Below are 50,965 nucleotides of genomic sequence, written 5' to 3' on the forward strand. Positions count from 1 at the left end.
TATCAAACTTCGGTTATGGTTCAATTTATTGAACTTATAGCTTTTGTATTTACATATGGATTGAACCACAGAAATAAATGTGAAACTGCTTCTATACATTGCTTTTGTTTCCCGACAAGTCTATTATATTGAATATTTTCGCAACCCTCCTATTCTTTGGGCAGGGGCTTACTGGTTCGAGAGACTTGTTCTTTTGGTTTAAGCCCCAATGATTGGTGATACCATTCTATCTACAGCGCTTTGCGCTCAAACCAAGAGGATTGTTGAAAGCTTTGCTTTGCAAAGCTTTCAACAATCTTCTTATGGTTCGTTTGATCGATAATTGCTGTAAATAGAATTTCGTCATGGCTATGCCTAGCTACTTAGAGCTTATTTAGCAGCGATCGCTTTTTCGACCTTCACCTCATTAAGACAAGTTCCATTTTGCTCAAATTCTGTAATATTAGAGAGCGTGGTATCCGCAATATTCGCCAAGGCTTGACGGGTAAAAAAGGCCTGATGTCCCGTAACGATCGCATTTGGGAAAGTGAGTAGGCGCTGAAAAGTATCATCTTGAATTACCCGATTCGATAGGTCTTCAAAAAATAGGTCTGACTCCTGTTCGTATACATCTATGCCCAGATAACCAATGGTGCCAGATTTCAATCCATCGATCGCAGCTTGCGTATCAATCAAACCTCCGCGACTTGTATTAATCAACATTACGCCAGTTTTCATTTGAGCGATCGCGCGATCGTCAATTAAATGATAGGTATCAGGAGTGAGCGGACAATGGAGCGAGATGATATCAGATTGAGCCAACAATTCAGGTAGAGAAACATAGGTCATGCCTTGATCGAGACAACTGGGATTGTGATAGGCATCATAGCCGATCAAGGTACAGCCAAAGCCCTTCATAATTTGCGCGAAAATCGCCCCAATTCTTCCCGTTCCAACCACTCCCACCGTCGCCCCATGCAGATCAAAACCTAGCAATCCTTCAATCGAAAAATTACCTTCGCGAACGCGATTATAGGCTCGATGTACTTTACGATTGAGCGATAAAATCAAAGCTACAGTATGTTCGGCAACCGCAAAAGGAGAATAGGCTGGAACTCTAACGATCGCTACCCCTAATTTCGATGCGCTTGCTAAATCCACATGATTGAACCCAGCCGAACGTAAAGCAATTAACTTCGTACCACCTTTAGCCAAAATTTCGAGCATTTCGGCATCAAGATAGTCATTAATAAAAATGCAGATTGCCGAAAATCCGATCGCCAGAGAAACTGTCTCGTGACTGAGATGACATTCAAAGAAAACTATTTCATGTTGGTATCGCTCATTGGCAAGATCAAAGGAATAGCGATCATAAGACTTGGCATTAAAAAAAGCAACTTTCATAATTATTGGGAGTAACAATTTTTCTAAACACAAATAAAGGCTCGCCTAGCGAGCCTTTATACCAAAGCTGAAAATGGCGTAGCCATTTTCAGCTTTGAAAACCCTTACTGGGTTTAGTTTTTAATTCACAAAAGTGTTGTCACACTTTCGTGAATTGGTATTATTTGTGTTGGTTCTAAGGAATCATTAAAGGTTAACTACCAACATTGATAGTTGCCTTAGCGGGATCGTAGGGCTCTAATTCTACCTTAACAGGTTTCACATTCCAGATCTCGTCACAATATTCCTTAATCGTGCGATCGGAAGAGAACTTCCCAGAGCGGGCAACATTGAGAATGCTCATCGTTGTCCATTTTTCAACATCCTGATAAGCTTCGCTAACCTTAGCTTGACAATCTGCGTAGGCTTGATAGTCAGCCAACAACATATAGTCATCATGATGCAAAAGTGAATCGACTAAAGGCTTGAACAAGTCGCGCTCTCCAGGAGAGAAATATCCCATAGCAAGGCGATCGAGTACATTGCGAAGTTCTTCATTGCTGTCGTAGTAGTCACGAGGATTATATCCTTGTGACTTCATCTCTTCAACCTCAGAGGCGGTAAGACCAAAGAGGAAGAAGTTATCGTCACCAACTTCTTCGCGAATCTCAATATTGGCTCCATCTAAAGTTCCAATCGTTAAGGCTCCATTCATCGTAAATTTCATGTTGCCAGTTCCAGAAGCTTCCTTCCCAGCCGTAGAAATTTGCTCGGAGAGATCCGCCGCAGGATAAATCAATTGTCCGAGTGACGCACTAAAGTTAGCCAAAAAGACGACCTTAATTCTGCCATGAACGTCGGGATCGCGATTGACGACATCAGCCACAGCGTTAATCGCTTTAATGATTAATTTCGCCATGAAATAGCCAGGGGCAGCCTTACCACCAAAAACAAACGTCCGAGGGGTAATATCGATATTGGGGTTCTGTTTAATGCGCAGGTATAGCCCAATGATATGTAGCAAATCGAGATGTTGGCGCTTGTACTCGTGGATCCGTTTTACTTGAATATCGAAGATGGAATTCACATCAACTTCGACACCATTGTGAGTACGGATGTAGTCGGCGAGTTTTTGCTTGTTCGCTTGCTTGATTTGTCGCCAGCGATCGCGAAAATCGCGATCGTCAACAAAGGCTTCAATCTTACGGAGTTCATCCAAATGTTTCAGCCATGTATCGCCGATTTTTTCGGTAATGAGCCCCGATAAGGCAGGATTGGCTAGCAATACCCAACGGCGAGGAGTAACGCCATTGGTCTTGTTGTTAAACTTCTCTGGCCATAGCTTGTAGAAGTCTTTTAATACATCTTGCTTGAGTAGCTCAGTATGTAAAGCAGCAACCCCATTTACAGCATGACTGCCAATGGTTGCGAGGTTTGCCATGCGGACTTTTTTGCCACCGCCTTCTTCGATGATGGATAGGCGTGATAGCAATTCATCGTCATCGGGGAACCAAGTCTGCACATCTTGCATGAAACGATGGTTGATTTCATAGATGATTTCTAAATGGCGGGGCAAAAGACTCTCAAATAGCGGTACACCCCATCTTTCTAGGGCTTCGGGCATCAAGGTGTGATTGGTGTAAGCAAACGTGTTTTGGGTAATCCGCCATGCTTCGTCCCAGAATAGCCCATGCTCGTCAACTAGTAAGCGCATCATTTCCGCAATACTGATCGCGGGGTGGGTGTCATTTAATTGCACCGCCGCATGATCGGCAAGATTATCCAGACGACCGTATCTGTTAAGGTGGCGACGAATGATGTCTTGAAGCGAGCAGGATACAAAGAAGAACTGCTGCTCTAGGCGTAATTGACGACCCTGAGGGGTATTGTCGTTGGGGTAAAGGACTTTGGAAATGGTTTCCGATTTGATCTTGGTCGCTACCGCACCGTCATAGTCGCCAGAGTTAAAAGCTTGGAAGTTAAAATCTTCGCCTGCTTCAGCTTTCCAAAGACGGAGGGTATTAACGGTATTGGTTTGATATCCAGGCACTGGGGTATCATGGGGAATCCCTTCGACGGTGAAACTGGGGATCCAACGGGTATGGGGACGACCGCGATCGTCATTGTAAATTTCCGTATGACCGCCAAATTTGACTTGAACTGTGGACTCGTAGCGCACTACTTCCCAAGGATTGCCACAGCGCAGCCATTTGTCGGGGATCTCCACCTGCCAACCATGCTGAATCGATTGATTGAAAATACCAAACTCGTACCGAATGCCATAGCCCATTGCAGGAATTTCTAAGGTGGCAAGGGAATCGAGGAAACAAGCAGCTAAGCGCCCCAGACCACCATTGCCTAATCCGGGATCGGGTTCTTGCTCTAGGACTTCGGTGAGATCCAGCCCTGACTCTCTGACCGCTTGTTCAATGGATTCGTACAGATCGAGATTGATCAAGCTGTTACCGAGGTGTCGCCCCATCAGAAATTCGGCGGAGAGATAGTAAACAGTCTTGATGTCTTGTTCGTGGTAGACCTTGAGGGTTTGAAGCCAACGTTGCAACAGGCGATCGCGTGTTGTATAAGACAACGCCATGTAATAGTCGGTAAAATTGGCGAGAATAGCGAGTTTGCCTTGTATGTAGAACAGATTATCGGCAAAGGCCCGCTTGAGGGTTTCGATACTTAAACCTGTGCGATCGTCTTCTACCGTAATATTGCTGGTTTGATTAGCAACATTTGTTTGCATAGAATTATTCCTGAATGGTTACTTTGTCTTATTGCCGTTCTGCTGACCCTAAGGCGGAGGGTAATGCCCCTGTCCTATCCAAGCATAAACTTTGGAATGTTGAACACTTATTAACTGATAATTTATGTTTGAGGGGCATAATATTTACGATTTCCTGACATTAGCTAATTTTTTTGTGAAAAAACTGCCTCATTAGCTCTGGGAGATCCTTGGAGACACCTCAAGATGAAAGTACCTGTAAAAATCAAAAAAGAGATCGTCACCTCTTGGTGGATTGACAATTTAATTGACAGTTTAATTGTTGCATTTCTTTACCTTGCGATTAGTGCCTTGGTGCTACAGCTACCCCAGTCCCAATTAGGCTCACCAGTTTGGCCGCCTGCGGGCATTGCGGTAGGAGCTTTGTTAGCAAGGGGGCGATCGCGATGTTGGGGAATATTTTTGGGGGCAGCCCTAAATAGTTTTTTTGTTTCTAAGGCTCCCTTTCTTTTTGCCCTTCTGGCAGGATTGGTACCTACGATCGGTGCTTTGACCTCTACCACATTAATTTTATTTTTTAACAAGACGAATAATTTCCTAAATTACGTTAAAAACTTTGTGAGATTTTCTCTTGCGGCTACCTTTAGTGGAACTATTCTCCAAGCATTATTGGGGACTTTAATAGTATCTTATGCGGGGCTAACTAAATGGGATATTTACTGGAAAGTAGCTTGGGGATGGTGGGTTGGGGATGCGATGGGAGTCTTACTCTTCGCACCTTTAGTATTTGTATGGTGGAGTAAGCAATCAACAATAACACCTATTACTAATAACAAATGGAGCTTTAGATCCAATGGTAAAGAGTTGTTTTTATGCTTGTCGATCTTAGGCATAACATCCTATTTTACGATCCTCGGAAATCAGCCCCTTGAGTATTTTTTACTGCCACCTTTACTATGGTCGGCATTTCGATTTGGTTCCAAAATTACAACCCTAACAGTTACCTTTACTGCCATGGTTGCTGCTATAAGTACTTCCTATAAGTTCGGTAGCTTTTATAAAGTTTCCCAAGAGATTAATTCTTTAATCTTCCTTCAACTATTTATGGGGGTAATTTTAATTACCACATTAATGGTTCTAGTACTGGCGGAAGAAAATAATCGCAATTCGCAGGAATTACAAGAGCAAGTTATTCTTAAGGATAAAGCTTATACTCAGCTAGATCTGATCAATCGGGATCTAGAAGAAATTATCGAAACAAGAACTAGTGAGTTATTAGAAGCTAATCGAGAAATCAAATTTTTAAATGAGCAATTAACCGCAGAAAATTATCGCATGAGTTCGGAATTGGCAGTTACTCGACGATTACAGAAAATGATCCTGCCTAGGACAAAAGAATTAAATACTATTAAAGAATTAGATATTGTAGGATTTATGGAACCTGCCGATGAGGTGGGTGGTGACTATTACGATGTTTTGCAGCAAAATGGACATATAAAAATAGGGATCGGTGATGTTACGGGGCATGGTTTAGAAAGCGGCGTAATCATGATCATGTTACAAACGGCGATCCGAACCTTGCTAATTAATGGAGAAAAGAATCCCGTCAAGTTTTTATCTACGGTCAATCATACTATTTACGAAAATCTTCAGCGAATGAATTGCGAGAAGAGTTTGAGTCTAATTCTGATTGATTATCATGATCGCGTGCTGCATTTGAGCGGTCAACATGAAAGTGTAATTGTGATTCGAGATAGTGGAGACATCGAGATAATTGATACAGATGCCTTAGGATTTCCTATTGGCTTAACCGATGAAATCTCTGAATTTATTTTTGAGACCGCCATAAATTTAAATCTAGGCGATGTAGTTGTTTTATATACTGACGGTATTACGGAAGCGGAGAATCATACGAAGGAACTGTATGGACTTGATAGATTGATTCATACGATCGGTAAATTCCACCGAAATTCTGTTGATCAAATTAGAGAGGCTGTGATTACTGATATCCGTGAATTTATCGGTTCCAGTAAGGTATATGACGACATAACTCTCGTGGTCATGAAGCGTAAAATCTAATTATAGCTATATTCACTTAAGTCAGGACATCAAACCCAATAGAGAGTTGCGGCGCGAAGCGCCGCAACTCTCTATTGGGTTTGACTATAGCTATAGTAGAAGAGAAAAGCGGCACTTCGTGCCACCTTTGCCAGTCTTGTTAGGACATAAAGCCCAAAAGAGGGTTGCCGCGCGGAGTGCGGCAACCCTCTTTTACGGCAGCTATACATTTGCGACCAAAAAGACCGATCGGGGAAACTCGCCCAAAAACAAGTGGTATCCCTTAGAATAAATTTAGGAAACACTTGTCATATTCATATCTATGAAAGCTTTTTGGATATTAGCCACGATCGCTAGCTTGTCAGGTGTAACTACGAGTTGCACACAAACCAATAAGGATGCCTCCCAAGCTCAAGTACAGAGCCAGAAACCTGCTGTAGCCGTAGATGTGGCGATCGCCAGTTTAGAGCTACTGGAAGAAGAAAATGAATATACGGGAACGACTGCACCTATTAGAGAGGTATCAGTGCGATCGCGTTTAGAAGGACGTTTACTAGATTTGAATGTGGATATTGGCGATCGCGTAGAATCTGGACAGGCTATTGCCCAATTGGATGATGCGGTTCTATCTGCTACTGTGCTACAGGCAGAAGCGGAAGTTGCAGCAAGGTCATCGGAAGTATCACAAGCAACCGCCGCAGTGGGTAATGCTCGCGCTCAAGTGGAAAGAGCAAGAGTCCAGTATCAGCAATCACAGGCAAATGCTAATCGCTTCACCCAATTGGCTAAAGAAGGAGCAGTTTCTCCTCAAATTGCCGAGAATGCCGTTACTGAAGCTAAAGCTGCTGAACAGTCATTGCGATCTGCCGAGCAGCAAGTTAGTCTCCAAGAGCAAACAGTGAGTGCCAATTCCCAACGAGTTTTAGCTCAAGAAGCAATCAAGCTCAGAGAGCAGGAGCGTCAATCCTATACCACAATTACATCTCCCATCAATGGAGTCGTCCTAGAGCGGGTGAGTGAAATTGGTAATCTCCTATTCGCAGGCAATGAAGTTGTCAAGCTAGGGGATTTTAGTCAAGTTAAAGTGATTGTGCTGATTTCGGAATTAGAAATTAGCAAAGTTCGCTTAAATCAATCCGTTGATGTGCGTTTTGACACTTTCCCCGATCAAAAGTTTACGGGAACAGTAAGGCGTATTTCACCCGTAGCCGATCCAGTGGCGCGATTAATTCCTGTGGAAGTAGTAGTTCCTAATCGAGATGGAAAACTGGGTAGCGGTCAATTAGCGAGAGTGCAGTTTTCAGGCAAACAGGAACGTCAAATCGCGATCGCAGAAACGGCTCTAGAAGTAGCAGGACGACCGACTCCAAATCCTAAAGATGCAAATCCTAAAGATGCAAATATTCAAGCGAAATCGAAAGCTGATTCCAAGTCTAGTCCTAATGTGAGTGACAAAGGCAAGCCCCAAACTGGCATAGTTTTTGTGATTACGGGCGATCCCAAAGAGCCAAAAGTATTAGCGCGTAAGGTTAATCTTGGCGATCGCCGTGACGGTAAAGTTGTGATTCTTTCTGGTTTGAAGGTCGGCGATCGCATTGTCGTTAGAAGTGGTGGCAAGTTGCAGGATGGCGATCCTGTCAAGCTGAGCGTGTTATCCCAATAAGTTCCAATAGGTAATGATGTAAAGCCCCTCTGGCTTTACATCATTACTTTTTTTTAATTATTTTTAAGAGGTAACTATGAGCGAGCAGAAATCATCCATTCCCAAGCCGACAGGATTTAGTATTAGTGCGATCGCGATTCGTCGGCATATTGGCACATTGATGCTGACCTTAGCGATTTTTGTGATGGGGGCTTTTTATATCAGCCGCTTGCAGGTGGATTTGCTCCCATCCATCGTTTATCCCAGAATTGGCGTACAGATCAATATTCCAGGAATTAGCCCAGAAGTTGCGATTACGGAAGTCACCAAACCCCTCGAAGAAGCTCTAGCCCTAACCGAAGGTGTGAACCAGCTTTTTTCGCGTACCCGTGAAGGACAAGTAAGGGTAGATTTGTTTTTTGAGGCAGGTAGTAATGTCGAGCAGGCGCTTAACAATACCGTTGCTAGTTTTAACCGTGGTCGTAGTCAATTACCAGACGATATCGAAGATGCGCGGATTTTCAAATTTGACCCATCTCAATTTCCCATCTACGAGTTTGCGCTCACATCGCCTTCCCTCTCCCTAACGGAGCTGCGTCTATTTGCCGATGAGGAATTAGGACGCGAGTTAGCGATCGTGCCAGGGGTAGCGGGAATCGACGTAGTTGGCGGCGTTAAGGAAGAAGTACAGGTCAATCTCGATCTCAAGCGTCTGCAAGCCGTCGGGGTGAATATTGATGATGTCTTAAAGGCTTTGCGCGATCGCAATGTCGATATTTCAGGCGGACGCTTGCGGGATGGTACGGTCGAACCGCTTACCCGTGCGATCGGTAAATTTCGCAATGCTAAGGAACTAGAAAATTTATCTTTTACAGTGCGTGGCAGTGCCACAGCACAGCCCCGACAGGTCTATTTGCGCGACTTTGCCGAAATAGTTGATGGGACTGAGGAGCAACGGGTATTTACTTCCCTCAATGGACAGGCTGCCGTGAGATTGCTAGTCACCAAACAACCCGATGCCAATACGATTGAGGTCGTCGATGGCGTAACGGAAAAGATTGCCGCCTTGCAAGGAAGTGGTGCAATTCCCAGTGATGCCATTATCACCGCCACCTTAGACGAATCCAAGTTAATTCGCGCTTCCGTTGCCAACGTCGCCTCTTCTGGCATCATGGGGGCAGTTTTAGCAGGAACAGCCGTATTGCTCTTTCTGGGCTCAATCCGTCAAACCCTGATTATTACCCTCGCCATTCCCCTCGCCACCCTTGCCTCCATTATTGCGATGGGTATTTTTGGATTTTCGATGAACCTGTTTAGCCTAGGCGGCTTAGCTTTAGGTGTGGGTGGTGTCGTAGACTGCTCGATCGTCATGCTAGATAACATCATCAATGGTCTCGAACGCAATCGCAAAAATAACGGCGTACCAGATACGATCGCCCAAGCCCAAATTAGTAGTTCGGAAATCGAATCAGCATTGGTTGCCTCTACGAGTACCAACCTCGTTGTTATTTTCCCATTCCTATTACTCGGCGGATTTCTGTCACTGCTATTCAATCAACTGATTCTCACGATTAGTTTTGGGAATATTGCCGCGATCGCGATCGCCATTACCGTCGTCCCGATGATCGCCTCCCGCCTGTTGGGTATTCCTTGGTCGAGTCGGTTGAATGAAACTTGGTTTATGCGCGGATTTCAGCAAAGATTTGCCGCCGCAACATTGGGCTATGCAGGATTCCTCGCTAAAATCGTCCATTATCGTCTGTGGGTGGTGATCGCTGTATTTGCGATCCTTGGTGGTGGTGGCTTCTTGATGGGCAGACAACTACCCCAAGAGATCATTCCACAGGTAAAAACAGGTGATGTGAGCTTAAACGCTCAATTTCCCGCAGGTACTACCCTTGCCGCTAACCGCAAAGTCATGGAAATTGTGGATGATATTCTCGTCAAGCAGCCTGAAACTGCCTATGCCTTTACAACCATTGGTGGCGGTTCCTTTGGCAATAATGTGACTAATAACCCTTTACGCAGTGGTAGCACTATTACCCTCAAACCGAATGCTGATCTGGCGGGATTTATCAGTCGCGTCAATCGGGAAATCAATAAATTAAATCTGGCAGGCGTAAGAATCAGGGTCAACCCCGGACAAGTACGCGGTATTATCGTCAATAATTCCCCCATACCACGTACAGATATTGACATAATTTTACAGGGTACTAATCCTGAAGTCCTAGCCCAAGCTGGTACAGAAATTCTCAGTGCCTTAGAAAAAAGTGTTAAAGGCGCAAACTTCCGTCCTGATACCGATGCCCGTCAGCCCGAAGTGCAAATTTTCCCAGACTGGGAACGCTTGCAAGCTTTGGGACTATCTACGCAATCCATTGGCTCTACGCTGCAAACTGCAATTACAGGCTCTGTGCCGACCCAGTTACAAAGAGGCGATCGCCTAGTCGATGTGCGCGTCCAACTCGATCCCGAATCACGCAAAAATGCCTCGCAATTGCAGCAAGTTCCGCTATTTGTGAGCAATAATCGTCCTGTCCGCCTTGCTGATGTTTCCAAAATCCGCGAAGGTCGCGCCCCAGGAGAAATTCAACGTATTAACCAGCGTCAAGTGTTCTTGATTCTCGGTAGTTTAGAACGTGGTACAAGTCTCAGCGATGCGCTCAAACAGACAGAAGATGTGATTGCGGCGATCGATCTGCCCGATGGAGTCGTGGTTTTACCTAGTACCGCTAAACAAGCGAATGATAATCTCTCCAAAGCCTTTGGGGTATTAGGTTTACTCGCTTCTTTCTTAGTATTTGTGGTGATGGCAGTTCAATATAACTCCCTGATCGATCCCTTGGTAATTATGCTGACAATTCCCCTTGCTCTCGCTGGCGGCATCGTCGGGCTATATGTCACCAATAGCTCGATCAATGTGATGGTGGTAATCGGCGTGATCTTGCTAGTGGGGATTGTGGTTAACAATGCGATCGTCATGGTCGAGTTCGCCAACCAATTGCGTGAGGAGCAGAAATGTAGCCGCATTCAAGCAATCCTCCAAGCTGCACCGATGCGGTTACGCCCCATCCTAATGACTACCATTACAACGGTAGTTGGTGCTTTTCCTCTGGCTTTGGGCGGCGGTGATGGGGGCGAGTTCTTGCAACCACTAGGAATCGTCACCTTCTCTGGTTTAGCCCTTGCCACAATTCTGACTTTATTCTTAATTCCTTGCTCCTATGTCCTTTTGCATGAGTTTAACTGGGCAAAGGTGAAGAAGCTAGTACCAGTAAAAATTACATCTCGCTAAATCTAAAAAACCTCGCAAAGCGAGGTTTTTTAGATTTATATAGCTGCCGCCAACTGTATCAGGACATAAAACCCAAGAATTGATTGGCGGTGCGGAGCACCGCCAATCAATTCTTGGGTTTTGAATGAAAGGTTTGTAGCCATTCTCGAAACTCTCTTCTTAAAATACTCATCGGTGTATCTTTACTTTTTTCGAGAAATAAAGAAATGCCTTCAATAACTGGAATCGCTGGGAAAGCTTTACTGATGGTTGAATTGAGATATTTCCCATCCTCAAATAGACTAATCTCTAATTTCCCATTTTTATATCGCCAGATTTCAGGAATAGCTAAAGCTTCATAGGCACTGATTTGTGTAATTGAGGTTAAGTCCACTTCGATCGCTAAATCAGGTCCAAGATCAACTGTGAGATCAATTCTTTGTTTGCCAATTACCGCTTGATAGTTCTGGATATAAAAACAGTCATCAGGCTCGATCCCTACCTGCATTTGCTTATTCTTAAAGGTTGTCGAGCCAAGAGATTCCCACTCCAAGGCTAATTCATCTAAGATAATCTTGAGTAAATCTCCGATCAAAACCTTAGCGCGTTCATGTCCTGCTAATGGCATTCTCAGTTCTAACACTCCTTTGTAATAGGCAATCAGCGCGTGACGATGTTCTCCTAAATCTTCCAATATATCTTCAAATTCTTGCCAGTTAATATTTTCAAGGGTAACTCGTTGACCTTGGTTTAGCTGTATTTGAGCGATCGCAATTTTGACTGGCATGATAACAATCTCAAGTTGATCAATATCGATTCTAAACCAAGAGATGAGGGGCGGCGCTTCGCGCCGCCCCTCATCTCTTGGTTTTTGCGCGATATCAAGGAAATTTTTGATTAATAATGGTGAAGTGCTTTAAATATGTAGACCTGTAGATAGTTATGCCTCAAATAGCCAGTAATTCTGGAAAAAATCGTGAAATATTATCGGGACAGATCGCTTTAGTCTGGCATCGGCGCGATTTACGCATTGATGACAATCCTGCTTTGAGTGAGGCGATCGCACAGGTTGGTGATCAAGGAATCGTGATGGGTTTATTTATATTTGATCCCGATATTCTCGATGATGGTGTAACTGAGGGCAGCAAGGTTGACTTTATGCTTGGTTGTTTGCGCGAGTTGCAAGCTAACTATCGACGTTTGGGCAGCGAATTGCTATTTATGTATGGGCAGCCTGTGCGATCAATTCGTGAACTAGCGAAAGCAATTAATGCAAGTCATGTCTTTTTTAACCAAGATGTCGAACCCTTGGCAATTAAGCGCGATCGCGAAGCATATCAAGCTTTGCAAGAAATCGGCGTAAAGGTACAAAGTTTCGTGGATATTGGTTTGATCGCCCCCGATGCGATCGCCACACAGGCAGGAGAACCCTATAAGGTCTACACTCCCTTTTGGCGCAATTGGCAAAGTAAACCCAAGCCCCAACCCTTAGATGCACCGCAAAAATTAACAGGTTTAGCAAGTTATGCGAATCTACCTGTAATTCCTTTACCAAGCTTACGCGAACTCAAATTTATCAATGACATCACCCTACCAGAATCAGGCGAATCCGCCGCTTTAGCAATATTAGAAGCCTTTTGTGATGGCAATGGAATTTTACGCTATCAGACCGAGCGTGATTTTCCCGCCCATGCAGGGACATCGACATTGAGTCCCCATTTGCGCTTCGGGACAGTGGGGATTAGAAGAGTGTGGGAAAAAGCGATCGCTGCTCAACAACTTGTCCGCAGTGACGAAGATCTAGCAGGAATCACGATCTGGCAACAGGAACTAGCATGGCGCGAATTTTATCAGCATGTACTTTTTCACTTTCCTGCCTTAGCAACAGGAGCCTATCGTCCTCAGATGCAGAGCTTTCCGTGGGATGATGATCCCGAAAAATTTGAGGCATGGTGTGCAGGACTTACGGGTTATCCCATTGTTGATGCGGCTATGCGTCAACTCAATCAAACGGGATGGATGCATAATCGCTGTCGGATGATTGTCGCTAGCTTTTTGACTAAAGATTTGATAATTAATTGGCAATTGGGGGAGCGATATTTTATGCAAAAGTTACTAGATGGCGATCTGGCGGCAAATAATGGTGGTTGGCAATGGAGTGCCTCCAGTGGTATGGATCCTAAACCTCTAAGAATTTTTAACCCCGCATCCCAAGCAAGGAAATACGATCCCGAAGGTGAATATATTTTACGATGGCTACCCGAATTGCAAGGCTTAACCACAGCAGAATTATTGAGTGGCAATATCCCTCCCCACCAATGTCAGCGGCGCAATTACCCCTTGCCCATCGTCGATCACAACATTCAGCAGCAAAAGTTTAAAAGGCTTTATCAAGATTGTAAAATTAATTAATACCCCTCCAACCTGTAGCGCACGCTGCGCGTGCGCTACAGGTTGGGGGGATATCCTATGCTTGCCTTTACTCTTGCCTCTACTATTTATGCTGCCAAAATGGCAATAAATTTATTTCCTGAAGTTTTTCTGCCGAGAAATGAATGACAAAATTATTTAAAAGCCCTAATGTACCTAAAAATGCAATAACATCCTGATTGCATTCGGAAAGCTCTATCTTTGTTCCATATTCTTTTGCAAGTCTCTGTGCAAACAGTAATACCCCTATTTCTTTAAGGGTCAAGCATTCTATACCTTCCAGACTAAATTCAAATACTTGAGGTTGATATGCAAGTAAAACTTGAATTTCATCACGAATTTCGTATATAGATGATCGCTGTCTAATATCGTAAGGCATGAAATTAATGATTTTCCTGTCTTGAAAGTGAGAAGTAAACTGATTAAATGATTATCTATATGGCTTTGCAATCTTTTTACAATCTTTATAGATGGGTTATAGATAATCATGGTATCAAAATTATAATACTTTGTATTAGCAATATTGGCTAAGATATATTTTGCTAAGAGATATTTTATTAAACAGCTTTATCAAAGATATAAAAATTGATATTAAGCTTATAAATTTACATATTTAAAGGCTTTATGAAGGAATAAATAAAGATTAAAATCAGACAAAATAGATTTTAAAATATTAGCATTTGCATTAAAAGTTAATAAGTTCCAATTTTTACATCAATTTTACATCAATCTTTTATCACTTCCTTCTTTGGAAATTATAATAAAAATTATATTAACTTAATATATGCAATTCCGATAATTCGATAAATCCATACCAACTGTATTAACAAAGGATTTATCCCCAAAAATATACTTTTATCTGAACTTAGAAAAGCACTTTTTAAATTGGTCTGCAATACCTTCTATAACTACTATAGTAAGCATAAATGATTTTGTGTCTGTAGCAAATGTACTTGACATTAGTAATTAGCTAGGTGCGCTTAAATATATGGCTACAGTCCCTTGATTTAAAACAAATCAAACTCCAAGAATTAGTTGATGGCGCTCCGCGCCACCAGTCAATTTTTGGGGTTTATGTCCTAGTACAATTGGCGACAGCTATACATTCCCTTTATTTAACGTGAGTTCGGAATAATTTGAAACGGGATTTGGGAAAGGGTTTGCCAGCTTAACTTGAACTGACGTTAGTTATTGATTAGAAGCCTGTAACTCATTAAGTTGTGCATTTTGGCTACGGATGCGTCGCGATAATAAGCGAATAATATTTACAGCGATATCGGGAGTCTCATCGATCGCTTCATAAAGTTGCTGTTGCGTTAACACCAAACAATCACATCCAGCAATGGCTGTAACCGAAGCCGAACGCGGTTCGGCATCAAATAGTGACATTTCCCCAAAGCAACTGCCCTTATCCAGAATTGCCAGATCTTTATCTCCAAGATGTACCCGCACTCGTCCAGCCACGACAATATACAGCGATCGCCCTTCTTGCCCCTGAGCAAAGATCGTTTTATCCGCTGGATAAGAAACCTCATTCATAATTGATGCGAGACGAACCAAGAATTCATCACGCAATTCCTTGAAAATTGGAACTCCTCGCACCAATAACAACCGATCAATACTGGTTAACATCGCCTAAGACTCCCCATAGCCATTTGGTTTGCCAATCATTCTGGCTTTTATCTCAGTATCTATATCTTTGCTCTCATGCAAATTATTACTTAGATTTAGGATATTTTTCCCATTATTTTGAAAGTAATAGTAAATTGCTCGCGACTGGGCAAGGACTAGCGAATCTCGATCCTTTAACAATCTGGGCAAAACTTTCATTAGCGATCGCGGTGAAGCCACCTGCAAATAAGCAATTACAGCCTCCCTAACAAAGCCTGTAGAATGTTCTAAACATTTCAGCATTGTTTCCGCAGTCAAACTCCACCATTGTGTACGAGCCACATGAAAACAGCAAGCTAACGTCCAGTCAGAAAGACAATAACGCAATTCTACTAGCTGTTGCAATCGGTTAATTGGCGAGAGGGGCTTATAGGGATGGAGCGTAGCCAGAATATTTAACTTGTCAGGAATAGAGCGATTATCAACCACTGATAGGATAATCTGCTTAACACTCAAGTCCACCGTATTATCTAAGATCTCCATACCACGCGCCAGACTGCTTTTAGAGTCCGACAAAATATTAAAGGATGCGGCTTGAATCGCCGAGCCTGAATACAGTAATTTCATCAACAGAAAAATTCGCTCTAGACTATTGATCGCTTCATTTTGCAGGGAATCTAACAGTAATCCCATTTCGGTACTAGCAACTTTATCGATTGATAAATCTACAACTCCTGCCCAAGCCTCAGTCATTACGCCCAGTTCTTGAACGACTAGTTTCTCAATGCCACTCCGCCCCACAAGCTCTAAGATCGCTTCAATACCTTGTTCCTGCGGAATCCGAATTAAAGTACGCAGTATTTGCCGACGGTGCTTGCCCCAAGATGTTAATAGATTATTTGCGAGAACTGAGATCGATCCCTGCGAGCCAATTTCCCCTAAAATATCCCATGCATGAATGCGGACATTATCAGGACTGCGATCGCTGGCAGTTAACTCTAACAAGGGCGAGATCGCATCATCGCCAAGGGTCACTAAAGCATCATGGGCGGCTTTGCGTGTTGCTTTGTAATGCAATCCGCGAATGATCGATGGGAAATATTCGCTAGCACGGGTAGCGGCGATCGCTTTTAGCAAAGCGCAGCGTACCTCGATCGAGGGATCCTGTAATAATTGCGGTACGTAGAATCGTAATGACTGCATAAAAGCAGCTTCGGCTAAGGCGCGACAGCCCAATACCCGCTCAGGCTGAGAGGGACTCGTAATCATATGGCGCAAAGTATTCGTCGCTTCGGCAACCTGTGAAGAAGCCCCTAACCGCATCATTAAGGCGACGGCAGTTCCACGAATAATCGGGTTTTGCTCTGGTCCCAAATACTTCCTCAGACCATCAATATCACGATTCTGTTCGTCTGCTAGCAATACATAACGCAAACATAAAGCCTGAACTTGAGGCGAAGCTTGATGAGACTGCATTACCTGATGGATATATGGCAGATATCGCGACTCAGGATTTTCTAACATTGCGGCAATGCTCTGAGCCTGCAAGTCTGGGGTCATTTGTAACAGAATTGGCGCAAGGGACTCATTGACCGCCTGTGGCGCAATTTGTGTTAGGAGCTCGATGCAGACTGATTGCTCGGTTTGGGTCTCCGCTCTTGACATTGATTCCGATACCGCGCGGCGCAGTTCGCGAGTATCCACCGTCGATAAACTCAATTGTCCGCGCTCGACACTCTGAATCAAAAGCTCCAGATATCCACGCCTGAGCAACCAAATAATAGCAACCCAGATCATTGCCACAACGACGATTACACCAGCAAACCAATGCGCTGAAACATCGGCTCCGATGTTATTGCGTCTGAAGATTTCACTGACAACCCAGATCAAAACCCCTGCGCCACCTGTAGCTAGAGGATCGGCAATACCTCTGACAAAGGATTGGATCTGACTGCGCAATAAATCGGGTACTGCCTGAAACAGAGTTGGGGCAGTCGCCGCCACAATCGTAAAGCGAAATAGTTCATCAAAGAACTTCAGAACGACAAATCCCGCCAATAAGCCAAATGGGGCAAACCCTGCGATCGTGCCTGTGATGATAATGCCGACGGGTGGCATTAATACTGCCAAAAATACGCCAATCCTCTCAATAATCCGACTAGAACCGAAAAGCTGCAAGGCAAGCTTAAAGACCCCCATGATTCCGCCAAAAATCCCCAGAAAGCTGCCGATCGCTTCCTCAGTTTTAAGATGAATTTCCAGTTGTGACTGATACTGGAACTCGATCATAAAAAATAAAACTTGCGCCGCAATAAAAAATCCAAATAGGAGCCAGACATATTTGAGAATGTTACCCTTTAAGGCTCGGGTGGACATTTCTCGATCTTCTTCACTGTTATAGACCGAATTGGGAAATGCTTGTTTATAGCGGGTACTTAGATAAAAAAGTACACAGGAACCGATAAATAACATGAGGCAAGTAGCAAGGGTCATATTTACAGCTCCCCCTCCCCAAGCTACTAAAAACGGATAGGAAAATCCGCCGACAATTTCAGCAACAATAATCCCCGTACTAATTAAAGGAAAGGCTCGTTTGATTTCGCGAATATTAAATAGCTGGTTCGCGGCAATATCATTATTAATATTACTAAGTACGTAAATGCCTTCCACCCAGAGACGAATCCCAAACACCGCCGCCATATAAAAGAATGTGCCTTTTTGGATCAGTCCGAACCACGCAAAGGGCAATGGCAAGGCAAGCAGACAGGATATGCCTAGCATGACCCACCGCAAAGGAAACAGCTTTTGTAACCATGAGTAAAATACGCCAAAAGCCGTTACCACAAAAGCTGTAGCAATATATACCCAAGTTAGTTTTTCGGCTGTATAGGCTTCCAGAAATAGGGTCGAGCTAGAATACTCAAGCCACACTGCTCCAATCGATGTTGCACCATAAAATAAAAACATCAATAATGTACGTTCAGCTTCATCTGGACGCAGATTGACGATTTTTAGAAATCGGCGCATCGAAGAATTAGAGTTAGGAATGACAGGAGCATTCGGTGCATTCATCTGAGAGTATTCATAGGTGATGGCGATCGTTTGACGATATGTTACTACAAGAACGCAAATCTGCAATGACAGCTATTCCCGCTATTACTTCAATTTCACAAGGACACCTCAATATTTGGGAAACTTGTCAGCGTAAGTATCAATACAGTTTTTTGGAGGAGTTGAGTCTGCCTGATGCCGATTTGCAGCGCAAAAAAAATTTGCTATTAGGGGCAAACTTTCACTTGCTAATGCAGCAAAAAGAGTTGGGGCTAGATGTATCGGCTTTAGCCAATAGCGATCCTAAGCTACAAGCATGGCTAGATGCCTTTGAGCGCCAACCACCAGCCACGATCGCGGGCGATCGCTTTTGCGAACATCGGCGTACCTTGGAAATAAAGATCGATTTGTCGCTGCATCATAGTGAGAATAGCGATCGCGGTCAAGAGTATTTTGTCTTAACTGCTATTTACGACTTTTTGATTTTGGGCGATCGGCAAGCACAGATTCTTGATTGGAAAACCCACCAAAAAGCGATCGCGGCAGATCAGTTACAAAGTAATTGGCAAACCCGCCTCTATCTATATCTATTAGCTAGAACTACCAACTATGCTCCCGAACAATTATCGATGACCTATTGGTTTGCGAATACAGCCGAATCAACGATCATTCCTTATTCACAGTTGGAGTATATCCGTACGGAAGCCAAATTAACCCAATTTTTGACAGAAATTAACCAAGCGCATAGTTATCCCCAATTGCCCCTCAATAGTCCTAGTTGCCAATATTGTGAGTTTCGCGATCGCTGCGATCGGGGTAGTCCTGAAATTGCCATTGAGACTAATGCGATCGAGGATATTCCCGAAGTCAAAATTTAATCACAGATTATACCAAAGCTCAAAATGGCTACGCCATTTTGAGCTTTGGAAACCCTTACTGGGTTTGGTTTTTAATTCACAAAAGTGTTGTCACACTTTCTTGAATTGGTATTAATCATGTTTCGATAGTCACTTGACTTAGGACAAATCAAACCCTAAGAATTGAGTGGCGGCGCGAAGCGCCGCCACTCAATTCTTGGGGTTTATGTCCTAGTACAGCGACAGCTATAGTTTGAGTAGAGATACATTATTGAACATTATTCCGCCTAATAATCCATCGAATAATCCATTACCCCTTGTCTCCCGTCCCCATGGGTTAGCTCGATGGCTCCCGATTATCTCGGTATTAAGAAATTATCAACGTCCTTGGCTGATCCAAGATATTAACGCAGGATTGGTACTAACGGCAATCCTGATTCCCGCTGGAATGGGCTATGCGGAAGCCACGGGTTTACCCGCGATTTATGGGCTATATTCCACAATTTTGCCGCTCATAGCCTATGCCATTTTTGGCTCTAGTCGCATTTTGGTTTTAGGTCCTGACTCTGCGCTGATTCCAATTATTTCGGCAACGGCTCTTCCCCTAGCTAATGGCGATCCGCTCCATGCGATCGCGATCGCAGGAATGCTATCCATCCTTGCAGGCATCATCTGTGTTATTGCAGGAATAGCCAAATTTGGCTTTATTACAGAACTTCTCTCCAAACCCATCCGCTATGGATATCTGAATGGAATTGCCGTAACCGTTTGTATTAGCCAATTGCCCAAGATATTTGGCTTCTCAGTAGATGCTAATACCATTTGGGAAGAGATAATTGGGTTTGGAAGGGGAATTTATGATGGTCGAGCAAACTATATGGCTTTAGCGATCGGATTAGCCTGCGTGATCATAATTCTGACCTGCAAACGCTTTGCCCCGAAGATTTCAGGGGTATTGGTCGTGGTGGTGGGGACAACAGCAATTAGTTCGTTCTTTGATCTTTCCCATCGAGCGGGAATATCGGTCGTGGGTGCTTTGCCGCAGGGCTTACCTGCTTTTCAAATTCCTCACCTTCAACCTGTAGAATTCAAAACCATAGTCTCTAGCGCTGTCGCGATCGCCCTCATATCTTTTGCCGATATGAGCGTGTTGTCGCGGACTTTTGCCATTCGTGGCGGCTATAAAGTCGATCGCAATCAAGAGTTAATTGCCTTGGGGCTCGCTAATATTGCTTCGGGGTTATTTCAAGGCTTTGCTGTGAGTAGTAGTGCATCACGAACGCCTATTGCTGAAGCAGCAGGCTCCAAAACTCAGATTACAGGAGTAGTAAGCGCGATCGGTATCGCTATAGTTTTGTGTTTCACCCCACTCCTCTTACAAAACTTACCCCAAGCAACTCTAAGTGCGGTGGTATTTTCCGCAGGGCTGGGGATTTTGGAAATTGAGGGGACTTGGCGACTATATCAGCTACGTCGGTTTGAATTTGTTTTATCTGTGGTTTGTTTTACAGGGGTTGCCCTACTGGGAGTGATTCAAGGAATATTTGGCGCGGTGGTTTTAGCTTTGTTTGCTTTTGTTTGGAGTGCATGGCGACCCCATTATGCGGTGTTAGGGCGAGTGGATGGACTTAAGGGCTACCACGATATTTTGCGCCATCCCGAAGGAAGAAGAATTCCGGGACTCGTAATTTTTCGTTGGGATGCGCCCCTGTTTTTTGCCAATGCCGAAACCTTTTGCGAACAGGTGATACGCGCGATCGTAACTGCCCCAACGGCAACTAAGTGGGTAGTTGTAGCTGCTGAACCCGTGACCGATATCGACCTCACCGCTGCCGATGCGATCGCAGAACTTGAGAAAACCCTATGTAAGGCAGGCATAGATTTATGCTTTGCCGAGATGAAGGGTCCAACGAAGGATCGATTGAAACGTTACGGGCTATTCACCGAGTTGGGCAAAAATAACTTTTTCCCGACAATCGGACAAGCTGTAGATATTTACATACAAGTAAATAAGGTTGAATGGCACGACTGGCATAATTGAAATATCCGAAAATGAGAGTGGTAGCAAAGTGCTACCACTCTCATTTTCGGATTTGAGTTCTAACTAATATAGCTACAGTCACTTGAATTAGGACAAATCAAACCCCAAGAATTGAATGGCGGCGCGAAGCGCCGCCATTCAATTCTTGGGGTTTATGTCCTAGTACATTTGGCGATCGCTATACCAATTTATTGAGGTGTTGACTCACTTTTAAGAAAAACCCCAAAGATTAGGGACTTGCGAGAGAATAAGATACCAATCCAGATTTGCTAGAATCGGTGGCGCGGCTCCGCCGCGCCACCGATTCTGGTTTTATATTTGGTACTTCATTAAATCGCAAGTCCCTTAGTGGCGGCGCAAAGCGCCGCTACTAGTCTTTGTCCTTAGCAAACCCTACTTTGCTAAGGACAAGCAAGATTTAAGACTTGATGGCAATCCAATCTTTTTTGAGTAAGGTCACAAAGGTTGTAATGCCCTTAGAAAAACCTAGGGGATCTTGCATCGCATATTCGGGAAATTCTTCGTAATGTCGCCATTGTTCCGTAGCATTGTGGCGTAAATGCAAGACTCGTTCTCCATCTTCAAGCTTCCAAAGCATTTGACCGCCAGTGGGAATATTAGCCATAGTCTCCTCCAGTTGTGTTAACCAAAACTTGCAACATTGGCATGAGCTACCAGTTGTTCATGACAATTTGGGCGATCCCAATATTAAATTCTGTAAACACTGCTACTTTTAGTATAGCTATAAGTACCGAGTTGGTGTATAGGCATCTATTTCATATCCACCTATGTCTGTAGGCTGAAATATGCTAATTGAATGGCGGCGCTTCGCGCCGCCATTCAATTCTTGGGGTTTATCGCTATGCTTTTGGGCTTTTGCCGAACTGACGTTAAAATGATGGGGTATGGGAAGTATCAAAAGACATATCAAATCAACATAAGTTTTAACGTAGCGAGATTGAGGCGAAACCATGTCACTAAAAGCTGGCAAAGAGGCTTTATTGCGAAAGCATTATACCGAGGCGATCGCTATTTTGACCGAATATAGTCAAGAGAGTACCGACTTGACCTCTAAAGACTACATACAAGCGCAAATTTGGCTAGTTTCTGCCTACAAGAAAACAGGTCGTGCTGACAAAGCGATCGCCATTTGCGAACAATTAGAAGCTTATGCCGACCCACAGTTACAGAAATGGGCTCAAAAATCACTAACAACACTAAGAGCAGTCCTCGACGCACCTGCCGATAACCGTATCAAGCGTAATGAAGATGTCGCCTCTGTAATTAAGTCCGATCCTCGCCGCTATCGCAAAAAAGACGTTACCCTATCCCTGCCCTCTCGCTACATCTATTTTCTCATTGCCTCACTCATCCTGACGGTCTTAGCCTTTATCGGATTGCAATTTTTACTGGGTTATGTCATTTCTCTAGTTTTTACACCGATTTTTACCTTTGAATGGCTGATTGCTATCTCAGTGGTTTCTTTCATCTTTAGCATTTTGCTATTTTTCATGTCACCTTGGATTATTGACATTACCCAAAAGCAATACCATCGCATTCAATGGATTACCCTTGCGGATTTGGATGAAAAAAGCCCTGAAGCCGTAGAGATTATTGAGAACTTCTGTGAAAAGTACAATATTTTTGTGCCGCGATTGGGATGGATTGAAGATGACGCGCCCGTTGCTTTTATCTACGGGGTAATCTCCAATTCGACCAGAATTGTAGTCAGTCGTGGCTTATTTGAATGTCTAGATGATGACGAAATCGCAGCCGTCTACGCATATCAGCTAGGACGGATTCGGAATAAAAGTTTTGCAACTTTGACTTTCATTTCTGCTCCTGTACAAGTTCTCTATTTTATCTATGTGCTACTGAGCCGACGTAGTTACCAAGCCAAAAGTGCAAAGCAAATCTGGCAAGTCGCCGCCGCCATTGCCAATGTTCTCTATTCCCTCAGTAATTACCTGCTGATTTGGGTTTCCCATGCTAGTACCATTGTCAGCGATCGCTTTGCGTCTGAGGTGACGGGCAATCCCAACGCTCTCGCCCGCGCACTCCCCAAAATGGCAAGGCAAATGTTACCTTACAACCAGCCTGCCATCCCTACCAATCGCCTACTAGAATCAACAAGAACCCTAGGTGTTTGCGATCGCCAAACGATGACCGCCATCGGTTTAGCGATGGAAATTGCCCATGAAGGGCTATCCGAACAAGATCCCTATCGTGTATTTCTTTGGGAACTTTTTAATCCTTGGCGGCGATGGTTGGAGATTCATTCCACCCATCCTTTAGTAGGAAAACGCCTCAAGTTTTTAGCAGGATATTCCAAACAACTAGGGCTCTTAACTGAATATGATTTTGCAGAGCTATTAAAGGAAGAAAAGAAACTCAATAAGAAGCGCCTATATCAAAATTTTTGGCGAGATTTATTCATTCAAATTTCTCCCGTTGTCGGGGTCATAATTGCGATCGTGGCGGCTATGTTGCTATCGCGACTGTTTAACAGATGGTTATTACTCAGCTTTTTGATGATCGGTTTGGGACTAGGATTTATGCTCCAAGGTAGTTTGCGCTATCCAGATTTCCGACGGGTGGAGGATACGGATTTGGTGAGTTTATTAATCGATCCCTATGTGAGCTACGTCCAAGGCACTCCCGTACAAATTCCAGGAGAGTTGCTGGGCTATGGCACGGATGAATTTTATTTGGGTTATGCTATGCGTTTGGAAGATCAAGGCGGAGTCGCTTTTCTGAACTATATTCCCAACTTCCGTCAATGGATTATCGATCCTTCCATGACTATTAAAAATCTAGAAATGCTATGCGATCGCTCAGTAATTGCCACGGGATGGTTCCGACGCGGCAAATTCCCAATTATTGATTTATCGACATTGCAGCCCATTATGGAGGATCGCCCCAAGCAACGCGCATCTCTCACCAGCTACCACCAGTTTTGGAACAATATTTGTAGTTCTATTCTCGTGTTACTAGGTTTATCGCTTTTGCTCCTAACTTCGCGACTATTTTAATTAAGCCCATTAGTGGCTTAACTCACACAAATAGTCCCATAGTAGTTCCATATAGTTCCATATAATTCCATGTATATATTGCCATTGACTGCTTTCTCTCGGTACGTTTTTATAGGTGCGTTTTTATTAATCGTGAGTGGCGTGAGCGGCGTTACTATTGCCCATGCAGAGGGAACACCTGCCAGTCAAGAACCTGTTAAGCCGGAACCTGTTAAGCCAGCAAACGAGTACCCGCAGGAAGTGGTTAGGACTTTTATGAAAGGTTGCGGATTTACTAATAGTAAAGATTTTTGTACTTGCAGTTTAGATAAGTTGCGATCGCAATATACCTTCGCCGAATTCCTCAAAATCGATACGGCAGTTAGAGAAACTAAACAAGTCCCCAAAGAGGTAATCGATATTTTTCAATCCTGCCGCTCCAAGGTTAGTCAAAAATCAGCGAGGGACACAAACTTTGGCATTTACAGCGCATTGCGCTCAAATCCAAACCAAGGAAATTCTTAAAAGCGTTGCAAAGCAACGCTTTTAAGAATTTCCTTGTGGTTCTTTTGTATCGATAATTGCTGGAATTTAAGCAAGTAGTCCCAAAAATAATCCCAAAAATAATCCCAAAATAATCCAAACAAACAACATGGCAATTACAGAAGTTGTAGTTATTGGGGGTGGAGCGGCAGGATTTTTTAGTGCGATCCATGCGGCGCAGGCTGCCCATACTCAAGTTATTCTCCTCGAAGCAGGACGACAACCTTTAGCAAAGGTAAGAATCTCTGGCGGTGGTCGTTGCAATGTTACTCACCACTGCTTTGAGCCTTCGCAATTAGTGCAGAACTATCCCAGAGGTGGAAAAGCCTTAAGAGGAGCATTTTCGCGTTTTCAGCCCCTCGATGTGGTGCGATGGTTCAATGGAGAAGGAGTCAAGCTCAAAACTGAATCTGATGGCAGAATGTTTCCCATTACCGATGATTCGGAAACGATTGTGGAGGCACTCATGTTTGCCGCCAAAAAAGCTGGAGTTTTCCTGCACAATAACGTTTTAGTACAGAAGATCGAGCGATTCGGGAGCAGTAAATTTGAAGTCATCCTCAAGAATGGCGAACCTCTAGTTTGCGATCGCCTATTATTAGCCACTGGTAGCAGCCCCTCTGGTTACGCGATCGCGCGATCGTTAGGACATGAACTAGAGTCTCCCGTTCCTTCCCTCTTTACATTTAATATCAAAGATCCCAAATTACATGAATTAGCTGGAGTAAGCGTAAATCCCGCCCAAGTGAAACTTTTAATCCCTTCTTTAAGCACTGACAAGAAAAAATCCGTTCGCAATCTTGAACAATCGGGGGCTTTACTGATCACCCATTGGGGCGTGAGCGGTCCAGCCGTATTAAAATTATCAGCTTGGGCGGCAAGAGAGTTGCATGACTGTAAATATCAAGCAAAGTTAGCTATTAATTGGCTTCCCAACCTCAAAGCAGAAGAGGTAAAACAAATGCTCTTGAATGCGAAAACGGAACAGCCGAAAAAGTTTATTTCTAACTATTGTCCTGTTGATGTCTCTTTAAGACTATGGGAATATTTACTCGATAAAGCTGAAGTGGAATTGGAAAAGCGTTGGGCTGATATTTCCCATAAGTCCATTCAGCAAATTGTGAATGTACTAACAGCAAGCGAATATGCGATCGCAGGTAAAGGGGTCTTTAAGGAAGAGTTTGTTACCTGCGGTGGTATTCGCCTACAAGATGTCAATTTTCAGACTATGGAAAGTAAGATTTGCCAAGGCTTATTTTTTGCAGGAGAAATTCTCGATATTGATGGTGTGACGGGGGGCTTTAATTTTCAAAATGCTTGGACTACGGCTTGGATTGCAGCTCAAGGAATCATCGCTTAGGAGTTAGGGAAATGATTAATTCATTAGAAAATTTGATGGCAAATCTGACGGAAATTGTAGGGGCTTTAAAATTGCGATCGCATTTATCGATCCTCAATAATTGGCAAAGACAGAACGCAAAAGGAATTTGGGAAGATGTAGTAACTGTAAATTCCAAACAAAATAAACCAATGTTATCTTTTTTGCAAAGGGAAGAGAACATTCATTTAAGGCAGGTTTGGCAGGTTCCCGAAAACCATGCAGCAATACCCATAATGGGAGTAACTATCCGCCTCAGCTTGATTTGGTGGGCAGATATTTGCGAAATATGGATTAATGGTCATAAAGTCCAAGAAGGCGATTTGTTCGATCAGAAATGTCGAATTTTATTAACCGATGGGGCAAAACCAAACCATGAGTTTATTTTGGAAATAAAGATGAATAGTCCCCAACATGATATTGGGGCTTTACAACTTTCGGAATTGATTTTTGAATACCCCCATAAACCTTGCGATCCTGAACAGTTTGCCACTGAACTAGAGATTCTCCAAACCTATATTCCCATTTTTACTAAACAGAAAATTGATTTGCAGCCCCTAGAAATAGCAGCAAATAGATTAAAAGATTTGTTATTTGTCTCCGAGACGATTGACGATGATAATGCCAATGATATTTTTAATCATCATTTCGACGATAAATTCTTTGAGCAACTAGCAGATATTCGCAAACCGCTTTTACAGTACGGGGAATTTCTGAAACAACGCCAAATTTATATATTGGGTAATTCTCATATCGATGTGGCTTGGTTATGGGCGATCGCGGAAACTAAAAAGGCGATGCAACGCACGTTTACTTCAGCACTCAATTTGCAGGCGCATTATCCAGAAATGATCTTCAATCAGAGTACTGCCCTATCCTATCAATGGATGGAACAAGAATATCCCTCACTCTTTGCTCGCATTCAAACCGCTGTAACCGCAGGAAAATGGGAACTCATAGGCGGGATGTGGGTGGAACCAGATGGTAATTTGCCCAGTGGCGAATCGTTGATTCGGCAAATTCTCTACGGTCAGGAATACTTCCACAAGAAGTTTAATCGCACAGTCAAAATCGCTTGGTTACCTGACACCTTTGGCTTTCATTGGCAAATGCCCCAAATCCTATTAAAAAGTGGTTTTGAAGCATTTGTCACTCAAAAGTTATTATGGAACGATACCAACAAATTTCCACATCAAATCTTCTGGTGGGAGGGCGTAGATGGCAGTCGCATTTTTACTTACTTTAGTAATGAGATTGGTCAAGGATTAGAATCTGTAGCGATCGCTAAATATCTTGCTAATCAAGAAGTCAAGCATAATATACACGAAACGGTATGGCTTTATGGGGTAGGCGATCATGGGGGAGGACCAACGGCTGATATGCTTGATATGAGTCGAAAGTGGTCGGATGCACCCATCTTTTTTGAGATGCAGTCGGGAACTCTAGAAGGTTTCCTGTTAGGGCTGAAGGAAAAAAATGTAGATTTACCCATTTGGCAAGATGAGCTTTATCTAGAATTTCATCGGGGTACTTTCACGACTAAAGCCGAGCAGAAACGGCAAAATCGGCAAGTGGAAGTACTTTTAGGTAATGTTGAAAAATACAGAGTGATCGCCTGTTTGAGCGAAAATATTCCCTATCCCCAAGCCGAATTAGAATCAGCATGGCAGGGGCTGTTACTCAATCAATTTCATGACATTTTGCCAGGAACATCAATTCCCGAAGTTTTTGTCGATGCTGATCGCACTTGGGCGGAGGTCAGGGAAATCTGCGATCGCCTTCTGGATTCCCAAATCTCAGAAAGTGCTAATTTAAAGGCATGGAATTTCTTGAATTGGGAGCGATCGGAACTAATTAGAAAGCAAGATAATTCCCTCTGTTGGTTGGCTATCCCTAGTTTTGGTTTTGTGGAAGTTGATACCACGGGGCTTATCGAGACTGAAAATCCGTTAAGCCTTAACTCCGACAGTGAGAAAATTTATCTAGCAAATAAATACCTACAAGTGGAAATCTCGCGGAAAACTGGCGCGATCACTCAAATCTATGATCAGCGATCGCAGCAATCTATATTGCGATCGGCAAGTGATTTACAGTTTTTTGAAGACAAAGGACAATATTGGGATGCTTGGAATATCGATCCTGCTTATGAGAGTAAAAGCATGGAGACAGACACTCTGGAATCGATAGAAGTTATCGAAAATGGTAGTTTATGCATTTCATTACGAATCGTTCGTAAATTCCGTAGTTCCAAATTCCTCCAAGAAATCCAGTTAACCGCCTTTGAGTCCTTTATTACCGTAAAGAATCGGGTTGATTGGCAAGAGGAACAAACTTTAGTCAAGGTTGCCTTTCCCGTCCTGTGGCGATCGCCCCACGTCACCTACGAAATCCCTATGGGAACGATCGAGCGCAGCACCTTAGGAGAAACGGCTGAGGCTAAAGCCAAATGGGAAGTACCTGCTCAATATTGGGCGGATATTGCTAGCGAACAGGTGGGGCTAGCGGTTCTTAATGATTGCAAATATGGCTATGATGCAAAGCCAGACTGTTTGAGATTGACCTTGCTGCGTAGTCCAAACTGGCCATCGCCCAATAGCGATCGCGGGCTTCATGAATTTACCTATCGGTTAGTCCCCCATCAAGGCAGTTGGCGCGATGCCAAAATTGTTCGCCTCGCGCAAGAGTTAAATAATCCCATTGTTTTACACCATAAGGCTTTTCACAATGCCGTCTCCTCAAATGCCCCGATACAACAAAGCTTTTTACAAGTCGCTGCACCAAATATTGTTCTCTCAGCCTTTAAGCGATCGCAGGATCGTTCGGGCTGGATTATGCGTTTTTATGAAACCCACGGTCAGGTAACGGAAACGGATATGGAAATTCTATCTAATCTATTGCCCATCGAACATATTTGGGAATGCGATCTTATGGAAACCAAAGGTCAGCGTCTTTCTCCAGATGAAGGTAAGGCTAATTTCTGGAAAGTTGCATTTCAACCCTACGAAATCAAGACTCTATATATAACCGTTAGCAATTGTGAAATTCAAAAAATGGCAACGCCATTTTTTGAGTTGATATAATAGTTATTAGGAGAGCAAAAATTGTGCTAAGCGATCTAAATCTTCAAAGTGAGTATCGTAGCGATCTCTGTGATTTAGTTCAAGATTTCTACATTCCTTGTTTAGAGAATTCTATTCTCTATAGCCGAGCGGTGGGATTTTTTTCTAGTACCTCAATGGCAACAATGGCAAAAGGTTTGATGTCATTGTTGCATTCTGGCGGTATGATGCGCTTGATCGCCTCACCATGTCTATCAGAACAAGATGCTGAGGCAATCGCTTTAGGTCTGAAACAAAGGGAAGAAGTAATTACTCAAAGCATTCTAAGAGAACTAGATCGAGAATTTGAAGAAGTTCTCCAAGATCGTCTGGCTTGTCTAGCGTGGCTTGTAAGCAAAAACATATTAGAAATTAAGCTAGCGGTTTGCAAGGACATTCGCAATCATCAGGGCATCTATCATGAGAAATTAGGGATTTTCTCTGATGAAGTAGGAAATCTTGTTGCCTTTACAGGTTCAGCTAATGAGAGTTCTAGCGCCTTGATCGACAATTTTGAATGTATTGATGTGTTTTGCTCTTGGGAGTCGGGTGTGAGAGAACGGACGCTCAGTAAGGCGGAAAACTTTCGACGGTTATGGGAAAATCAAACTCCACTGCTGGATATTCTTGATTTTCCTGAAGCAGCTAAGCGATCGCTATTACGTTTGCGTCCTGACAAATTTTCTATGGATAAAATTACCAAAAGAACTGCGGTAATGTCCGAAACCAGACAAGAATACCAGTCCATAACCATAAATCGAGATCTTGGTATGCCAGTATTACCTTCTAATCTAGAACTGCGGGAATATCAAAAACAGGCGATCGCCAATTGGTTTAAAAATAATGGGCGCGGCACGTTGAAAATGGCAACGGGAAGCGGGAAGACGATTACGGCGCTGGCAATCGCTACTGAACTTTATCAAAAGATTGGTTTGCAGGTTTTACTGATCGTTTGTCCCTATCGACATCTGGTAATCCAATGGTCAAGGGAATGTCAAAAGTTTGGGCTGGACCCAATCCTAGCTTTTGAAAATGTTCATAACTGGCAAGATCGTTTATCCAACCAACTTTATAACGTGCGATCGGGAAATCAGAAATTTTTGACCATAATCACTACAAATGCGACATTGATTGGTCAAGGATTACAGTCGCAGTTGCGATATTGTCCTGAGAAAACTTTAATTATTGGAGACGAGGCTCATAACTTAGGTGCAAAACGTTTAGTGGAGAGTTTGCCGCGTAATGTGGGACTAAGGTTAGCTTTATCAGCAACTCCAGAACGCTATTTTGATGAGGATGGAACAGAAGCCATATTTGCGTATTTTGGTGCCGTCATTCAGCCAGAATTTACGCTGGCGGATGCCATCAAAGCAGGAGCGCTCGTGAATTATCTCTACTATCCTATTTTGGTAGAACTGACGGATTCTGAGACTGAGAAATATGCTGACCTGACGAAAAAGATTGGTCGGGCGATCGCTTTTGATGGCGATCGCAATGATAACGAGATGGTAGCGGCTTTATTAATGCAACGGGCGAGGCTACTGGGATCTGCTGCTAACAAGCTAGTCGCTTTACGAGAATTGATGCAACAACGTCTGGATACAACCCATACCTTGATTTATTGTGGTGATGGCTCGGTCGAGGATGAGGTGACAACTGAGAGTAATCGCCAACTAGATGCGGTGGCACATTTATTAGGCTCAGAATTGGGGTATCGCGTAAACACCTATACAGCCGAGACATCTCTGGATGAGCGCGAAAATTTGAGGTTGTGGTTTGAAACTGGTGAATTGCAGGGTCTGGTGGCGATTCGCTGTTTAGATGAAGGTGTCGATATTCCCGCCATCCAAACGGCAATTATGCTAGCGAGCAGTAGTAATCCCCGTCAATTTATTCAGCGTCGGGGTAGGATTTTGCGATCGCACCCTGACAAAAAGCGGGCTACTTTATTTGACATGATTGTATTGCCGCCTGATTTGGGGCGTGAGACTTTGGATGTGGAGCGAAATTTACTCAGAAAGGAGCTACTTCGTTTTATCGAATTTGCCAATCTAGCGGATAACGGTGGGGAGGCAAGGCTAAAATTACTGGACTTGCAGCAGCGCTATGGGTTAATGGATTTATAGCTTGGACATAGAATTCAAAATATGAGTGACGGCGCGAAGCGCCGTCACTCATATTTTGAATTCTATGTTGACGCTTTGCGCTGCTACTATCTAGGGCTTATACCAAGTTAAGAAATGGCGTAGCCATTTCTTAACTTGCAACCCCTTACTAGGTTTAGTTTTTAATTCACAAAAGTGTTGTCACACTTTCGTGAATTGAGCTTAAAGAAAAAATCAGAGATCTGGCGAATCTAAGAGATATTTAAGATAAAATCAATAAACGTATGGGGTGATAGTCCATGAGCAAAATCCAAAGTCTAAGTAACATCGACGAGCCATTTAAAAACGCTCCACCTGAAATTCAGCGAATTGTTACTCAAGTCATCAAAATAGAAAAAGATCGGCTCGATAAGAATGAATTGGGGCGGATCAATGAAGATATTCTCAAAATTGTTAAGGAAGCTGTGCAATGAAGCTGATCTCTATCAAGCTATTTAATTTTCGCTGTTTTTATCTACAAACGCCTGAGATCGTATTGGCAAAACTGGACGATCGCAATATTACGATCTTGCATGGCAACAATGGCACTGGCAAGACCTCTTTACTCAATGCTTTTACTTGGGTACTATACGAAAAGTTTACCTCAGCCTTTGGCGATCCAGAGCAGCTTGTCAATCGTCAAGCGATCGCCGAATCACAATTAAATCAGCCAGTAGAATGCTGGGCTGAGGTTTTATTTGAACATGATGGGAAGCGCTATCGAGTGAAGCGGCTAACCCGTGCCTATAAACTCGTTAATAATAGCGATAAAAATATTCAATACAACAAAAGTGAGTTGTTTTTACAGGTGGCGGGGGATGATGGGAAATGGGTTATTCAAAATCATCCTGAAGCGGTGATCAATGGTATTTTACCGAAGAGTTTGCATCAATACTTCTTTTTTGATGGTGAGCGGATCGAGCAGATTGTGCGATCAGATAACCGCAATGAGGTTGCGGAAGCAACCAAAAAACTTTTGGGGGTGCAGGTTTTAGACAATGCGATTAAACATCTTAAGGAAGCTAGAAAATCCCTTGAGGATGAACTTAAGAGCATTGGTGATGCCCAAACTAAAACCTTGATTTCTCAAAAACAAAAGATCGAGAGTGATAGTACTGAATGTGAATTGAGAATTAAAGAAATTGAGCAGGAAGTTGAAGCTCAAAATCAACTAAAAGCATCTTGCAATCAACGCTTGACAGAATTAGGGGGTATTGATGAAATCCAAAAACGGCGTGAGAATCTTGAGTTGCAAGAACAAGAAACCCGTAGTAGTTTGCGGAGTTTAAAAAATGAACTTAAGGAGGCGATTTCTAAGCAGGGTTATAGTGTCTTCTTGCCTCAGGCGATCGCTGATTTTCGGGAACTGGTTGGTGGACTCCACGAGCGCGGTGAGCTGCCTGCGGATATTAAACAGACCTTTGTAATCGATCTATTGGAAAGACGCAAATGTATCTGCGGTGCGGCTTTGCATGATGGTTCTCCCAATTACGAACAAGTCAGGGCTTGGCTAGAAAAAGCTGGGTTAGCAGATGTAGAAACTGCAACCTTGAAATTAGAAGGTTTTGTTGATGAGGTGGAGAAACAAGCCGCAGATTTTTGGCAGAGCATTGATGCGAAGCAAGCAAGTATCAGTCATATTAAAACCACTCTTTCGCGCCTTGAATTAGACTTAGAATCAATCAGCGAACAGCTACGCAAGAGCCCAGTTGAGGATATTCGACAGATGCAATCTCGTCTTGATGAGATCGATCGCAAGGTGGAGGACTTAAATTTAGAGAGGGGTCGTAAGCTTCAGAAATGGACGGATTATCAAGGACAAATCGAAGTTCTTCAAAAGCAAATTAAGAGCAGTAAGCAAAATGAAGATAAACAAAAGCTTGCCCAAAAACGTATTGATGCGGCGCAACAGGCGATCGATTTACTGATTGAGTTAAAAACTAATCGCAATGAGCTATTTCGCAAGCAGTTAGAATCTCGAATTTGTGAGATCTTTAGCCAGATCTCGTTCAAAGCACAAACACCGAGGTTGAGTGAAAAGTATGAGTTGAGTTTAGTAGAAACTGTGGCTGGTCAAGAGGTGCAGTCGGGTGCTTCGACAGGCGAGAATCAAATACTCAGTTTATCTTTTATCGGGAGCATCATCGATCGCGTGAGGGAATGGAGCAAGTCTGGTTTGGTGATGGGACCTGATAGCAGTACTTTCCCGATTGTGATGGATTCCCCCTTTGGCAGTCTGGATGAAATTTATCGTCGGCAGGTGGCAAGATTGATTCCCCAGTTGGCAAATCAGCTTGTGGTGATGGTTTCTAAAACCCAGTGGAGGGTTGAAGTTGCCGAAGAAATGACTCCTCGTGTGGGTAAAGAATATGTGTTTGTTTTTAATTCCAATAAACCTGATACGCAAACCGATGACATCGTTCTCTATGGCAAGAGCTATCCGTTAGTGCGAAAGAGTGCCTATGATTATGAATATACCCAAGTCTTGGAGGTGAATCATGGTTAATACAGCTACTACAGTTCCTAAAGCAGAGATTGTCAGCGATCGCTGGGTTAAGGCAACGTGGGACGAGTTTTTAGCGATTGCAGACGATCCTAAGTTGGAGACAGGTAGATTTTATTATGACAATCATAAAATGAGGATTGAGATGTCACCAGTTGGACCAATACATGCCCATGAAAACTCCATTGTTTCTAATGTGGTTCGGCTCTTTGCGACGATTAGAAATATTCAGATCTATGAATATACAAATTGTAGTTTTAGAAAAAAAGGCGAGAGTGAATGTCAGCCAGATATTGCCTTTTATCTAGGGGCTGACTTGAAGTTGCCGCCTCGCAATAATGCACCTGTGGATCTCAATAAGTTTGATTTGCCAACTCTGATTGTGGAAATCTCTTCAACAACGCTGCAAGATGATTTGGGATATAAGCGCTTATTGTATGAGCGTTTAGGGGTTAGGGAATATTGGGTGGTGAATGCTCAAACTTCTGAGGTGTTTGCTTTTACGATCGCTGATGGACGTAGTGGCATAGTTGCGCGATCGCAGGTTTTAGAAGGTTTGGAAGTTATCACGGTACAAGAGGCACTTAAACGTAGTCAAACTGAAGATGATGGCGCGATCGCTAGATGGCTATTGCAAACTTTTAAGATTTAAATCCGTTCTGCTAACAATGGTGGCAGAACGGATTTAAATCTTAAAAAAGTAAAGACAATTCAAATATTTCTATGATCATTATTCGAGAGCCTACTAATCCAGAAAAACTCAAAGAAATGGCAGAACCATTTTTTGGCTTACGAATTAAGCTAGCGGTTGATGTGGCAAGAGAGATTTTAGCTGGTGGTGGTGAGCTTCATTTTGATTGCGAACAGTTATTACTCGATGATAGTAGCAAGCAGGAAAATATTTGGGGTGCAGATTGGTATCCAATAACTAAGGAGGTTGGGTTTGAGTCAATTATTAATATTCGTCCTCGTCAGCAAAATGTCACAATGGAAGTTAGGAATTTGCAATTGAAGTCAAGAATTGAAAAAATTGTTCGTTATCTTTTGGAGGTGGTGTAATGGAACGTCATAGTCTTTACGAAAGATTTAAGACCTTGAGTTGGCAGCAACAGTTGGGTAATATTGCTTCAACACTATCTAATATCTCTCGTTATGCGGGTTCACCTGCTTATGATGAATTGACTAAGCTTTCTTTGCGTGAGGCGGCTTTGGCAATTGATTGGTGTGCGCCGAATGTTCCCCAAGAGTTTTTGATTGATTTGGCGACTATGCATAGGGAGTTATTGGCTTGGTGGCAAGCTTTTCCTGTGGAGACACGATCGCTTTTAGCTTTGTATACTCTTCATCAGTGCGATCGCTTGTTGATGATGGCTGGTTTGATGGTGACTGAAGTTAATGAATCGATCGCTTGTGTGTAAGATGTCTTTAGATTGGGTATTGAGGAATAAGTAAGCATGGCTGATGCAAGGGTAAAGATCGCAAAGGATAAGGCGGAATTAGTAAAGTCTTTAAAGGCTGAGGGAGCGGATGATACAACTAAGCCGTTTCAGACTTATGCGGATGTTTTGGTGTTTGCGGCGGCTTTGGGGGCAAAGCGCGATCGCCGTGAGCCTTTTGGCGAGTTCTCGAAAAAAGACCCAGATCCAATCCCCTATGATGTTTTTAGAAAATATGATAAAGTAGTGAAACTTTTGGCTGTAGTTGCAACTAAAAACCCTAGGGTTCTTGCTGACAATGAGGAGGCTGAGGAGTCACGGATCAAGATTTTTGAGGAGTATGCTAATGCAGGGCTAGAAATAATTGACAGTGAAATTAAAGGATCAGTTGATCATTTAGAGCGTATTTTGCTGTTTCTAAGTTCTGAAAGGGATGAAATGGCTAATAAAAATGGTGATTTTGACTTAAGCAATTTATTAGTGTTGTAAGTAGTATGTCAGAGCAAAACTCTTTAAGTGTAAATGCTTCGCCAACAAAAGAGCTTTTTATATCCATGCTAACCAAAGATTTGGTTTTGATTGATGCGATAGCAGATCTTGTCGATAACTGTGTTGATGGGGCAAAAAGACTAAGACATTCTGAAGATTACACAGGTTTATTTGTTCATCTAGAAGTTACATCAGAGCAATTTAGAATTGTTGATAATTGCGGAGGTATAGATGTTACAACTGCTAGAGAACATGCGTTTTGTTTTGGTAGACCATCAGGAATGGTTACTACAAATCATTCAATTGGAAACTTCGGGGTAGGCATGAAAAGAGCATTATTTAAGTTAGGAAAGTTCTTCTCAATTGAGTCATGTACGCAAAACTCTAGATTTAGCCTAGAGCAGAATATAGAAGCTTGGGCAGTTATTAAGGAATGGAATTTTCGTTTTAACAATGTTGAAGAAAATGTACAGGTTAATGAAACAGATATCGGGACTCGGATCACAGTCTCTGATCTATATCCAGGTGTGTCAAGTGAATTGGGGCTAGAAACTTTTATTTCAAGGCTTAAAATTAAACTTCAGTCAATTCATCAAATCACTATGGAAAAAGGTTTTCTAATTAAACTGAATAATATACAGTTAGATTGTTCACCACCTTGTCTAGCATCTTCAGATACTATTTCACCCTCTTATAAAGAGAAGGAAATTGTTAATGAACATGAACAAAAGGTTAATGTTAGAATGTATGCTGGATTATCTATACGAGATCCTTCAAAAGCTGGCTGGAGTATTTATTGCAATGACAGATTAATTCTTGAAGCCGACAAAAGTTTGATCACTGGTTGGGGAAAAGAAGCTGATAATCCAGATTATCATAATACCTATGCAAGATTTAGAGGTTTTGTTTTTTTTGATTCTATCAAATCAGATCTTTTGCCTTGGAATACTACAAAAAATAATATCGATGCTGAACTTCCTTTGTTTAGAGAAATTCGTGACGATATGATTTTGGAAATGAAGCCAGTAATGGGATTTTTGAAGAAAGTTGCAAAGGAAAAAAGATATCAAGAGAATAATGATCCAACTCCTCTAGAAATAATCATTAACAGTGCAGATTTTCTGCCCTTAAAGCATTTTACAAAAGAACAATCTTTTATTTATCCATCTGAAACTCAAACAGAACAAACTTCTCCTGCTATGAGTACAATTAAGTATCAAATGCCTCTAGAAGATGTTAAACAAGTTAAAGAGGTTCTAAAGGTTAAAACAGCTAAAGAGGTTGGAGAAAAAACTTTTGAATATTTCATGAGAATGGAGTGTAATGATTAATGACTCGTAGTTATCAAAAGATAAATTATTCAATTAGACCTGCTAAAAATATTGAAAGAAAGATGATTTGTGATGCTCTTCGCAAATTGACAGAATTTCGTCTTTTAGAAACATATCGTTACATAGGGTTTGGCTCACTATATTTTTCTGACTTTATGCTTTTCCATAAGGCTCTAAATATTAAAGTGATGGTAAGTATTGAAAATGAAGAAAATCCAGATCGCAAAAAAAGATTTCTTCTCAATCGTCCTTTTGGATGTATAGATATGCAATTTGGACACTCAAACGAAATATTACCCAGATTAGACTGGAACGATAATACAATTACGTGGCTAGATTATGATGGTAGCCTCAACGAAAGTGTTTTAGAGGATATAAAAACAATTTGTAAAAAGGTAACATCTGGAAGTATTCTCCTAATATCAGTTAATGCACATCCAGGAGTAGAAAAGGAGGAAAATGGAGAAGATAGGCTAGACAGACTAAAAAAAGCTGTCGGAGAAGAAAAAGTGCCAATAGATGTTTTCAACAATCATCTTCCAGGATGGGGGACAGCAGCAGTATTACGTAGAATTATAGATAATGAAATAAAAGAAGCATTGGCTAATCGTAATGGTGTTTTACGAGAAGGTTCTAAGATCCAATATAAACAACTCTTTAATTTTCATTATAAAGATGGGGCTAACATGTTGACTGTTGGGGGCATATTTTTTGATCAAGGAACGCAGCATAAAGTAAGCGGGTGTGGATTTGATAGTTTACCATTTGTTAAAATTGGAGATCAGCCATTTAAGATTGAAGTCCCATCTTTAACTTATCGGGAGTTAAGAATGCTTGATAATCATCTTCCTTTGGAAAATGAACTCCCAAAACTTGATGGTATTCCAGAAAGTGATATTAAAACTTACTCAGAAGTGTATAGGTATTTTCCAAACTTTGCTGAAGCTGAATTATAAGGCTTCCAAAACTTACAAAAAGTATAGCTATGTCTGCTAAGTTAACAACTAAAGTAGATTTAAAATCTTAATTTTAAGCAACTCCATAATCTGTATATGGACGCTTATATGGCGGTTGTAAACCCAACACAATATCTTGCCTTTCCACACCCATAGCAATTAACTCCTCCGCAGGATTTTGATCCGTCAAATTCTGTTGCAGCCAAATCTTGCCATCCTTAATATCAAAATGCATAACACATCGATATACACGATTTAACTCTTGCCAGCCAATATTGAGCCACTGATAATGATCCCTTTCCACATCAAAAATCAGTTGCACCTCAACCTCATCATCTGACACATCACCACTCACATACCGAGACAATAAACTTTGAACATATTCCCGATACTTACTCACTTTATCCATTTCACAATCTCCTCATTTACAAAATTAGGTTGGCTTAGCTCCTTGCTATATATTGAAAGAGTATATGCCCTGTTAAATAGCTAACATGATGAAGAAATGGTTTAATACCGCAGGTCCCTGCCAAGCTGACATTCACTATATGCTGCCAGCAAGCGATCGCCTGCCCGAATTAGTTGATCTAATCGATCAGCGAAATTACTTCGTCATCCATGCCCCAAGACAAACAGGCAAAACTACAGCCATGATGTCATTAGCACAAGAGCTAACCGCCAGTGGTCAATATACATCGGTGATGCTATCTCTTGAAGTTGGTGCAGTATTTTCAGAAGATGTAGGAGCAGCCGAACTCGCTATTTTAGACGAATGGAAGCAATCGATACGGTTTCGCTTGCCTAGAGAATTACAACCGCAGCAATGGTTAGAAGCAGACGCAGGTGCAAGAATTGGCATAAACCTAAGCAACTGGGCAGAACAATCATCTCGCCCATTAGTTGTCTTTTTAGATGAAATTGATGCTTTGAGCAATGAAACATTAATTTCTGTATTAAGGCAATTAAGATCGGGTTTCCCAAATCGTCCGCAGGGCTTTCCCCAATCAGTTGCCCTAGTGGGAATGCGTGATGTACGAGATTATAAATATGCATCAGGAGGAAGCGATCGCCTAAATACATCTAGTCCTTTTAATATCAAAGTGCGTTCCTTCACACTTAGTAATTTTAGCCGTGAAGAAGTGAGAAATCTCTATCAACAACATACAGCAGCCACAGGACAAATATTTACAGAAGATGCTGTAAATTTAGCATTTCACTTAACACAGGGACAGCCTTGGCTCGTCAATGCGATCGCTAAAGAAATCACCGAATACATCGCCAAAGATCCCGCAATTCCAATTACGGTTGATTTAGTCAACCAAGCTAAAGAAATTCTCATTCAAAGACAGGATACTCACTTAGATAGTCTTGCGGAAAGATTGCGAGATGAACGGGTGAAAGCAATTATCCAGCCAATTTTAGCGGGTCAAGAATTGCCAGATGTACCACAGGATGATGTTCGCTATGTTTTGGATTTGGGCTTATGTAGCAATGAGAATGGATTAGCGATCGCTAATCCCATTTATCAAGAGGTACTGCCCAGAGTGCTTGCCTATGTGACATCTGCTTCAATGGGATACATTCAACCAATTTGGCTAAGTGAACAGGGGGAATTTCTACCTGAACGCTTGTTAGAGGCATTTCTAGAATTTTGGCGACAGCATGGAGAACCATTGTTTAAAAGCACTCCCTATCCAGAGATTGCGCCCCATTTAGTGATGATGGCATTTTTGCATCGGGTAGTCAATGGGAAGGGAACCTTGGAACGGGAATATGCGATCGGTTCGGGAAGGATGGATTTATGTTTGCGCTATGGCAAGGTGAATTTGGGAATGGAGCTAAAAGTATGGCGAGATCGCAAACCAGACCCACTCAATCAAGGCTTAAAACAATTGGATAAATATCTATCGGGCTTGAATTTAGATACGGGCTGGTTAGTGATATTTGATCGCCGTGAGCAGTTGACAATGCTTAGAGATCGGACAACGACTGAGATGGCGATCAGTCCCGCAGGACGAAATATTACCGTGATTCGGGGATAAATGCTTTGCTAAATATGGGTTATTAAATATGGGTTATACTGTCATACAGCGTTATGACAAATAAAAATATGAGAGTTAACGCCCGTCTTGACAGCGATCGCACCAATAAATTTCAGTATATCCGCCAGCGTACCAACCAAGGCACATCGGAAATCATGAAAGCAGCGATCGACCTTTACTATGAAAAACTTCGCCAAGAATCCCCCAAACCACTGCAACTTCTTCAACAAGCAGGGCTGATCGGTTGTGCTGAAGGAGATCCTGACTTATCCGTGAATTACAAGCAATATCTCACCGACAGCCTAAACGAAAAATATGGTCATCGTTGACTCAGGCTTTTGGATTGCATTGATCAATCGCCGCGATGATTATCATGTCCGCGCTCAAAATGTTTTAGCCACCATAGATGAGCCACTCATTACCACATGGTGCGTTATCACCGAAGCTTGTCATATTCTCCTAAAACACACAGGAAACCACGCCCAGCAAACATTTATACATAGCCTAAAAATAGGAGCTTTTGAGGTTTTTGATTTACAAGTTCAAGATGGCAAAAGAATTGGTGAACTGATGAATCAATATAGCTCTTTGCCAATGGATCTTGCAGATGCTTCCCTGATTATTCTTGCTGAACACTTGGGGCATGGGCGCATTCTCTCCGTTGATTTTCGTGATTTTTATACCTATCGCTGGAAAAATCGGCATCCTTTCGAGAACTTGATGCAAATGAACTAGCGAATGTAGAAAAATTGCTACCCTGCGGTTTATTCTTGATCATTTGTAGTCTATTTGGACTACAACAGTAATAGGGATATCCCGAAAAACAAGGCAAATTTACAAACCATGACCGAACCCCAACGCACTGCACCCCAATTAATCGAAGACATCAAAGCGCTGATAATTGAGATCCAGCAGTTGTATTGCCATGATGAAATCCCTTGGATTATTGGCTATTCAGGCGGCAAAGACTCCAGTGCCACTCTGCAACTCGTTTGGCAAGCCCTCCAGCAACTACCAAGCGATCGCCGCACCAAACAGATTCATGTCATCACCACCGACACCCGTGTTGAAAACCCCATCGTCGCCGCATGGGTCAAGCGATCAATAGCAAATATGCAAGCTGCCGCCATTGAAAAAGGCTTACCCATCACGGCAACTTTACTATTTCCCGATGTCAAAGACACCTTCTGGGTGAACCTGATCGGCAAAGGCTACCCTGCACCCCGCAACGGCTTTAGATGGTGTACCGAACGCCTCAAAATCAAACCATCTAATCAATTTGTTCAAAACGTCGTCAGGGCAAAAGGGGAAGTAATCATCGTCCTTGGCACACGCAAAGCCGAAAGCTCTAGGCGATCGCGATCGATGAACGATCACGAAATAGGCAGCATAGGCGATCGCATTGGCGACAACAGCCTCACATCCCTGCTCTATAGCGGCAGCCTACCCAACTCCTTAATCTATAGCCCCATTGCCGACTGGAGCAACAGTGAAGTATGGCTATATCTCATGCAATATCCCAACCCTTGGGGCAATAGCAATCAAGACCTCTTCACCATGTATCGCGGTGCAACCGCCGACAATGAATGTCCTCTAGTGATCGATAGCAATACACCTAGCTGTGGTGACTCCCGCTTTGGTTGCTGGGTATGCACCCTCGTCAACAAAGACAAATCGATGGAAGCGATGATCCTTAATGATGACGAAAAAGAATGGATGCAGCCCATGCTAGATCTGCGCAATGCCCTCGATAGCCCCGATGACTGGGACAAACGTGACTTTAGGCGTATGAGTGGCAACGTACAGCTATTTACCCACAACAGCGACGGCAAACAAGAAGTCAAGCCGATCCCCGGCCCTTATACCAAAAAATGGCGCGAACATTGGCTAAGGGAATTACTCAAAGCGCAAACCGAAGCACGTAAAAATGCACCACCTGAGATGAGAGAAATTGAATTAATTACCCAAGCCGAACTCAGCGAAATTCGACGCATTTGGCGTGAAGACAAACATGAATTTGACGACGCACTGCCCCATATTTATCTCGATGTAACAGGCGAAAAATTCCAAGATATCAATAATCCTAACAATCAAAGTCTATTAGGAGCCGATGAATGGGAGATCCTCGCTCGACTCTGCGGTGATAATGCTATGCACCTCGAACTCACTACCAAATTACTCAGCGTGGAAAAGCAGCATTATGGCAAAATGCGCCGCGTCGGTATCTATGAAGCCCTCGAAAAATGCTTTGAAACCAGTTCGCGATCGCCCGAAGAAGCAATTCAAAACGCCCATCGTTTCAAAAATATAAAAGATGCTGCCGAGGAAGGAAATGCAGATAAAGTCCGTCAACTTGCCTTAGGGCAACCAGTCAAACCATCTGAATCAGATAAAGCCAATAGTTGGGCATCCATGAAATTTGGCGCACCAGTCGCAGAGGTACAGTCTTGATTTTCCGAGAATTAACTCTGCAAAACTTTGGTGCTTACCAAGGAAAGCACACGATCAATCTTTCTGTCGATGTCAGTCAAGACCATCCACCAATTGTCCTGCTAGGTGGCTTAAATGGTGGAGGTAAAACGACCTTTATCGATGCCATCCGACTTGCCCTATATGGTGCAAAAGCCCAATGCTCCACGCGGGGCAACCTAAGCTATGGTGAATTTCTCTCTCAAAGTGTCAATCGTGAAGTTAAAATCGGCGAAGAAGCGGCGATCGAATTAATCTTTGAACAAGCCAGTTTTAATAAATCTGAACTGCGCCAAGTACCAATCTCAATCTCCCGTCGCTGGACACAACAACCCAAAAATAGTCGTGATATTTTAGAAGTCCGTGTCGATGGTTGGAATAACGAAACCCTGACCAACACATGGGATGAATTTATCGAAGAGATAATGCCTATTGGTATTTCGGGCTTGTTTCTATTTGATGGGGAACAAGTTCGAGAACTCGCTCTGCAAGATACGCCCACACAGGGTATTGTTGATGCTATTCGCACAATTCTCGGATTAGAGTTAGTCGATCGCTTAGAAGTTGATTTAGAAGTCTTAGCCAGCAAAAAACGGCGTGAATCATCTGATACCGAAGCTTTCAGTAAACTTACAGAGATCGAATCTCTAATCTCACAACAATCCACAGAAATTGAATTAGAAGAAACACATAAAATCAAACTGGAAAATGACTTAGAACAAGCCAAAGTTACTCTTGCAGAAGCAGAACGTGAGTTTATGCGTAAAGGTGGGAAAGCGGCAGGTGATAAGCACGAGTTGGAACAAAGCTATCAAAGAATCAAAGAGGAAACTGATCAGCAAAGAAAACTATTGCTAGATTTAGCCGAAACTTGTTTACCCTTGATGTTGATTAAATCACCTTTGTTAGAACAAGCGCTCTCCCAAAGCCAAAAAGAGTTGCATTTGCAAAAAGCAAAAGCTGCTCTAGATCTGATTAAAGAACGCGATCGCAAGCTATCAGAATTTGTAGAGCAGAATTTTCCTAAGAAATACAATCACTTAGTCCAAGAGTTTCTGGAAACCGAACTCGCTCAACTTGAAGATGAATCGCAACATGGCGAAGTATGGCTTGGTAGCGATCTTGATCTCGTGAACTCACTCTCAAATCTGTTAGAGCAAGATTTACCTAAAACCTTGGCTCTAGCTAATATCACAGTGCAAAAATTACAATCTTGCGATCGCGAAAGCTCTCAAATCCAAAATGTGATTGCTTCTGCGGCAAGTCCAGAAATCTATCAACAACTATTACAGAATAAAGAAGCGGCTACATCAGTTTGTGAGTCCTTAGCGAATGAGCTAGATGACTCTCGGCGTAACTTAGCTCTACTCGAACGCAAGTTAATCTCTAGTAAAAGAGAACTGGAAAACTATGGAACAACCATAGTCGCAAGAGGAAATTTAGAATTCTTCTTCCAGTCTGTTGTTAAAGTGCAAGCAACTATGGATGCCTTTAGAAAGGAACTCACAGCCCATAAAATTGCCCAATTAGAGAATAGCGTCACTGAATGCTTTCTCCATCTTCTACACAAATCTCGCCTTGTGCATCGTATCACGATCGCTCCCGATACCTTTCGCCTAGAGTTATACAACGCTGAAGGTAAATCTATCCGTAAACATCGCCTTTCCGCAGGTGAAAAACAGATGTTAGCGATCGCCTTCCTCTGGGGATTAGCCCGTGTCTCAGGTTGTCAGTTACCCGTTGTCATTGATACACCACTCGGTCGTCTGGACTCATCCCATCGCTTAAATCTGCTTGATCGCTATTTCCCCAATGCCAGCCAACAAGTGATTCTTCTTTCAACTGATACCGAAATTGGCAAAGAAGAGGTAACTCGTCTACGCCAAAATCAACTAATCGCCCACGAATATATCCTAGACTACGACGAATCAATTAATCGTACGTTCGTGCGATCGGGTTATTTCTGGTAATATTTGTGCCACGCTTTGCGCGGCACAAATATTACTAAAATCTTTTTTATTTAAGTGATTAATCTATGGAACCCCCTATTGAACGTATTCGACTCTCCAAAAATGCTAGGGAGCAATTGCTTAAACTAAAACGTGCTACCCATATTGAAAATTGGAACGTTCTTTGTCGTTGGGCACTATGCAGATCTCTAGCAGAGCCTACTCCACCCTCAATTATTAGCATCACTACTGACAGTAATATAGAGATGACTTGGCAAGTTTTCGCTGGTAACTTATCAGATATTTTCATAGTTGCTCTAAAACAGCGCTGTCATAATGATGGACTAGGAACAGATAAAGAGACCCTTGCGACTCAGTTTCGCCTTCATCTCCATCGTGGTATTGGCTACTTATCAGGCGATCCACATCTTAAAAAGATTGAAGACTTAATTCTGCTTCCCAACAAGGTTGAGAATTAGCCCTTCATTTGACCAAAAATGCTACTGCTTATTCTATTACCAACATAGAGTTCAATAGCAATTTCCTAGCCTTAATCTTAGCTTTCAGCAGCTTAATTGTTTCTGAATTTGTATCTTTGCGCCAAGTAAGACGATGCCCTTGAAGTTCTGCGCAAGATTCCTTTAATTTTGCCTGCCAGCCTTGCCAGTGTGAAATATTTTTCATGTCTTCTAACAATCCCCAACTTTCTTCCTGTTTGGTTAATTTTGCAAATTTCTCATACTGAGGATAGTCAGGAAGGACATAGGCATCTTTGCAATGAAGTACAGGTGGGTTATCGGAGTTGTGATAGTCACGATAGCGAACCTGTAAATCTCTTAGGTCAATTTGCATTGAGGCTTGTATTTTCGGATGGGGCTCTCGATCAAATTCGGGGCAAAAAAGATAGCTGATTTTGGGTTTATGAAGATGGAATTTAATTAAAGTGGCTCCATCCATTCTACCAATGGTACGACTGGCACATCCTTCATAGAGTCTAAGCATTGTGTCAAGATGTTCTAAAGCCGATATATGCACATAAAGAGATTGCTGATCTAGCCGTCCGATTTTGCTGTTTCGACAACAGGTAGCGATGAAACTTTCCCGACCTAGATTAAATAACATCAAGTCAGCAGTGGTACTTGCTCCTTGATAAGATCCAAATAGGGATTTGATATCGGTTTGATATTGTTGGGAAAGTTGGCTTAATTTGAGTCGTTTGTAGGGATTATCAAAATTACTGAGGGCTAGGAATACTAAAATATCTTGGCGGCGCTTATCAGCGATCGCATCCCATTCATCTTGATTTGTGGCGCTTACAATCAAGTTAAAGGCACGGCGCATTGTCCCAAATTCTGTTAGTAACGGCTCAAAGTTTGACAGTTCTTCGCTAACAGGGAGTCTGCCTCGCTCTGTGAAGAAGTCCATGAGGGGAGTAAGTAATTCGCGATAGTCTTCAAAGCGTTTGGATACAAGTCTGATTCTGGGTGTGGTGGCTCTCGAACGAAAACGTGATGCTCTGAAGCTTTGCGCTTGCATTTCGTCACGAAATACAAAATAAATGCCGAGAGCGACAGGCACAGAATCTACGCTTAATACTTGATCGATATAGAGTTTGAGTTCTTCTTGTTCGTAATACTTCTGGAAAGTGTTACGGCTACTCACAACACCGTCACTGTAGGCGATTTGTCCTTTGCCCACATCACCGATTAAAACCTGTGCCGAGACAATTAAAACTTTTTGCGTTAATTCCCATGCTTTGATGATGGCTTCTCGTCTTTCGATCTGTGATTCGATGACGTTGATGATATAGCCGAGGTTCACGATTTCGGCGCTAGTGCGATCGCTTTGTGGTCGATAGTAGGGATCCCAACCTGAGCTAGTAAAGCCGCGATCGCTAATTCTTTTGATATCCTCACCATGACCACAGCCATAGTCAAAGAAGGTTGTATTTTCTGTAAATAGTCCTGCTTCCAACGCGAGACGAACGGGTTTGGATAGGTCAGGGCGATGAATCGCAGCTTTATGGCGATCAATTTTGATGTCTTCTTTGAGCCCCTCGCCCCTAGTCTCTATCCGAGGTGACGAGGAGATAACTTGATGCTCTTTCAGTTCGACATGGTATTCCTGTAAACGTTGTTCCCATCCTTTGCGAGTGCCTATGGTACGGGTCTCATGAAATAAGCCGATCGCTTCTTCTTGTTTGGTTAGTTGAGCGAATATCTGATAAAGCGGATAATCTGGGTTGACAAAGGTTTCTTTGCGATGCAGGATTGGCGGATTGGGGGATTGATGATAATCCCGATGTTGAGTAGTTTGGGTTTGGAGGTCAACTTGAATACTTTGATGCAATGCAGGATGTGGGTCGGTATCGAATTCTGGATAGAACAAATAGGAGATTTTCGGTTGTTCGTAGTTGAATTTGATAATGGTGAATTTGCTTTCTTTGGGAAGTAGTGCTCTGGCTTGGCGATCGCTTTCTTGTAGTTGTGGGGAGAGATAGGCGATCGCGGAGATATGTATATAAAGCGCATTAGGTAACTTTTTGCCAATAGGACTCTGTTGGCATAGATCTCTGATTGGGCTATAGGCATACTCTCTAATCATTGCCACAGGTGCTAAAGGACTGCAACAAAAAGCGCCCAATGGGCGCTTTTTGCAGTTAGAAACGACCTGCTCTAACAGCCTGAGCGAGATCGGTTAAAACCTCGACGGTTGTCTCGAAATTAATACAACCATCGGTAATACTCTTGCCATATTCCAACTTCGCCAAGTCTTTCAAAGGTTGCTTGCCACGATTGAGATGGCTTTCGAGCATGATCCCCACAATGTATTCAGACCCATTACGCACCTGCTCGCTAATGTCTTGCAGTACGATCGGTTGATTTTTGTAATCTTGTCCGCTGTTATCGTGGCTGCAATCCACCATCATGTAGGGTTGCAACTGACGATCGCTTAGGCGATTAGCGATCGCATCTACATGAGCCTTGTCATAGTTAGGACCTTGCTTGCCGCCACGCAGGACGATATGCCCATCGGGGTTACCTGAAGTGGTGATAATACTCGCTAAACCCTCATTGCTAACTCCGAGAAAGCGATGGGGTTGCCGTGCTGACAACATCGCATTAATAGCAACATCAATGCTGCCATCGGTTCCATTTTTAAAACCGACAGGCATCGACAGCCCAGAGGACATCTCACGATGAGTTTGACTCTCGGTAGTTCTTGCCCCGATCGCCGTCCAAGAAATTAGATCCGCTAGGTACTGAGGTATGATCGGATCGAGTAATTCCGTCGCACAGGGCAAGCCTAATTTCGCCACATCTATCAATAGCCCCCTTGCCATGTGGATCCCGTAATTAATATCAAAGGTCCCGTTCAGATGGGGATCGTTGATCAATCCTTTCCAGCCAATGGTGGTGCGTGGCTTCTCGAAATAAACCCGCATCACGATCTCAAGAGCATCGCTAACCTCATCGCGGAATTTGGCTAATTTTTCGGCATATTCGCGGGCGGCTTTGACATCATGAATCGAGCAGGGACCAACTACCACCAGCAAGCGGCGATCGCTACCATTTAAAATATTGCGAATTCTAGCCCTTGCCTCGGAAACAACTTTGGCGATCGCGGTGGTAATGGGTAACTCGGTTTTAACTGCCACGGGTGCTAGCAATGGACAAGTTTCAACCACATGCAGATCGCTAGTCTTAATTTGATCTAAGCCTCGATCTGAATTTTGATTTAAATTGGCATCTACCACTGATACTACTTGACCAGAAATATTTGCGATTTCAGTTGGGGACACGCCTTTTAACTCCATATAATCCATATAAGTATCTACTTATACTTTAGCCTCCCGATGGGGTTAACGTATCCCATAAATGGATTTTTGTTACAACTATCTGCAAAAAATATCTTTATTTTTAGTTTGCTTAGATAATTTTAAGTAGCTAAGCGTAATTAAAAAAACAAAACTAAAACCTGTGACGCACGCGCATCATGTGCCATAGTTTTTGGGGTTTTATGCTTAATTGCGATCGGCTACTTAGTAAATATACTTAAGGAGCATCCAGTGATGAAATTACCGTTGTATATCGTTCTGTTTTTATTTGGATTAGCGATCGCCCAAAGTATCTACTTCTATCCATTACTCCCAGATATCGTAGGCTCTCATTTCGATGCCGCAGGAAAAGTTAACGGAACCTCTTCCAAGTTTATTTACTTTATTCTATACTTTGTCACCTTGGCAATTACCAGTTCCTTTGCTCTGGGTCTTCCTTTACTCCTCCAGCACTTGCCAACTTCATTAATTAACTTGCCCTATCGTGAATATTGGCTATCATCCGATCACATCGAAGAGACATTAAGTTTTTTCAAAATACATTTTTCTTGGTTTGGGGTTGGAACAACATTACTCATAATTGCCATTTTTCATCTGACGTTTTTAGCTAATCTCAGTCCAAATAAAGATTTCAACATCACTATCCCATTTTGGGCTTTATTAGGTGCTTTTATACTATTTGTGATCTGGTGGACAGTGACACTAATCAAGCGTTTCCCTAAGCCGTCATAATTAACAAAGACTCCAAGTATTCTTCAAGTCTTTATTTCCTCTTTCTTAATCCGCGATCGCTTAAGTCTCAAGATTAATACAGGCGATCGCTTGATCGATCTATTGTTAATTATTTCTCCACTCGTACTACTAACTCAAAAATGGCACGTTGCGCTAAAACTAACACACTAAATTAGCTGCATCTATCCACTACTTGCTACGCCAGCAGATTATAGAAGGGCGTGCTAAATTGCTGAATAAGAAAATCAAAAAAATAGGAGAGCTTAAAAAACAAATAATGAATTACAAGATAGAGGAATAAGTCCATGACAACTCGAATTACGGCAAATGAAATCAAACATATTTTTGAACGTCTAATTCAAAGAATAAGTGATGATAAAATTGAATTTATAGATATTGAAACTGATTACTATTGGATTATAACAAGCGACGAGTGGGATAATTTTTCTTCAAACCCTAATATGGTTGTAGGTTCTCTTGTAGATGATTGGATATCTTTACAAAGAATTTTGGAAACAGAACATATAGTGACTTATGTTGATTATGAGCGTTTTGCTAGTATTCTCAGAGCAATATCTGAGGCAATCGCTCCTTCAACAAAAGAGATTTCTTCTGATAAAAGCCTTTAAAATTTTAAGTTTTACCTTAGTAGCGTAGTGGACAGACACATCTAAAGTGGTGCAATAGATTTCAGATTAATGCTTATTGTATAAACACCTTAAGGCTTTCCTAATTCACTATTTTATACCAATTCCCAAAATGGCAACGCCATTTTGGGAATCTCAAAACCTTACTGGGTTTGGTGTTTAATTCACAAAAGTGTTGTCATACTTTCGTGAATTGGTATTAGATGTGCCTATCCACTACTTGCTACTCCAAGAATTCTGGGACAGGAATTATGCACAGTATGGACGCAGTGCATTTAATAGTTTAAAACAATGTGGTTGCTTTACAAATTGATTGAATACTATGAATTATAGGACTGATATGATTTGCAGAACTTTCATTACAACTATTATCACAGTGATTGTATTACTGTCGAATCTATTGAGCTATAGAATTATATATACCTCTTTATTTGATTCCAACAATTTAATCTTTCCTTACACTAATTATGGCGCTCCAGAACTTATAGATCAAGAAGGGCTAAATGGTGTAATATTTAGTTATTTTCTTGGTTTAGTATTTGGTATTTTGTCTTTTTCTATTTCATTTTGGATATTACGTCCAAGAGCTACTGGAAAATATTTGAGGCACTTTTTTTCTGTTCTTACGATTTTTTCATTCATAGCAACTCTATTATGTGGTTATAGATTTACAGAATTGCTATATCATGCTTTAACAGTAGAAAGATGTGATAACTATATAGGCAATGGTTTTGGATGTATATAAATAATTTTCAGAGAAGTTATCTTCTTATCTAGTAGGTACTGGTTATCTAAAGCGTGATCGACATATTTGTGCCTTTTTTGTTGGCATGAAATGGGCATTTCAGAATCTATCCTCTATTATCTGAGCATTGCCCTACTTCAATAATTGCGAGTTACACTAAAGCTAACGCACCATTATTGCGCCAATTCAAGGATGAAATGCAACACCTAGAGATCTTTGCATAAAGGGACTCATAAGGATAATCACAACACACAGGATATCCTCATGAGCTTTACTCTTATTTGTGGAACCAGCCTAACCTAAGTGCTTCTAATGGAAAACCAATAGCTGATGGATATACATGCGGAGCGCAAGGTCTAATTCGGACAAGTCGAAGTGGAGCTACTTATGTCAGTCCACAACTTTCTTTGAGGAATTCTGCCGATTTCCTGATAAAGGATAAAGCTCCTACTGATTTGAGTAGAAAAGGGTTCCCTTACTTTTCCCGTTAAGTATGAATTTGGGCAAGAAGCCAGCCTTGGCAAAGTTCACGTAAATTAGACCAACCACGCCAGAGAACTTGAATACCAATGGGAGATTTGCGACGATGCTCAAGATACC

General features: G+C 42.4%; 39 protein-coding genes. 28 read left to right on the forward strand and 11 right to left on the reverse strand.

What is annotated here, in order from left to right:
* Positions 1–369: 369 nt before the first annotated feature.
* Together PseudUWO310_RS14495 and PseudUWO310_RS14500 are read right to left on the reverse strand one after the other, a co-directional pair.
* Complete coding sequence (locus PseudUWO310_RS14495; protein WP_142602455.1) at positions 370–1,383, reverse strand: 2-hydroxyacid dehydrogenase; 1,014 nt, start codon at positions 1,381–1,383, stop codon at positions 370–372.
* 193 nt (positions 1,384–1,576) lie between these two features.
* On the reverse strand, positions 1,577–4,111 hold the full coding sequence (locus PseudUWO310_RS14500; RefSeq protein ID WP_142602458.1) for a glycogen/starch/alpha-glucan phosphorylase: 2,535 nt from the start codon (positions 4,109–4,111) through the stop codon (positions 1,577–1,579).
* A gap of 225 nt (positions 4,112–4,336) precedes the next feature.
* On the opposite strand from PseudUWO310_RS14500, the gene PseudUWO310_RS14505 reads away from it, so the two are divergent.
* The 4 genes from PseudUWO310_RS14505 (at position 4,337) to PseudUWO310_RS14515 (ending at position 11,085) form a co-directional block, all read left to right on the forward strand.
* The gene (locus PseudUWO310_RS14505; RefSeq protein WP_142602460.1) at positions 4,337–6,169 is read left to right on the forward strand and encodes a SpoIIE family protein phosphatase; all 1,833 of its coding nucleotides are present in this window, start codon (positions 4,337–4,339) and stop codon (positions 6,167–6,169) included.
* Positions 6,170–6,287: 118 nt separating this feature from the next.
* Positions 6,288–6,440 (forward strand): hypothetical protein, encoded by a 153-nt coding sequence (locus PseudUWO310_RS22970; RefSeq protein ID WP_190316033.1) that lies wholly within the window; start codon positions 6,288–6,290, stop codon positions 6,438–6,440.
* A 30-nt stretch (positions 6,441–6,470) separates the two neighbouring features.
* On the forward strand, positions 6,471–7,811 hold the full coding sequence (locus tag PseudUWO310_RS14510) for an efflux RND transporter periplasmic adaptor subunit (protein WP_142602462.1): 1,341 nt from the start codon (positions 6,471–6,473) through the stop codon (positions 7,809–7,811).
* A gap of 76 nt (positions 7,812–7,887) precedes the next feature.
* Entirely contained in the window at positions 7,888–11,085 is a 3,198-nt protein-coding gene (locus PseudUWO310_RS14515; RefSeq protein ID WP_142602465.1) for an efflux RND transporter permease subunit, read from the forward strand.
* Positions 11,086–11,191: 106 nt separating this feature from the next.
* Here PseudUWO310_RS14515 and PseudUWO310_RS14520 read toward each other — a convergent pair whose 3' ends face one another.
* Positions 11,192–11,851: a Uma2 family endonuclease gene (locus PseudUWO310_RS14520; protein ID WP_142602468.1), complete on the reverse strand. Its 660-nt coding sequence runs from the start codon at positions 11,849–11,851 to the stop codon at positions 11,192–11,194.
* 155 nt (positions 11,852–12,006) lie between these two features.
* Between PseudUWO310_RS14520 and PseudUWO310_RS14525 the strand changes: the two genes are divergently transcribed.
* On the forward strand, positions 12,007–13,476 hold the full coding sequence (locus PseudUWO310_RS14525) for a cryptochrome/photolyase family protein (protein ID WP_142602471.1): 1,470 nt from the start codon (positions 12,007–12,009) through the stop codon (positions 13,474–13,476).
* An 82-nt stretch (positions 13,477–13,558) separates the two neighbouring features.
* Here PseudUWO310_RS14525 and PseudUWO310_RS14530 read toward each other — a convergent pair whose 3' ends face one another.
* The 3 genes from PseudUWO310_RS14530 to PseudUWO310_RS14540 form a co-directional block, all read right to left on the reverse strand.
* Positions 13,559–13,873: a hypothetical protein gene (locus PseudUWO310_RS14530; RefSeq protein ID WP_142602473.1), complete on the reverse strand. Its 315-nt coding sequence runs from the start codon at positions 13,871–13,873 to the stop codon at positions 13,559–13,561.
* 809 nt (positions 13,874–14,682) lie between these two features.
* Complete coding sequence (locus PseudUWO310_RS14535) at positions 14,683–15,126, reverse strand: Crp/Fnr family transcriptional regulator (protein WP_009629292.1); 444 nt, start codon at positions 15,124–15,126, stop codon at positions 14,683–14,685.
* Positions 15,127–15,129: 3 nt separating this feature from the next.
* Complete coding sequence (locus PseudUWO310_RS14540) at positions 15,130–18,243, reverse strand: hypothetical protein (RefSeq protein ID WP_223805674.1); 3,114 nt, start codon at positions 18,241–18,243, stop codon at positions 15,130–15,132.
* Between PseudUWO310_RS14540 and PseudUWO310_RS14545 the strand changes: the two genes are divergently transcribed.
* Together PseudUWO310_RS14545 and PseudUWO310_RS14550 are read left to right on the forward strand one after the other, a co-directional pair.
* Positions 18,243–19,034, forward strand: a complete 792-nt coding sequence (locus tag PseudUWO310_RS14545; RefSeq protein ID WP_190316034.1) for a PD-(D/E)XK nuclease family protein — start codon at positions 18,243–18,245, stop codon at positions 19,032–19,034. The two genes, PseudUWO310_RS14540 and PseudUWO310_RS14545, sit on opposite strands and share 1 nt — an antisense overlap.
* Positions 19,035–19,284: 250 nt before the next feature.
* Complete coding sequence (locus PseudUWO310_RS14550) at positions 19,285–21,054, forward strand: SulP family inorganic anion transporter (RefSeq protein ID WP_223805675.1); 1,770 nt, start codon at positions 19,285–19,287, stop codon at positions 21,052–21,054.
* Between the two features lie 418 nt (positions 21,055–21,472).
* Here PseudUWO310_RS14550 and PseudUWO310_RS14555 read toward each other — a convergent pair whose 3' ends face one another.
* Positions 21,473–21,679 carry a hypothetical protein gene (locus PseudUWO310_RS14555; RefSeq protein ID WP_009628793.1) on the reverse strand — a complete coding sequence of 69 codons (207 nt, stop codon included), beginning with the start codon at positions 21,677–21,679 and terminating at the stop codon, positions 21,473–21,475.
* Positions 21,680–21,796: 117 nt separating this feature from the next.
* Positions 21,797–22,027 carry a hypothetical protein gene (locus tag PseudUWO310_RS22975; protein ID WP_223805676.1) on the reverse strand — a complete coding sequence of 77 codons (231 nt, stop codon included), beginning with the start codon at positions 22,025–22,027 and terminating at the stop codon, positions 21,797–21,799.
* Here PseudUWO310_RS22975 and PseudUWO310_RS14560 point away from each other — a divergent pair.
* The 13 genes from PseudUWO310_RS14560 (at position 22,026) to PseudUWO310_RS14615 (ending at position 37,943) form a co-directional block, all read left to right on the forward strand.
* Positions 22,026–24,086: a M48 family metalloprotease gene (locus PseudUWO310_RS14560; RefSeq protein ID WP_142602477.1), complete on the forward strand. Its 2,061-nt coding sequence runs from the start codon at positions 22,026–22,028 to the stop codon at positions 24,084–24,086. The genes PseudUWO310_RS22975 and PseudUWO310_RS14560 overlap by 2 nt on opposite strands.
* A 69-nt stretch (positions 24,087–24,155) precedes the next feature.
* Positions 24,156–24,590, forward strand: a complete 435-nt coding sequence (locus PseudUWO310_RS14565; protein WP_190316036.1) for a hypothetical protein — start codon at positions 24,156–24,158, stop codon at positions 24,588–24,590.
* A 127-nt stretch (positions 24,591–24,717) separates the two neighbouring features.
* The gene (locus PseudUWO310_RS14570) at positions 24,718–25,968 is read left to right on the forward strand and encodes an NAD(P)/FAD-dependent oxidoreductase (protein WP_190316037.1); all 1,251 of its coding nucleotides are present in this window, start codon (positions 24,718–24,720) and stop codon (positions 25,966–25,968) included.
* 11 nt (positions 25,969–25,979) lie between these two features.
* Positions 25,980–29,066: an alpha-mannosidase gene (locus tag PseudUWO310_RS14575; protein ID WP_142602482.1), complete on the forward strand. Its 3,087-nt coding sequence runs from the start codon at positions 25,980–25,982 to the stop codon at positions 29,064–29,066.
* Between the two features lie 788 nt (positions 29,067–29,854).
* Positions 29,855–31,210, forward strand: coding sequence for a DNA phosphorothioation system restriction enzyme (locus tag PseudUWO310_RS23960; protein ID WP_411729039.1), 1,356 nt, complete (start codon positions 29,855–29,857; stop codon positions 31,208–31,210).
* A 278-nt stretch (positions 31,211–31,488) separates the two neighbouring features.
* Positions 31,489–31,662, forward strand: a complete 174-nt coding sequence (locus PseudUWO310_RS22980) for a hypothetical protein (protein WP_009627112.1) — start codon at positions 31,489–31,491, stop codon at positions 31,660–31,662.
* Positions 31,659–33,734, forward strand: a complete 2,076-nt coding sequence (locus PseudUWO310_RS14585) for an AAA family ATPase (RefSeq protein WP_142602484.1) — start codon at positions 31,659–31,661, stop codon at positions 33,732–33,734. The genes PseudUWO310_RS22980 and PseudUWO310_RS14585 overlap by 4 nt, the downstream gene beginning before the upstream one ends.
* Positions 33,727–34,383 carry a Uma2 family endonuclease gene (locus tag PseudUWO310_RS14590; RefSeq protein ID WP_142602486.1) on the forward strand — a complete coding sequence of 219 codons (657 nt, stop codon included), beginning with the start codon at positions 33,727–33,729 and terminating at the stop codon, positions 34,381–34,383. Before PseudUWO310_RS14585 ends, PseudUWO310_RS14590 begins: the two co-directional genes overlap by 8 nt.
* Positions 34,384–34,454: 71 nt before the next feature.
* Positions 34,455–34,790, forward strand: coding sequence for a DUF5674 family protein (locus PseudUWO310_RS14595; protein WP_142602489.1), 336 nt, complete (start codon positions 34,455–34,457; stop codon positions 34,788–34,790).
* Positions 34,790–35,149, forward strand: a complete 360-nt coding sequence (locus tag PseudUWO310_RS14600; protein WP_055077519.1) for a hypothetical protein — start codon at positions 34,790–34,792, stop codon at positions 35,147–35,149. Before PseudUWO310_RS14595 ends, PseudUWO310_RS14600 begins: the two co-directional genes overlap by 1 nt.
* Positions 35,150–35,185: 36 nt before the next feature.
* Positions 35,186–35,656: a DNA phosphorothioation-associated protein 4 gene (locus PseudUWO310_RS14605; protein ID WP_142602491.1), complete on the forward strand. Its 471-nt coding sequence runs from the start codon at positions 35,186–35,188 to the stop codon at positions 35,654–35,656.
* 5 nt (positions 35,657–35,661) lie between these two features.
* Entirely contained in the window at positions 35,662–36,987 is a 1,326-nt protein-coding gene (locus PseudUWO310_RS14610; RefSeq protein ID WP_142602493.1) for an ATP-binding protein, read from the forward strand.
* Positions 36,987–37,943, forward strand: a complete 957-nt coding sequence (locus tag PseudUWO310_RS14615) for an O-methyltransferase (RefSeq protein WP_142602495.1) — start codon at positions 36,987–36,989, stop codon at positions 37,941–37,943. The genes PseudUWO310_RS14610 and PseudUWO310_RS14615 overlap by 1 nt, the downstream gene beginning before the upstream one ends.
* Before the next feature lie 73 nt (positions 37,944–38,016).
* On the opposite strand, the gene PseudUWO310_RS14620 is transcribed toward PseudUWO310_RS14615, so the two are convergent.
* Positions 38,017–38,352, reverse strand: a complete 336-nt coding sequence (locus PseudUWO310_RS14620; RefSeq protein WP_142602497.1) for a XisI protein — start codon at positions 38,350–38,352, stop codon at positions 38,017–38,019.
* An 88-nt stretch (positions 38,353–38,440) separates the two neighbouring features.
* Between PseudUWO310_RS14620 and PseudUWO310_RS14625 the strand changes: the two genes are divergently transcribed.
* The 6 genes from PseudUWO310_RS14625 (at position 38,441) to dndE (ending at position 44,882) form a co-directional block, all read left to right on the forward strand.
* Positions 38,441–39,985 (forward strand): AAA-like domain-containing protein, encoded by a 1,545-nt coding sequence (locus PseudUWO310_RS14625; protein WP_142602524.1) that lies wholly within the window; start codon positions 38,441–38,443, stop codon positions 39,983–39,985.
* A 68-nt stretch (positions 39,986–40,053) separates the two neighbouring features.
* A complete protein-coding gene (locus PseudUWO310_RS14630; protein ID WP_040688166.1) occupies positions 40,054–40,314 on the forward strand; it encodes a ribbon-helix-helix protein, CopG family in 261 nt (86 codons plus the stop codon).
* The gene (locus PseudUWO310_RS14635) at positions 40,301–40,720 is read left to right on the forward strand and encodes a type II toxin-antitoxin system VapC family toxin (protein WP_142602499.1); all 420 of its coding nucleotides are present in this window, start codon (positions 40,301–40,303) and stop codon (positions 40,718–40,720) included. The genes PseudUWO310_RS14630 and PseudUWO310_RS14635 overlap by 14 nt, the downstream gene beginning before the upstream one ends.
* Positions 40,721–40,828: 108 nt before the next feature.
* Complete coding sequence (gene dndC / locus PseudUWO310_RS14640) at positions 40,829–42,436, forward strand: DNA phosphorothioation system sulfurtransferase DndC (protein WP_142602501.1); 1,608 nt, start codon at positions 40,829–40,831, stop codon at positions 42,434–42,436.
* The gene (dndD, locus tag PseudUWO310_RS14645; RefSeq protein ID WP_190316038.1) at positions 42,433–44,424 is read left to right on the forward strand and encodes a DNA sulfur modification protein DndD; all 1,992 of its coding nucleotides are present in this window, start codon (positions 42,433–42,435) and stop codon (positions 44,422–44,424) included. The genes dndC and dndD overlap by 4 nt, the downstream gene beginning before the upstream one ends.
* Positions 44,425–44,489: 65 nt before the next feature.
* A complete protein-coding gene (dndE, locus tag PseudUWO310_RS14650; protein ID WP_142602506.1) occupies positions 44,490–44,882 on the forward strand; it encodes a DNA sulfur modification protein DndE in 393 nt (130 codons plus the stop codon).
* A 28-nt stretch (positions 44,883–44,910) separates the two neighbouring features.
* Here the strand turns inward: dndE and PseudUWO310_RS14655 are convergent, their stop codons facing one another.
* Both PseudUWO310_RS14655 and PseudUWO310_RS14660 read right to left on the reverse strand, forming a co-directional pair.
* Positions 44,911–47,007 (reverse strand): DNA phosphorothioation-associated putative methyltransferase, encoded by a 2,097-nt coding sequence (locus tag PseudUWO310_RS14655; protein WP_142602508.1) that lies wholly within the window; start codon positions 47,005–47,007, stop codon positions 44,911–44,913.
* Between the two features lie 55 nt (positions 47,008–47,062).
* Positions 47,063–48,220 (reverse strand): 3-deoxy-7-phosphoheptulonate synthase, encoded by a 1,158-nt coding sequence (locus PseudUWO310_RS14660; protein ID WP_223805678.1) that lies wholly within the window; start codon positions 48,218–48,220, stop codon positions 47,063–47,065.
* A 255-nt stretch (positions 48,221–48,475) separates the two neighbouring features.
* Here PseudUWO310_RS14660 and PseudUWO310_RS14665 point away from each other — a divergent pair, with 255 nt between their 5' ends.
* Both PseudUWO310_RS14665 and PseudUWO310_RS14670 read left to right on the forward strand, forming a co-directional pair.
* A complete protein-coding gene (locus tag PseudUWO310_RS14665; protein ID WP_142602510.1) occupies positions 48,476–48,973 on the forward strand; it encodes a DUF1648 domain-containing protein in 498 nt (165 codons plus the stop codon).
* A gap of 305 nt (positions 48,974–49,278) precedes the next feature.
* On the forward strand, positions 49,279–49,602 hold the full coding sequence (locus PseudUWO310_RS14670; RefSeq protein ID WP_142602513.1) for a hypothetical protein: 324 nt from the start codon (positions 49,279–49,281) through the stop codon (positions 49,600–49,602).
* The last annotated feature ends 1,363 nt before the right edge of the window (positions 49,603–50,965 follow it).

It is taken from the genome of Pseudanabaena sp. UWO310 (assembly GCF_006861605.1).
In the GTDB taxonomy this organism is placed as follows: Bacteria; Cyanobacteriota; Cyanobacteriia; order Pseudanabaenales; family Pseudanabaenaceae; genus Pseudanabaena.

Excerpts from the sequence above, each read along its gene's own strand:
- PseudUWO310_RS14530 (WP_142602473.1), bottom strand. The coding sequence starts at position 13,873 with ATGCCTTACGATATTAGACAGCGATCATCTATATACGAAATTCGTGAT.
- PseudUWO310_RS14495 (WP_142602455.1), bottom strand. The coding sequence starts at position 1,383 with ATGAAAGTTGCTTTTTTTAATGCCAAGTCTTATGATCGCTATTCCTTT.
- PseudUWO310_RS14655 (WP_142602508.1), bottom strand. The coding sequence starts at position 47,007 with ATGATTAGAGAGTATGCCTATAGCCCAATCAGAGATCTATGCCAACAG.
- PseudUWO310_RS22975 (WP_223805676.1), bottom strand. The coding sequence starts at position 22,027 with ATGGTTTCGCCTCAATCTCGCTACGTTAAAACTTATGTTGATTTGATA.
- PseudUWO310_RS14615 (WP_142602495.1), top strand. The coding sequence starts at position 36,987 with ATGACTCGTAGTTATCAAAAGATAAATTATTCAATTAGACCTGCTAAA.
- PseudUWO310_RS14570 (WP_190316037.1), top strand. The coding sequence starts at position 24,718 with ATGGCAATTACAGAAGTTGTAGTTATTGGGGGTGGAGCGGCAGGATTT.
- PseudUWO310_RS14500 (WP_142602458.1), bottom strand. The coding sequence starts at position 4,111 with ATGCAAACAAATGTTGCTAATCAAACCAGCAATATTACGGTAGAAGAC.
- PseudUWO310_RS14605 (WP_142602491.1), top strand. The coding sequence starts at position 35,186 with ATGGCTGATGCAAGGGTAAAGATCGCAAAGGATAAGGCGGAATTAGTA.
- PseudUWO310_RS14625 (WP_142602524.1), top strand. The coding sequence starts at position 38,441 with ATGAAGAAATGGTTTAATACCGCAGGTCCCTGCCAAGCTGACATTCAC.
- PseudUWO310_RS14620 (WP_142602497.1), bottom strand. The coding sequence starts at position 38,352 with ATGGATAAAGTGAGTAAGTATCGGGAATATGTTCAAAGTTTATTGTCT.
- PseudUWO310_RS14515 (WP_142602465.1), top strand. The coding sequence starts at position 7,888 with ATGAGCGAGCAGAAATCATCCATTCCCAAGCCGACAGGATTTAGTATT.
- PseudUWO310_RS14660 (WP_223805678.1), bottom strand. The coding sequence starts at position 48,220 with ATGGAGTTAAAAGGCGTGTCCCCAACTGAAATCGCAAATATTTCTGGT.
- PseudUWO310_RS14635 (WP_142602499.1), top strand. The coding sequence starts at position 40,301 with ATGGTCATCGTTGACTCAGGCTTTTGGATTGCATTGATCAATCGCCGC.
- PseudUWO310_RS14555 (WP_009628793.1), bottom strand. The coding sequence starts at position 21,679 with ATGGCTAATATTCCCACTGGCGGTCAAATGCTTTGGAAGCTTGAAGAT.
- PseudUWO310_RS14595 (WP_142602489.1), top strand. The coding sequence starts at position 34,455 with ATGATCATTATTCGAGAGCCTACTAATCCAGAAAAACTCAAAGAAATG.
- PseudUWO310_RS22980 (WP_009627112.1), top strand. The coding sequence starts at position 31,489 with ATGAGCAAAATCCAAAGTCTAAGTAACATCGACGAGCCATTTAAAAAC.
- PseudUWO310_RS14575 (WP_142602482.1), top strand. The coding sequence starts at position 25,980 with ATGATTAATTCATTAGAAAATTTGATGGCAAATCTGACGGAAATTGTA.
- PseudUWO310_RS14630 (WP_040688166.1), top strand. The coding sequence starts at position 40,054 with ATGAGAGTTAACGCCCGTCTTGACAGCGATCGCACCAATAAATTTCAG.
- PseudUWO310_RS14520 (WP_142602468.1), bottom strand. The coding sequence starts at position 11,851 with ATGCCAGTCAAAATTGCGATCGCTCAAATACAGCTAAACCAAGGTCAA.
- PseudUWO310_RS14560 (WP_142602477.1), top strand. The coding sequence starts at position 22,026 with ATGTCACTAAAAGCTGGCAAAGAGGCTTTATTGCGAAAGCATTATACC.
- PseudUWO310_RS14590 (WP_142602486.1), top strand. The coding sequence starts at position 33,727 with ATGGTTAATACAGCTACTACAGTTCCTAAAGCAGAGATTGTCAGCGAT.
- dndC (WP_142602501.1), top strand. The coding sequence starts at position 40,829 with ATGACCGAACCCCAACGCACTGCACCCCAATTAATCGAAGACATCAAA.
- PseudUWO310_RS14505 (WP_142602460.1), top strand. The coding sequence starts at position 4,337 with ATGAAAGTACCTGTAAAAATCAAAAAAGAGATCGTCACCTCTTGGTGG.
- PseudUWO310_RS14525 (WP_142602471.1), top strand. The coding sequence starts at position 12,007 with ATGCCTCAAATAGCCAGTAATTCTGGAAAAAATCGTGAAATATTATCG.
- PseudUWO310_RS14670 (WP_142602513.1), top strand. The coding sequence starts at position 49,279 with ATGACAACTCGAATTACGGCAAATGAAATCAAACATATTTTTGAACGT.
- PseudUWO310_RS14565 (WP_190316036.1), top strand. The coding sequence starts at position 24,156 with ATGTATATATTGCCATTGACTGCTTTCTCTCGGTACGTTTTTATAGGT.
- PseudUWO310_RS14610 (WP_142602493.1), top strand. The coding sequence starts at position 35,662 with ATGTCAGAGCAAAACTCTTTAAGTGTAAATGCTTCGCCAACAAAAGAG.
- PseudUWO310_RS14665 (WP_142602510.1), top strand. The coding sequence starts at position 48,476 with ATGAAATTACCGTTGTATATCGTTCTGTTTTTATTTGGATTAGCGATC.
- PseudUWO310_RS14510 (WP_142602462.1), top strand. The coding sequence starts at position 6,471 with ATGAAAGCTTTTTGGATATTAGCCACGATCGCTAGCTTGTCAGGTGTA.
- PseudUWO310_RS14585 (WP_142602484.1), top strand. The coding sequence starts at position 31,659 with ATGAAGCTGATCTCTATCAAGCTATTTAATTTTCGCTGTTTTTATCTA.
- PseudUWO310_RS23960 (WP_411729039.1), top strand. The coding sequence starts at position 29,855 with ATGCCAGTATTACCTTCTAATCTAGAACTGCGGGAATATCAAAAACAG.
- PseudUWO310_RS14600 (WP_055077519.1), top strand. The coding sequence starts at position 34,790 with ATGGAACGTCATAGTCTTTACGAAAGATTTAAGACCTTGAGTTGGCAG.
- PseudUWO310_RS14545 (WP_190316034.1), top strand. The coding sequence starts at position 18,243 with ATGACAGCTATTCCCGCTATTACTTCAATTTCACAAGGACACCTCAAT.
- PseudUWO310_RS14535 (WP_009629292.1), bottom strand. The coding sequence starts at position 15,126 with ATGTTAACCAGTATTGATCGGTTGTTATTGGTGCGAGGAGTTCCAATT.
- dndE (WP_142602506.1), top strand. The coding sequence starts at position 44,490 with ATGGAACCCCCTATTGAACGTATTCGACTCTCCAAAAATGCTAGGGAG.